The organism is Streptosporangium carneum (assembly GCF_027922005.1).
Lineage (GTDB): Bacteria > Actinomycetota > Actinomycetes > Streptosporangiales > Streptosporangiaceae > Streptosporangium > Streptosporangium carneum.
Window position 1 is genome coordinate 200,064 of the sequence record NZ_BSEV01000010.1, and the last position, 57,671, is coordinate 257,734.

Consider the following 57,671-nt stretch of genomic DNA (forward strand, 5'->3'; position numbering starts at 1 on the left):
CAGGCAGGAACTGGCCGGAGTGCGGATCGTCGCCCCCGCCGACGGAACCGTGATGTCCGTGGCGGGCGCCGTCGGCGACAGCGTGGGCACCGGCGCGTTCCTCACCCTCGGAGACCTCGACGAGCTCCAGGTCGAGGCGCTGTTCACCGAGTCGGACATCGGCAGCCTGAAGCTGGGACAGCGGGCCACGATCACCCTGGCCACCCGGGAGGGGCAGAAGTACACCGGCACGGTCACCCGCATCGCTCCCACCGCGACGAACAGCGGCCAGCTGGTGAGGTACGGAGTGACGATCGCGTTCGACAGGACGCCGGGCGACCTCATGGTCGGCCAGACCGCCACGGTCACCGTGACCGTGGCCGAGACCGCAGAGGCCCTCTACCTCCCGGTGCAGGCCGTGCGGACCAAGGACGGCGTCTCCCGGATCACCGTGCAGAACGGCGGCGAGCGCGTGGTGACGACGGGGGTGCGCGGCGACCGGTACGTCGAGATCACCTCCGGGCTCGCGGAGAACGACCGGGTCGTGCTTCCCAACGGGGCCACGGCCGGAGGATTCCCCGACAGCAGCTGGCCGGGAGGCGTCTCAGAAACCCCGTGACCCGGGGGCCCACCCGGGCCCCCGCCGTACATCCGCGCCGGTCAGGCCCGCGTCACCTCTCGCCGCACCGGCGCCGGATGGGAAAGCCCCGACAGGTCCGGTGAGAGGCCCCGGTGGCCGATACGGGAGAACGGAACCACGGCGCACCCACCTGCGACCACCCGAACAAGACCAGCCCACGCACACCGAAACCCCAACCGACAACGCGAACCCGCGACCCACACCAACAACCACCCGAACAAGACCAGCGCACACACACCGAAACCCCAACCGACAACGCGAACCCGCGACCCACACCAACGACCGTCGGAACGAGAGCACGGCATGCGCACCGGACTCTCGAACGACAGGGCGAAGCTGCGGCACGCGCACCGACCGTCCGATCAGGCCGACGAGAGCACGGCGTGTGGCGTGCGCATATCGGCAAGCACTGTGCAGGAACCGGCAACGACTTTCCCACCGCTGCCTGACACGCTTACGGAGCAGGCGAACCGAGGGCCGACGCTCTCCGGGAAATCGTCGGCGTGACAGCGGCCGAGGATGTGCGTGCCGCTCCGGAAATCCCTTTCCGCGTCTCCGGAGCGGCACGGACGAAGGCCGCGAAGAACGTCTTCTCCAACGAAAGGACAGGACATTGCGCGTGCTCAAGCTCGCCGCGGTCGGCGTCGTCGCCATGGGGGCCGTGTTCTTCAGCGGTGCCATCGCCCATGCCGACCTGACCCTGGACGGAAACGGCGTGCCGCCGGTCGCGGCGCACACCGACAGCTGGAACTTCCCCAAGTGACGGCTCTCCGCAGTCCTCTGTAGGCGTCAACCGTCGCGGCAGGCGGAAAGCGGGTGAGACCCCGACGTCCGCTCTTCGTGCCTGAACGGGGGCAAGCCGGAGCGGACGTCGGCAGGAGTCCGAACGGACGTCGGTAGAAGTCCGAGCGGACCCCGGGAGAGACGTCAGGCCGCGACATCAACCGGGGTGTCGCGGCCTGGCCCTCTGCCCGGAGCAGCCGGATCCGGAGAGTGGACCGTCCGGACCCGGCAGCGGACCGTCCGGATCCTCGGGGGCTGGATCCGGACGGATCCGGAAGATGGATCCGGCTGGACACAGGGGCAGATCAGTCAGACTCGGGGGATGGGGCCGGCTGGACACCGGGCGGAACAGTCAGACCCGGGAGACAGAACCAGCTGAGCATGGGGCGGGACAGCCAGACTCGGGGGATGGGTCCGGCTGGACACGGGGGCGGAAGAGTCGGGCCGGAAGGAGCCGGAAGGACGAGTCTGGCTGGAGTTGGAGGACGGGACCAGCCGGGGTCGGGGTGGATCAGTTGGAGTCGGGGGCGAGGGGGAGCATGACGCGGAACGTCGAGCCCTTGCCCAGGTCCGACTCGACGGCGACGGCGCCGCCGTGGGCCTCGACCATGGCGGCCACGATGGCCAGGCCCAGACCGCTGCCGCCGTCCTCGGGCGTGCGACGGCCCCGGGAGGAGTCGACGCGGTAGAACCGCTCGAAGACACGCTCGCACTGCTCCGCGCTGAGTCCCGGGCCCTCGTCGGCCACCTCGACGACGGCCATGCCGTCCTGGGCCGAGAGCGTCATCCGCACGGGCGTGCCGTCCGGGGTGTGGGTGAGCGCGTTGGTCATCAGGTTGCCCACGACCTGGCGAAGCCGTACCTCGTCGCCGCAGACGATGAGGGCGGCACCGTCGACGGAGAGCGTGACCTCGCGGGCGGGGGCGAGGATGCGGGCGTCGTGGACGGCGTCGGCGGCGATGGCGAGCAGGTCGACCGGGCGCATGGCCATCGGCCGCTGCTGGTCCATCCGGGCGAGCATCAGCAGGTCGTCGACCAGCAGACCCATCCGGACCGCCTCCGACTCCACCCTGCGCATCAGCGGCGCGGGGTCGACGTCGGGCGCCTGGCGGTAGAACTCGGCGAAGCCCCTGATCGAGGTCAGCGGCGTGCGGAGCTCGTGGGAGGCGTCGGCGACGAACCTGCGCATGCGCTCCTCGGAACGGCGGGCCGAGACCTCCGACTCCGACCTGGCCTGGAAGGCGGCCTCGATCTGGGTGAGCATGCTGTTCAGCGACTGGCCGAGTCTGCCGACCTCGGTGGCCGGGTTGGCGTCGGGGACGCGGCGGCTCAGGTCTCCGGCGGCGATGGCCTGGGCGGTGCGCTCGATCGCCTCGAGCGGACGCATGCTCCGCCTTATGATCACCACGCCCACCCCGGCGAGCACCAGCATGAGCCCGCCTCCGCCGAGCAGCTCGACCAGCGCGAGCTGGCCGACGATCTGCCGGACCTCCGCCATGTCCACGGCCAGCACGAGGCTTCCGCCGTTCTCCAGGGGGATGCGGTGGACCCGCCACTCGCCGCTCTCGAACGGGTATCTCCCCTGTCCGGGGGGAACGCTGGGCCCCGGCCTGCCCTCGACGTCGGTGCCGACGAGCAGGAGGGTGGTCGCGCCCTGCGCGTCGCGGACCTCGATCCTGGTGTCCGCGGGAACCGGCCTGCCGACCAGTGAGGCGGGGCCGCGGTGCAGGCGGCGCATCACGCTTTCCGCGGTTATGCGCCCCTGGCTGTCGGCCCGGTCGATCAGGTAACCCCGCATGATCGAGACACTGCCGATGCCGATGAGGGCGAGCGCGATGGTCAGCAGGATCAGGACGACCGCGATCAGTTTCACCCTGAGCGGGGTGCCCCCGCCCATCACTGTCCCGGTGGGAGGCGTAGCACGTAGCCGACTCCGCGCAGGGTGTGGATCAGCCGGGGATCGACGTTGTCGATCTTCCGTCGCAGCACCGAGACGTAGGACTCCACGATCCCCACGTCGCCCCGGAAGTCGTAGTCCCATACGTGATCAAGTATCTGGGCTTTGGACAGCACCCGTCCCGCGTTCGCCATGAAGTAGCGCAGGAGCTTGAACTCCGTCGGCGACAGCGCCACCGCCCTGCCCCCGCGCCACACCTCGTGGCTCTCCTCGTCGAGCTCTATGTCGGCGAAGGTGAGCCGGGGCGGCCTGGTGAACAGCTCCCCCGCCCCGGTACGGCGCAGCACCGCCCTGATCCGGGCCACGACCTCCTCCAGGCTGAACGGCTTGGTCACGTAGTCGTCCCCGCCTGCCGTCAGCCCCCGGATCTTGTCCTCGGTGGCGTCACGCGCGGTCAGGAAGACCACGGGAGTGTCGGTGCCGCCGCCTCGCAGGCGTCGCACGACGTCGAAACCGTCCATGTCCGGCAGCATGACGTCGAGCACGATGAGGTCGGGGCGGTAGCGCTGGACCGCGGCGACGGCGTCCGTTCCGTTGCCCGCCGTGTTCACCCCGAACCCCGCGAACCGCAGGCTCGCGGCCAGCAGTTCGAGGATGTTGGGCTCGTCCTCGACGATCAGCAGGCGGGCTTCGGGTGAGTCGGTCACGGATTTATCTTCACTTGCCCACATGAAAAAGCTGTTAACGGGTCAGCACTGAGGTTAGCCCTACGATATGCCTGGCTATCGCCAGACTGGACGTCGCCGCCGGCGACGGGGCGTTTCTCACCAGCACCACCCGGCCGTGCACGTCGATCGCGAAGTCGTCCAACATGCTCCCGTCGCCCGCCACCGCCTGGGCCCTGACACCACCCGTCGTCCTGACCAGATCCGCCCTGGTGAGCTCGGGTACGTAGCGGCGCGCGGCCGCCAGGAAGGACCCCTTGGCCATCGAACCGAGCACCTCCCGCACCCCGGTCCGCCAGTGCTTGGCGGCCAGCCGTCTGGTCCCCTTCCAGGCCAGGATCCTCCGCAGGTCGGTGAGATCGATGTCACTCCAGGAGTAGCCCTCAAGCGCCAGGGCCATGACCGCGTTCGGGCCGACGAGCACCTCGCCGTCGATCCTGCGGGTCAGGTGCACGCCGAGGAAGGGGTAGCGGGGGTCGGGAACCGGATAGATCAGTCCTCTGACCAGGTCCTTCGACGCGCCGGCCAGCGCGTAGTACTCACCGCGGAAGGGGACGATCCGCACGTCGCCCACGGCTCCCGCCATCCGGGCGACGGTGTCGGTGCCGAGCCCCGCGCAGACGATCAGCCGGTCGAAGGCGAGCCTGCGCCGCCCCGCCAGCACCTCGACGCCGCTCGCGGTCTCCCGCAGCGCGCGGACCGGATGCGACAGCAGCACCGAGCCGCCCGTCTCCGTCACGTCCTGGGCCAGGCGGCGGGCGACGGCGGGGAAGTCGGCGATCGCGGTGTGCGGGGAGTGCACCGCGGCCACCCCGACGGTGTGCGGCTCGACCTCGCGCAGCCCGAGGGCGTCCAGCTCGGCGATTCCGGGAACCCCGTTGGCCCGGGCTCGTTCCGCGATCGCGCGTAGTCCGGGCCGCTCGGCCGCGGTCGAGGCGACGACGAGCTTGCCGACCTCGTCGTAGGGAATGCGGTGCTCGGCGCAGTACTGCCTGAGCAGGGCGACTCCCTCCCTGCAGAGCCTCGCCTTGAGCGAACCCGGCTGGTAGTAGATCCCCGCGTGGACGACTCCGCTGTTGTGCCCGGTCTGGTGGGCTCCGACGTGATCCTCCTTGTCGAGGACGGTCACCGTGGCCTCGCAGCTCCGCGCCACCTCCCTGGCGACGGCGAGACCCACGATCCCCGCACCGACGACCCCGACGTTCACGTCCCTACCTCCCCGATCGCCGACAAGCCGACCACCAGCGCCCCCGCCTTCCCCTGTTCCTCACACAGAGCTCCTCACACAGAGCTCCTCATACGGAGCTCCTCCCGCGAAGCCGACGAGGCCGCGTGGTCCGGGCCGCCGGAACGCACATGCTCGAAAGCTAGCGTCAACTCTCTCCAAAGGAGAAGGGGCTTGTACCGCCTTGTTGGGGATCGTAACCGTGCGACCGTTCCGTCCTGCCCTGATCGCGAAATCCGGGTGTCCGGCAATGCCGTACGGCCTGAGCCTCCCCCGGATCCCCACAACGGCGCGGCCCCGCTTCGAAAAGCCCGTCACCCGCGGAAGCCCTCCCGAACCGCGTCGCCGTGCGCCCGCTCCAAAAAACTCGTAATCGGACGCCCGGCCTCACATATCGATGTAGCATTTCCGCAGTTCAGCGCATGAATCAATCCCCCCGGCCATGCCCTGAAATCGTCATTTACGGCATGTCCGTTCATCGGGGGAATTAAATGGAAAAATCGCATGCCGGGGCTCAGATGCCCCTGCGTGTTCTCCTGCTCGGCGTGGCCGCCTCCCTGGCAGCCGCTCCGGCTCTCGTCCTCGGCGCCCAGTCGGCCGCCTCGGCCGGGACCGTCAGGTCCGACGCCGAGGGATGCGCACTGGTGAACGGCGGCTTCGAGGAGCCGGGCGGCCTGCGAGGACAGGGTCACCTGCGCAGAGACGTGCCCGGCTGGAGCACGTCGTCGAGTGACGGCGTCATCGAGCTCTGGGGTCCCGGCAACCGTGCCGACCCGATGAACTTCACCGTCCCGGCCGACAGCGGAAGGCAGTTCGCCGAGGTCAACGGAACCGCGGTCTCGACCCTCTACCAGGATGTCGAGACCGAGCCCGGCTCGACGCTGACCTGGAGCCTGGCGCACCGGGGACGCACCAGGGGCCCCGGCAGCGAGGACGTCCTGCGGGTCAGGATCGGCGGGGTCGTGCAGACCCCGGAGGGCCAGGACTCCCCCGACATCTCCGACAGCAGTGCCGCCTGGGGACACTACAAGGGCAGCTACCGGGTTCCCTCCGGCCAGAAGGTCACCAGGGTGGAGTTCGTCTCGGTCTCGTCGGGGACGGGCCTGCCGACCTACGGCAACTTCCTCGACTCGGTGGAGATCTCGTGCGAGGCCCCGTGCGTGCGGAACCTCCCGCCCACCTCGCCCTACCTCCTGCTGTCCGGGCTTGTGGGACGCCGCCTCAACGGTTTCCTCGCCTCGACCGACCCGGAGGGCGGCGAGATCACCTACAGCCTGAACAGCCCCGAGGGACCGCAGCCCCAGGTGGCGGTCCGGCCCGACGGCTACGTGACCTTCAGGTCGTCCAGCCCGGGCATCTACGAGGTGCCGGTCAGGGCCTGTGACAAGGACGGCGAGTGCAGCGACGGCAGGGTGGTCGTCGTGGTCTACGGCTTCCGCTCGGGACCGCTGACCGGTCCGATGGTCAAGCTGTCCACCATCAAACGTACGGCCTCCCCGCTCCACAGCGAGTAGGGCCCAGCCTCTCTCCACAGCGAGCAGGGCCCCAGCCTCTCCGGAGTGCGCAGGGTCCCAGCCTCTCCGGAGTGCGCAGGGTCCCAGCCTCTCCGGAGTGCGCGGGGTCCCAGGCGAACCACCCCGACGACCGCCGGGCCGCACTCCCGGCCCGGCGGTCATCCGTCCCGACGGTCAACTCCGCCCGGTCCGGTCGACGCGGCGCGGTCCGGTGAACACGGCGCGATCCGGTCGACGCGGCGCGGTCCGGTGAACGGTCGCGCTCAGCGCATCCTGCCGACGGCCGCCCGCAGGCGGCGCACATCCCGCAGCCGCGCCTCGTAGGTCGCGCCGACCACGACGAGCAACACCCCTCCGAGCGCCATCGGCACCCAGCGAGGCACCGCCATCACGGCCTGCGTGATCCACGGAGCCAGCTCGTGCAAAGCGACGGCGGCCAGGGCGAGTCCGCCCAGCAGCGCCGGGGCCTGGAGCCGGAAGCGCGCCCCGGCCAGCAGCACGGCCAGGCACACCGTACCGAGCAGCAGCGGCCTGACCCAGCCTGCGCCGGTGAGCATCGCGACCACGCTGGGCAGCAGGCTCGAGGCGAGCCCGGTCCCGTAGGCCCTCCACGAGGAGACGGCGCGGCCACGCGCTCGCCACCAGCCGAACGCCAGCAGGACCAGTGAGAACGGCACGGTGTACGCCTCGACCACGGTGATGTCCGAGGCGAGCAGCCTCAGCCACGAGGCGACCAGTAGCAGGCCCGTTCCCGCGTACCCGGCCCACCGCCGGTCAGGCCGCAGCGCCGTGCCGACCATCAGCACCCCGGCCGCCGCGCAGGCCAGCGCGGCCAGCGACAGGCTGTCCGCGGTGAGCGGCAGGGCCACGGCCGCGAGAGCGTATCCGGCCGTCTCCACGCCGATCGCGAACGATGAGCTCCTGCACCTGCCCGCCACGGCCGCCGCGACGCAGGCCACGGCGAGCATGCCGAACGTCGCGTGCCGCGCCGGCCACTCCAGGGCGAGTCCGGCGGCCAGCGCCTCCCCTCCCATCAGCAGCGTCGCCAGCCCGGCGGCGGCGGCCCGCACCGCCCGCCCGGCCCGCTCCCGCCCGAGGAACACGACCGCCGCCGCCACCAGCGCGACCACCGGCAGCACGACCAGGGTCGCGGTCTTGGCGGCGAGCGCCCACGAGAGCGCGAACGAGGCCGTCCACAACCCCGCCGCGGCGCCGAACGCCCCGTTGGCGCGGCTCCGCGCGGCCGCCCACGCCGAGGGGCCCAGCCCCACGGCGAACAGACCCACCTCAAGCCAGTACGGCATGCCGACGGAGACCGGCAGCGTCACCAGCACCGGGGGCCACGCCAGCAGCCCCGCCCTGAGCGCGCCCCCGCGCCCCGCGACCTGCCAGGAGGCCGTCACCGCCGTGGCCGCGAGAAGCGCCACGATCACGACGAGGATCACGGGGCCTGTGGGATGCCCCTGTGGGGTCCATGGGAAGGCGAGCGGGCGGTAGAAGCCGAGGGTCCCGACAAGGTGCTCGATGACCGGCGGCACCGCGAGCCCGGCCAGCACCACGCCCAGCGCCTGCCCGACGCCTCGCCGGGGATCGGCCCCGCCGTCTCCTGCCGCCGCGGATCCGGCGCCGGCCACCCTCGCGGCCCCGTCCCCCACGGTCCCGTTCCCCGCGGCTCCGTCCGTCACGGCCCCGTCCCTCACGGCCCCGTCCCTCGCGGTCCCGTTCCCCGCGGCTCCGTCCGTCACGGCTCCGTCCGTCACGACGGCGGAGCCGTACCGGAGGGAGAGGAGGACGGCCAGCACGGAGCCGACCGCCAACGACAGCGACAGCCCGTCGGCGACCGGCTGCCAGCGCGTCCCCACGGCCACGGCCCAGATCAGACCGGTCGCCGACAGCACCGCCATGACCAGTGCCGTCGCCGCCGCCCACGGCGTCCTGGCGGTGAACGTCGCCGCGCTCCACACGGCCAGCAGCACGGCCAGCGCGACGTAGGTCTCCGTCCGCCCGGTGAGCGCGGTGACCGCCCCGAGCACCGCCACGGGCACGGCCGTCGCCGCGAACGCCGTCGCCCGCGCCGGCACCCCGGTCAGGGTCAGGCAGGCCACGAGCGCGACGGTCATGAACAGCAGGACGACCAGACTCGCCGGGTGCCCCCAGCCATAGGCGTTCGGGGCGACGGCGATCGCGACCGTGCCCGTGATCAGGCCGAGGACGCCCACGTCCTTCCGTCCCCGCCGGGCGGCCACCGCGGAGGCGGCCGCGAGCAGCCCCAGCACGACCGGGGCCGATTCCGCGGGAAACTGCTGCCAGCCGGGGACGGCGCCGTGGGGCCCCGACCACACCCGGTCCAGCCAGGTGAACGGCGCAAGCAGCGTGGTGACCGTCCACGGGAGGAACGGAAAGGCGGTGAGCGCGGCCAGGACCCCGGCGGACACCGCACCGGCCGAGCGCACCCGCGCGTCGTTCAGGCCGGGCAGGTACAGCGCCGCCGCCGCGGCCGCCAGCGCTCCCACGGTGTACGGGACGCCCAACCAGCCCGGGGGGAGGAGCTGCCAGAAGGGAGCCGCCAGACCTGCGGCCAGGGCGAGCATCGACCCGGCCGTGAGGAGCCTGAACCTGCCCTCCCCGACCCGCGGCACGCAGGCGAGCCCGATCACGGCCAGCGCGACGAGCAGGACTCCTCTGACCGAGTTGGCCGCCAGGCTCACGTCACCGGGAAGCCTCCCTGCCCCCAGCGAGGAGGCCAGGAACCCGTAGAGCACGCCCAGCGTCCACACCACGCCGAAACAGACCCCCGCCGTCGTACGTCCGACGGAACGAACATGCCCCGCGCGCCCGCCGGAATTCGTGAGGCCGGACGGCCTCTCTGCGTGGCCGGACGACGCCCCTGGGAGGCCGTCCGGCGTCGCGGGCTCGCCCGCTTCACGGGCCGGCAGAGCTCCACCCGTCGTCCGGACGAACAGCAGGAGGGCCGCGTCGGCCGCGGCCGTCGCCGTGAGGGCGGCGGTGATCCAGACGTCCGTCTCACCGAACGCGAGCAGCGGGAGTGGGAACTGGGCGAGTACGATCGCGACCGGCAACGGCAGCCTCAGCGGCAGCAGTCGCGAGTAGCCCGCCATGAACAGCGCGACCAGCCCGAACAACAGGGCGGCGTAGTGGAGCGGGTCGAGGCCGTCGGCACCCGCCAGGCCAACCCGCCGGGCCGCGTAGCCGTCCAGGAAGAGCAGGGCGACGCCGAACAGCGTGATCGTCTCGGCGGTGGCGCCGAGACCTCTACCTGCCAGGAGCTTCGGCGCGGCGAAGGTGAGCCCGGTGACCCCGGCGAGGATCGCCGCCCTCCCGCCGATGCCGATGTGCCCCCAGCTGACCACCGTGAACACCACGGCCGCGACGACCAGCAGCAGGCCGCCGAGTGACAGCAGCAGGTTCTGCACGGCCTTGGGCGAGAAGTCCCTGCGCGGCGCGGACTCGGCGTTCCCCGGCCCGAAGCCCCCGTGCGTCCCGCCTCCAGGGCCTCCCGCCCCCGGACCGAAGCCTCCACGCCTCCCGGCCCCCGGGCCTCCGCCGGACGCGGCGGCTCCCTCCCTCGCCATCTTCGGAACGGTCGTGCCTCCCCGTCCCCTTTGAGCCTCCCCGACTCCCCGGGTTCCCCCGGCTCCCTGCAGTCCCTGGACCTCCTGAGGGCCAGGTGCGGCAGGAAATCCCCCGGCCAGACCGGCGCGCTCGGCACGGAGCAGGCCGAGCAGGTGGTCACGGCGGCCCAGCAGCTCCGCCTCCCTGGCCCGCAGCCTGGTCAGCTCCTCGTCGAGCCGCCACAGCTCGGCCGCCACCGGCCCCCTGAGCGGGAGCGCGCAGCGCGGGCAACGGTCGGGAGCCCCCGTGACGGGCGCGCCGCACTCCGGGCAGCCAACCCCCGGTCGCGGGCGGCGCGGACCCGCCGGAATCTGGTCATGCATACCATGAAGGATGCCGGGCCACGGTTGCGATCCGCTTGCGGAGAGATACTCAATCTTTGCTGAGTACCCCTTTTTCCCTGCATCCTCCAGGCTTTCCCTTTCCCTACACCCTTCAGGCCTTCCCGACACTCTCCACGAGCGGTGACGGACCGCCCGACTCGGGCCCGGCCACGACGGAGCGCGGGACCAGACGGCCTACCGGGTGCGGCGGGCGATGAAGGTGATGAGGCCGGTGGCTCCCGCCGCGGCCGCCAGCCAGAGGGCCACGGCGGAACCCGGCACCCCGGCGTCGGCGCCGGTGTCCTCCCGCGCGTCGGCGACCAGCGTGGTGGCGCCCCCCTTGCCCTTGCCCGCCCCCTTGCCGGCGTCTCCCGTCGGCGTGGGAGCGGGGGAAGGAGCCGTCTCCCGCAGGACGCTCTCCGGCAGCGGCACCCGGTAGACAGGGCTGTTCTTGCCCTCGGTGCCGGTCAGCAGCGCCTTGCCGTCGAGCGTGTAGGCGATGGACTCGGCCTGCTCGAGCTGCGGCATCGACACCCGGGCGATCTGGTCTCCCGGGGCCCGATACACCGTGGCGGAGAAGTAGGTGCGGATCACGAAGCTCGACCCGTCGGGGGCGTACGCGGCGTCGGTCGCCATGACGGGCGCGGAGCCGACCTTGCGAAGCACGTTGGTCCTGTCGGTGCGCAGCCGCTTCGGAGCCTCGTAGACCGAGCCGGCGAACTCCTTGCTCACGATGTAGAGCCGCCCGGTGCGCGGGTGGACCATGACCCCCTCGGCGTTGTGACCGCCGTCCTCGTAGCGGAACCGGTAGCGGACGGCGGGAACGGCGGCGTCACGCACCGAGGTGGGCTCGGGGACCCGGTACACCGAGATGTCGGGCCACGCCCCGTCGAAGTTGTCGCCGATGTCGGCGAACCAGAGCACTCCTCGCCCCGTCTTGGGGTCCTTGGTCGCGGCCATCCCCTCCCAGTCGCGGGCCGCCGCCCCCTGCAGGGTGTACTTCGCGCGGGTCCGCCCGTCGGCACCGACCGCGAAGAAGATCGGGCCGTCGGAGCTGTCGTTGTGGGTGTAGTAGACGTCCTTGTGCGTCGGCGAGACGGCCAGGCCGCTCGACTCGGTGATCCGGCTGTCCCTGAACGTGAAGAGGGGCGTCTCCTCGTCAGGCTCCCGCTGCGCCCATGCCCCCTGCCCCGGCGACAGCGCCATCCCGGCCAGCGCGGCCACCACGAGCACGCGAATCACGACATACCCCGGTCTACTCGCCATCCAGCCATCATGCCCTGTGTGACGCCGTACCGGCGGGAGCCGACGCCGTGTCCGTGACGGGACCTCCCCTAACGAGAACCGCCCCTTGACGTTCCCGGAAAACGGGCTCGCCTTGAGTGCACTCCAGGTGCTTAGGGTGGAGCGCATGGACTACACGCAGCTTGGCCGTACCGGCCTGAAGGTCAGCCGCCTCTGCCTGGGCACCATGAACTTCGGCCCTCTGACCTCGGAGGAGGACTCCTTCGCGATCATGGACCACGCCCATGAGCTGGGCGTCAACTTCTTCGACACAGCCAACGTGTACGGCTGGAAGCAGGGCGAGGGCATCACCGAGAACATCATCGGACGGTGGTTCGCCAAGGGGGGCGGGCGTCGCGAGAAGACGGTCATCGCCACCAAGCTCTACGGCTCGATGGGCGACTGGCCCAACGAGAACCTGCTGTCCGCGCTGAACATCCGCCGTGCCGCCGAAGCCTCGCTGAAGCGTCTGCAGACCGACTACATCGATGTCTACCAGGCCCACCACATCGACCGGAACACCCCGTTCGAGGAGTTCTGGGAGGCGATGGACGTCCTGAAGCAGCAGGGCAAGATCCTGTATGTCGGGTCGTCCAACTTCGCGGGCTGGCACATCGCCAAGGCCCAGGAGACCGCCGCCCGCCGCAACACCCTCGGCCTGGTCTCCGAGCAGTCGCACTACAACCTGATCGTCCGGGCCCCCGAGCTCGAGGTCATCCCGGCGTGCGAGGACTACGGACTCGGCCTGATCCCGTGGAGCCCGCTGGCGGGCGGCCTGCTCGGCGGCGTCCTCCGCAAGATCGACAAGGGACGCTCCGCGTCGGAGCGGATCGTCCAGGAGCTGGACAAGCACCGCGACAAGATCGAGCGCTACGAGGCGTTCTGCGACGAGCTCGGCGAGGACCCGGCCAACGTCGGCCTTGCCTGGTTGCTCCACCAGAAGGCCGTCACCGCCCCGATCATCGGCCCACGCACGCTGGAGCAGTTCGACGGCACCACGAAGGCCTTGGAGATCAAGCTGGACGACAAGGCCCTCACCACCCTCGACGAGATCTTCCCCGGCCACAAGACAGCCCCGGAAGACTACGCCTGGTAACCCAGGAAGCCATCTCCACACGCGCGGGGAACAGCCCACCGGGGTCACACCACCGGTCACACCCTGGGGGCAATCCCCGCGCGAGGAGCAGCCAAATCACTACACAATTGGCAGCCCCTCATCGAGACCACCCCCGCGTGCGCGGGGAGCAGCACTCCATGAATCCCACCGGTCTCCGCGTCACAGAGTCCCGCCGGCCGAGCCCCCTCCCTCACCATGCTGTGGAGCCTTACGGCGCCGGTACGGCGAGCGGTGGCGCGGACGTGTCCGGCGCTGTGAACGGCGAGCGACCCGGCAACCTTCCGCGATCGCCCCACCGGATGTAGGGGTGAGGAAGCACGGCGTTCACGGCCAAGCCGCACTTCTCGCCGCGTCACGGAATCCCACCGGCCTCCGCGTAACGAAGTCCCATCGACCGAGCCCCCTCCCTCACCGTGCCGTGAAGCCTTACGGCGCCGGTACGGCGAGCGGTGGCGCGGACGTGTCCGGCGCTGTGAACGGCGAGCGACCCGGCAGCTTTCCACAATCGCCCCACCGGGTGGCAGTGGCGCCCGGCCGGATTCGGGGGTCCAGCCGGGCGCCAGGGGCCGCGCCGAGCCGTGGAGAAGGCTCGGCGCGGCCCGGTGCGGTTCCCGCTTCCCCGGTGTGTGTCGGGAACCGCGCGAGGTGCGCGGCCCAGGCCCCTCCTTCCCAGGCCGCACGTTCATGGGGTGCGGAGGTTCTTTCTAAGCCGCACGGTCATGGGGTACGGCGGCGTGGCCGTACCGGGGAGCCAGGTGACGCATCCGCTCCTCCAGCCCCTCTGCGGTGTCGTCCTCGACGACCACCGGCTCGGGAGTGAACCAGGTGGCGATGGCGTAGAAGCGGCGGTTGCCCAGGCTGTAGAGGATCAGCCAGTCGGGCCAGGAACGTTCCATTCGTTCGGCCTCGGCGCGGGCCGGGCCGTCCCACACCCTCCGATGAACGCCGGTGTACGGTCGACCGGGGCGGTGGCGGCCCGCCGTACGGGATGAACGTAAGCGGATCACGAGGTCACCCGCCGGGCGATCTCCTCCTGCCGGTCCACGGCGGCCTGGACCTCGGCGAAGGTGTCGGCGTCCACCGCCGGATCGGCCCCGGCCCACACCGCTTCGAGGGGAAACGGCTTCTGACGCAACGCCCAGAACCGCCCGACATCACTGATGATCAGCCGCCACCCCGGAATCGCCTGCCCCTCCGGAATGGCTCTAACATTCTCCACGGATCGCACTCCTTTGCGATCAAGGGCCTGTCCGGCGTTTGGGTCGTCCGGACAGGCCCGCCCTATATGGCGGAAAAGCCTGAGATGCTCCGTTCAATGGGACGACCGAAGTGGCATATGTGACACCCCCCACCTTCATCTGCACATATGCACTCCACACCCACGACTCTCGACGGCATTCGAGATCCGCATCTCTTTCTCGACAATCTCAAACAAGCGCTGGCCCTGGAAGGAGATTAGGGGCCACAATACCCGCACAGATATTGCGGCCCTCCCGTGGAGGAGAAAGAGAGGAGAATGTGGACATATCCAGCCGCCTCGACCCGACTGTTTCACCTCACGAATATTTTCTTCTAGAGCTTCGCAGACACCGCAAAGCCGCAGGGGTGAGCCAGGACGAGTTGGCGCGAAGGACAGGGTGGAGCGACAGCCAGATAAGCATGATCGAGAATGGGCACAGGAGACCCACCAGATCATTCGTGGAGGCGACAGACAGAGCGCTGGACCTCGACGGAGCCCTGCTTGACCTCTACGACATGCTCCACTCGATGGCCAGCCGGATCCCCGAGTGGTTCCGGCCCTGGATCGAGATCGAGCGAGAGGCTGAGTCACTGCGCAACTGGCAGCCGCTCATCGTCCCCGGACTGCTTCAGACTCGCGACTACGCCCACGCGATGCTCGCCGGAGAGCCACGCATCACCCCGGAGCGACTTGAGGAGTACGTGGCCACCCGTCTTGAAAGACAAACCATCCTTAGCAAGGAAAATCGGCCCATGCTGTGGGTGGTCATGGACGAGGGCATCCTTTATCGTCCAATCGGCGGAGCCGAGGTGATGTCAGCCCAGCTTCGCCACCTCGTCGAGGCGGGCGACCACCCTGACACGGTGATCCAGATCCTTCCCCTCAAAGCGGGCAGCACAGCCGGCCTGAGCGGGGGCTTCTCCATCGCACAGGCCAGCCCCAGCAGAGGGGCGACCTGTTCGGCCTATATGGAGTTTCCCGGCACAGGCCACGTGACGGATCGCCCCACCGAGGTCGCCGCCCTGGCACTGCGGTACGAGGCGATCCGCGCCGAGGCGATGTCTCGGCGGGAGTCATTGGAGCTGATCAAGGAGGCGTTGGCGACATGGAACTGAGCAAGGAGCTGGAGCTCGCGACGTGGGTCAAGTCCAGCCGATCGAGCAGCAACGGCGGCGAGTGCGTCGAGGTCGCCCTACTGTCTGGTGATCGCAGAGGAGTTCGTGACTCCAAGGACCCATCCGGTCCAGCGCTGGTCTTTACCCGCCCGGGATGGGGTGCCTTTGTGAGCGGCGTCAAACGGGGAGAGTTCGACATCTGACTCTTCCATGGCCCAGATCCGAATCACGATATGAGCCGTTGGACGCGATCAAGGAGACGATACGGCGATGGACGACCTGAACAAGGAACTCGCTTCTACGACCTGGCGTAAGTCCACCCTTTCCGGCGGCGACGGCGGCGAATGCGTCGAGGTCGCGCGTCTCAGCGGCGGACACATCGGCGTCCGTGACAGCAAGAACCCCACCGGCCCGGCGCTGCTCTTCGCCCCCTCCGGGTGGGCCGCCTTCGTGAGCGGCGTGAAGTCAGGCGAGTTCGACTCCTGACTCCGCTTTCCCCGTTCGACATTTTGATATGAAGACTCCCCTCTTGATCCAAGCGGGGAGTCTTCTTTTTGATCAGAGACGTGGAAAAGGAGGAGCCCTTCCACCGGTACGGGTGGAAGGGCTCCGGGTCAGCGGATCAGCCCGGGGGGAAGTTGCCGTTCTTGGCGACCGGCAGGGCTATCTGGCTGGCGCCGCTGAGGACGGCCTGCTCGGCCGGGAGGCGGGCGAGGACGGGGTTGATGTGCCGCAGGGTCAGCGAGACCGTGGGCAGGGTGGTCGGGGTGGTGATGTCGAACTTCTCCAGGTCGATCCACCGGACGATGTTGAGCACCTCGGCCGGGATGTTGTCGCCGCCCTTGTACACCGGGACGCACAGCTGGCGGGCGCTGAGGATCTGCGCGCCGTGCGTGGGGATCGTCTGGGTCAGGACGGGGTTGAGCTGCCGCAGGGACACCTGCTGGTTCAGCGGGGTGTTGGGGGTGATGGCGTAGCACTTGAGGTCGATGTGGCGGACGAGCCGCAGCACCTCGTCCGGCGGGACCGCGTTGTTCTTGACGACCGGCACGCACAGCTGCTGCGGGGTGTTCAGGGAGATCTGGGTGCGCGGCAGGCTCTGGAACAGCGGGTTGAGGTGGCTGAGCACGAGGCCCGTGGTCACCGTGGCGCCGGAGATCTTGTAGCAGGCCAGGTCGACGTACCTGATGAAGTCGAGCGCGGGCGACGGCGGCACCTGGGTGTTCTTGGAGACCGGGACGCACAGCTGCTCACGCTGGCCGAGAGTGACGGTCTCGGTCGGCAGGCCGCTGAGCACGGGGTTGATGTGCCGCAGCGTGAGCGTGGTGGCCGGCGGCTGGTACGGGTTGGTCTTGAAGCACTCGAGGTCGAGGAAGGAGGTCAGGGCCTTCGGCGTCGGGAACGCGAGGGCGGCGGCGGGCGGCACGGAGAGGAACGCCACGGCGAGCACCGCGACGACGGCGGATGCGACGCGCCGGAGCGTCGGTTTTCTGCGCCCGTGAATTCCGATTGCGGCTCGATCCATTGTTGCTCCAAAGCTGGGGGGCTTCCTGTCACCGAGTGTGTGCCTCCGTGACCGGACTTACAATGTCGCTGACCGCTTTTTGTCATACGTGAAATCAAGGCTCGCGGGCTGCGGGAATTATCAGCAGACATAAAGGCACGGGCCCGACCGTCCACATCCTCCGGTGTTTGTAACGGCTCGATCTGAAAGATCCCGATCGAGCCAGGAAGATCCAGCTTTCTGTGGCCCTATCACGAAATGCCGCAGACAGATTCTCGCTGCTCGTGCTCCCCTCGGCCGTGATCTGCCCTCTTCCAGGCCGGATCCGCGGAGGAAACCACCGGGCACGCGCCGAACGCCTGTCTCTCGGTTTCTCCACTGCTCGTGTCGTCGATCATTGGACCCATCGCCCCTCCCCGTATGACCCGGCAGGAGGCGCGTTCATGAAAGCAGCCGTCTACTTCGACCAGCCGGTCGAGGCGCACCGCTGTGTCGAGACCGGACACAGGAGCGGGAACACAGTGGTCACCGTCGAGCCCTGAGTCCTTTCCAGCCGGGCGGAACCGGTCAGCGCAGGGGCGGGAGGCCGGATTGGCGTCTCGTGCGCGAGGGGACCGCCGGAGACGTGAAGGACAACTCGACGCCGGGCGGAGAGGACCGGGCGGGGTCTTTCAGGAAACGAGGGCGCCGATCACCACAAGGAGCACGAGCAGTGCGAGCACCGTGGGCAGGAGCCAGCGACGGGGACGATCCACGCCTTGGAGCTTAGCTCCGCCTGTCGGGTGCCGGAGCCGTCAGGGCGTAGTCCGCGATCTTCTCGTAGCGGACGGCGGGGCCGAGGTGGCTCCGCATCAGGTGCACGGCGTCCACCTCCCACGGGGTTCCCGCGAACTCCCCGAGCGCCTCGACCAGCCCGCTCACGTCGGCCTCAGGGCGGGCCCTGGCCAGGGTCAGGTGCGGTTTGAGCTGCCGCCGATCGGCCTGTACGGCTCCCGCCCGCCGAGCCCCCGCCCCCAGGGACTCGGCCAGGCGGACGAGGGGGAGGCCGGGGCCGTACAGGCCGGTCCAGAGGACCCGCGCCCGGCGAGCCGAGGGGAAGGCGCCCGCCCCGGCCAGCGACAGCGTCATCGGCGCGTGTCGTGACGCGGCGCGGGCGAGCCTCGTCTCCAGTTCGGGCAGGACCTCCTGTGACACCTCGCCCAGGAACGACAGCGTCACGTGCCAGTTCGCCCGGTCGATCCAGCGGAGGCCGGACCAGGCCGCCCGGTGCGGGCGCAGCGCGCCGAGCAGCTCGTCAAGCACGTGCCGAGGCGGCAGCACTCCCACGAACAGTCGCATGCGACCTCCTGCCGATCGCCCTGGTCAGCATTATCGCCGCACCGGTGCCGAGCACGGTGAGCAGCCCGCCGACCACGACCCCGGCACGCGGGCCGCCCAGCTCGGAGATCCAGCCGAGCAGCGGAGCGCCGATCGGGGCGCCGCCGGTGAACACCAACACGTAGATGCCCATCACCCGGCCACGCATCTCCGGAGAGGCGGCGAGCTGGACGCTGGTGTTCGCGGCCGTGTTGACCGTGATCAGCGCCATGCCCGCAGGGATGAGCAGGAGCAGGTAGACGGGGTACCAGGGGGCCAGGCCGGTGAGGACCTGGAACAGGCCGAACGACAGCGCGCCGCCGATCAGCAGTTTCCTGCTGGGCCGTACGCGACGGGCCGCCAGGAGCGCGCCGCCGAGCGCGCCGACCGCGAACATGCTGGAGGCGAGTCCGAAGGAGGACGCGCCCGCGCCGAAGACTTCCCTGGCCATCAACGCGATGGACATGGAGAACGACTGCGCGCACAGCGAGACGAAGGCGACAAGCAGTATGGGCATCAGCAGGTCGGGGCGCTCCACGACGTAGCGCAGTCCTTCACGGAGCTGTCCCTTGGCCCTGGGCACCGGATCCGGGGTGGTCAGCTCCGAGGTCCGCATCAGCGCCAGTCCGCCGAGCACGGCGAGGAACGACAGCGCGTTGATCACGAAGATCGGGCCGGTGCCGCCGAGCGCGTAGATCAGCACACCGGCCAGGGCCGGGCCGACCACGCGGGCCAGGTTGAAGCTGGAGGCGTTCAGCGCGATGGCGTTGGACAGGTCCTGACGGCCGACCATCTCGACCACGAACGACTGCCTGGTCGGCACCTCGACGCACAGGACGAGACCGAGCGCGAAGGCCATCACGTAGACGTGCCACTGCTGCGCCTGACCGGTCAGGGTCAGCACGCCCAGGGTGAGCGCCAGCAAGCCCATGATCGACTGGGCGACGATCAGCAACGGCCGCTTCGGGTAGCGGTCGGCGAGCATGCCGCCCCAGAGCCCGAACAGCAGCTGCGGCAGGAACTGCAGGGCGGTCGTCACACCGAGGGCGGCGGCGCTGCCGTGCGTCAGGTCCAGGATCAGCCAGTCCTGCGCGGTGCGCTGCATCCACCCGCCGACGTTGGAGACCACGCCGCCGGCGGCGAAGAGCCTGTAGTTGTAGTTGCGCAGCGCGCGGAACATGCCGCCGTGCGTCTCAGGTACGGCCTGCGCCGTACCGGTCTCGACGGCCTGCAGCTCGTCCGTGGCGGCGGCCCGCGCGGCCCGCCGCCGTCGCGCCCGCGCCTTCGCGCCCAGCTTCCTGCCGGGTACGGCGAGCGCCCTGGCCAACGGTCGCACGGCCCGGACCACGCGCCTGCCCCCACCGGACGCCGGGGAGTCCGTGGACTCCGGGGAGGGGACGTCAGAGGCCGTGGAAACGGGCGTCGACGAGGCGGACGCCTCGACGAGCTCGGAGGACTCGTCGGAGACGACGATGTCGGAGGCCCCGGGGGCGCCGGCAGGTGATCGTGAGGCGAGCGCCTCGGTCTCCTGCGGAACCGCCGAGGCCCGAGGTTCCTCGGGGTCGGCTAGTTCCGGCTGAGCTTCTCCAGAATCGGCGCCGCCTGTCTGAGCACCGCCCTCTCCTCGGGTGTCAGCTCCTTCAACCGTTGCGTCAGCCACGCCTCCTTGCGGCGGCGTTCCTCCTTCAGCAACGCCGACCCCTGCTCGGTCACGCTCACGGTCACCTGACGCCGGTCGGACGGGTGCGGTGTGCGCGACACCAGCCCCCGCTCTTCCAGAGCGGCGATCACACGCGTCATCGAGGGCGGCTGCACCTTCTCGTGCTCGGCCAATTCGCCGGGGGTTATCCCGGAATGTTGTTCCACCGCGACGAGCGTCGCGACCTGGGTGGGGGTCAGCGAGTGTCCCCCTGCCTGCCTGCGCAGGCGTCTGTTCAAGCGTGCCAGTGACACGCGCAGTGCCGAAGCCAGACCGGCGTCGCTGCGCAGGCTCGCGACGGGGTCCTTCCTGGGATGGTTCGTTAGCATAAGTCATTACCTTTGCTAACTATATACCTACGCATATCATTCCCTCCGGGCCAGGGTTTTCCAGACGTGAGCCGTACAGCGTGCCAGACCGCCTCCCGATCCCCAACCCGGACACGGCGTCCCCGCCGCATCCGGCCTCGACCACCGGGACGGACCAGGGCGGACCGGGCCGCCTACGCGGGCGGCGACGAGGGATCCATCCCCATCGAGATGATTTCCAGCCGTGATTCCTCAGAGGACACCTGGCCGGCTCGACGCGGTCACGTCCCGCGGTGACGGTGGCGACCGGCACGTCGTTCCTGCCGCTGTGCCGAGCGAGCGTCGCCTGGTAGGCGGCGAGCCTGGTTGGCGTCCGGGACCGGGCGCGGCCGTCGCACCGATCGCGGAAGTCACGCCTGCGGAAGCCGCGCCCGCGGATCCCGCCCCGGCGTTCTCGGCGTCGCCGCCTGCGGTCAGGCCGGGCGGGGGCCCACGACGACGTCGTCGAGTTGGATGACGGTGACGTCGACCTGGCCGTGGCCGTCCTCCCAGCCCGCGACCACCGAGCAGCCCAGGTCTCCGAGAAGGGATCCGAGGAACACCTCGGATCCCAGATAGGTGAGGCCTTCCGCGTCCGCCGGGTCACAGCAGCCGAGCCGGAGGTGGGCGCGCAGGCCCGGGTGGGGGACGGCGGCGAGCGCCTGCTCCCACTCCTCCTCCGCCTCCCCCTCGAAGGCGATCAGGCTGCCGGGAGTGCGGCCGATGCCGGTCGCGACCCGCATCGCGTCGAGGAGCGTTCCCGTCGAGGCGATCCTGGCGTAGCAGACCTCCCAGTTCCGCGCCAGGGCCGAGTCGGTGAGGTCGAGGCCGTGACGCCAGAGGACCGGCGCCAGGTCGGCGCCCCGGACGACGTCCGGCGCGAAACACGCCGCCTCGAGGTCGGCGGCGAAGGCGTCGGGCAGGCCGTCGCTCGAAACGTGGAAGATCGACCGGCTCGCGTCGAACCGCAGGGGCGGCTCCCCCATGTCGTACAGGTAGAGGTCCCCCACCTCGATCGGCTCACCACCCGCGAGAACCACCGGGTTCAGCCAGGTCGGCTCCCTGTCGAGCCTCGCTTCGCGGAAGAAGTTGCCATGGTAGTAGGCGGCGTACACGGCGTCGGGGTCGTAACTTGCGAGCGGGCGGCCGAGAAGCGCCTCGAAGGCGCCGCTCAGCAGCGTCTCCCATCCGACTTCGGTGCTGGTGACGGATCTGTCGCGGGTCATACGGGGGACTCCTGAGAAACTGCTCCTGGGGGATGACGCCGACCATGATCGGGCGGACGGCTGGGCGTCAGCATAGATGCGCCAGGCGACGGCCCGGAGGCCGAAACGACCGAGAACCTACGGTTCGCAGCCCTGGTGCGGCAAACGCACATGTTCCCACGTCAGAGCCCCCGGTGCGACATGAGAGCACGCCGCATGTTCCGGGTCTCCGGCATTACGCGCGCGGTTTCGACTCCATTCCGGTCCGGCGCCCGCGTCCGTTCGCTCCCGGCTCCGGCCTTCCCTCCCGCGGCGCCGGTTCCACCGGCTCCCCCGCGGTGCCGGCTCCACCGGCTCCGTCCCCCTCCCGGTTCCGTCGTTTCCCTGGCTCCGCCCCTTCCTAGCACAGTGTCGGTTCCACCGACCTACCGCAATGTCAGTTCCACCGACCTACCGCAGTGTCAGTTCCACCGACCGGGTTCCCAGCAGACGCTTGGCCTCCCGGATTCCGGAGGTGAAGGCGCCGTCCGCGTGCCCGAAGCGCGTGCCGGAGGTCGCCTCCCCGGCGAAGAGCACGCGCCCGGCGACCGGGGCGGCCAGCGCCTCCGTGTCCTCCGGCCCGGTTCCGACGGTGAGATGCGTGTAGGCCCCGCGGGTGAACGGGTCGTCGCGCCAGCGGGTGACGGCCGTGTCCAGCGGGGGCGTCTTCCTGCCGGTCACGGCGGCGAGCAGGTCACGGGCACGGCCGAGCACCTCCTCCTCGCTCCACGACGCCAGGGTTCGTCCGGCGGGACCTCCGGCGAGCGCGACCAGCGTGGGAGCGCCCGCGGGTCCGGTGGCGTCGACCCAGGCGCGGAACGGGGTGTCCCGGTGCCGGACCAGGAAACCGGTGACGTCGTCTCCCCAGTACCGGGTCTCGTAGCGCAGCACCACCTTCTCGAAGTCCCCGAAACCGAGCGTCGTGACGGCCCTCGCCTTCGGAGCGGGCAGGGCGGGCAGGAACTCGATCGCTCCCGACCTGAGCACGCCGAGGGGAACGGTGACCAGCACGTGCGAGCCGCGCTCGGCACGGCCGTCGGCCGTCTCCACCGTGACACCGTTCCGGTCCGTGCGGACGGCGCGGACGACCGCGCCGGTGCGGATCGCCGCGTCGGGCACTAGTGCCCTGACCAGGGTCCGGTATCCCCCCACCGGCACGTGGTCGCCACCGGCGTAGATCTCCGGGACCGTCAGCAGCGCGGCCGGCAGCGCGGCGGCCGGGGCCGCCCACTCCGTCTCGAGGACGGTTCGCAGCAGAAACCTCACCCACCCGTCGCGCGCCGCCTCGGCGTCGGTCGCGCAGTAGGCGTCGACCAGGTCGGCGACGGTCGCGCCGCTCCCGGCGCGGGCGATGAGACCCGCGACCGCCTCCTCGAACCCGGTGGCCCTTGCGAGGAGCCGTCGCCGGACGTCGGCGTCGACGCGCTCGCCCCGCGTCCCCACCAGCGCGGCCCCGGCGATGAGACCGCCGAGGTCGTACGGCCGCCGCCTGACGCCCGCCCGTTCCGCCAGCTCCGACAGGGGGTTGCCCTCCGGGGCGTGGATCCAGGCCGCCCCCAGGTCCACCTCGGCCCCGCCGACCTCGGTCGTGTGGATCCGGCCGCCCAGGCGGTTCCTGGCCTCCAGGACCAGCACCTCGACTCCCGCCGACGCCAGGGCGTTGGCCGCGGCGAGGCCCGCGAGGCCCGCACCGACCACGACGACGCGTGTGACGTCGGCCGCGACCCCCTCCGGCACGACGGCGAGGCCGTCGTCGATCCTCCACCTGCCGGGAGCGTGACGCCCGGTCGCGGCGCCGACCAGGTATCCGACGGTGGCGCCCGCGGCCGTCGCCGACAGCCCCGCCACCCCGGCCAGCAGCCCTCTTCTCGTCAGGCGCATCCAATCTCCTCGTGTTTACCCTGATAAAAGCCACTGTACGGTGAACAACGGGGAATTTATTGTACGGTGGACAACATGGTCAAGAAGGTGACATGAAGACTGGCTCCGCGACGCCGAGGCGGGCGGCCCTGTCGCGGGAGCTGATCCTGCGGCGGGCGCTGGAGATGATCGACGAGGCGGGCGTCGACGCGCTGAGCGTCAGGCGGCTCGCCACCGATCTCGGCGTCTTCCCGACCGCGCTGTACTACTACCTGCCGACCAGGGACGCGGTGCTGCGCGGGGTCGTGGAGACGGTCCTCGACGAGATGGACCTCGCGGGGGCCTCGGCCGGAGACTGGCGGGAGCGGGTGAAGGCGCTGTGCCGCGCCCTGCGGCAGGTCGGGCACGCCCATCCCCGCCTGTTCCCCTATCTCGTCTCCTATCCGGAGACCACCGCGCAGGAGTACAGGATCTACGAGGGGCTGTACCGCGCCCTGGAGGAGACCGGCATGCCTCCGGCGCGGATCGTGCACGCGGGCAACCTGATCTTCTCCTACGCCACCGGCTTCACCCTCGCCGAGGTCAACGCGACCATCGGGCCGCCGACCCCGGCGGAAGCGGATCAGATGTCGGCGCTGCCCGCGGCCGACTTCCCCGCCACCCACCGGCTGGCCGGAGAGATCCGCGGCCTCGACCTCGACACGAGTTTCGAAGCCGGCATGGACGCGATCCTCATCGGACTGGCCGCCGTCGTGACGACGCCCGTCGAGCCCCGGCGGGAAGCCGGGGGTGACACGGGCCCGGAACGTCAGGCGGCCGGGAAGGACGTCGAACGACTTTCCGACCCCGGCCGGGAACCGTAGGTTCGCCTCCTGGACCGCAGGATGAGGACCATGTCCGGACATGTCTGCGGTTTTCCGGAGGGTGTGGTTTTCCGCACCCTGGAACGGCCACGCACCTCATTCCGGTCATATCCTGGCCGTTCCTAGCCTCTAGGGCATGACGGATTGGCTGATCGGACTGATGGAAAGCCTGGGCGCGCCGGGCGCGGGGCTGGCGATCGCGCTGGAGAACCTCTTCCCGCCCCTCCCGAGCGAGGTGATCCTGCCGCTGGCCGGCTTCACCGCGTCCAGGGGTGAGATGGATCTGCTGGGCGTGCTGCTGTGGACCACGGCGGGCTCGGTGGCAGGCGCGCTGGCGCTGTACTGGGTGGGCGCGCTGCTCGGCCGCGAGCGCACACTTGCCCTGGCCGCCCGCATCCCGCTGCTGAAGGTCTCCGACATCGACAAGACCGAGGCGTGGTTCCTCAGACACGGCCGCAAGACGGTGTTCTTCGGCCGGATGATCCCGATCTTCCGCAGCCTGATCTCGATCCCGGCAGGGGTGGAGCGCATGCCGCTCGGCGTCTTCACCCTGCTGACCACGCTCGGCAGCCTCGTCTGGAACACGATCTTCGTGCTGGCCGGCTATCTCCTGGGCGAGAACTGGTCCTTGGTCGAGGCCTACGTCGGCGCGGGCACCAACGCGGTGATCGCCGTGGTGCTGCTGGCCGTGCTCGTCTTCGTGGGCGTCAGGCTGAGCGAGCGTCGTAAGGGACGGCATGCGGTTCGCGGTTAGGGGGCTGCGGCTGCTGGGAGCGGTGATCCTCGGGGCGCTCACCGCCCCGCTCGACCTGGCCTTCGTCCTGGTGGCGCTGCCGTTCGCGAGTCGGCCGGGAGTGCGGGCGGCGGCCAGGCGGCTGGCCGTGCTCGAAACGCGGCGGCTGGGTCTCGATCTCGCCCTCCCGGCGCGCGACGCCGGGAACGCGTTGTCCTATCTGGCGGCCAGGACGCCGGTGGGCGTGCTCGGCGGCCTGGTGGCCGCCCTGCTCGGGTACGGCACGGCAATGGCCGTCGCCCTGGCGTGGTCGTGGGGAAGGGGAGTGCCGATGGACGGCATGCTGCCCAGCCCGCCGCTGGTGGCCTATCTCGGCCTGTCCGGCCTGGTCCTGCTCTTTCTCGCCCTGTCAGGCCTGGTGGGGGTGGACGCGCTGGAGCGGCGGCTGGCCGTACGGATGCTCGCCCCCGACCCCACCGAGGCGCTCCGGCACCGGATCACCGAGCTGACCGAGAGCCGCGCGGGCGTGCTGGCGGCGGTCGACTCCGAGCGGCGCAGGATCGAACGCGACCTGCACGACGGGCTGCAGCAGCGGCTGGTCGCGCTGTCGATGCTGGCCGGGCGCGCCCGCCGGGGGCGCTCTGAGCTGCTGGAGCAGGTGCACGAGCAGGCCCAGCAGGCGCTGGCCGAGCTGCGCGAGGTGGCCTGGCGGGCCTACCCGTCGGGACTGGACTCCCTCGGGCTGGCCGACGCGCTCGCGGGCGTGGCCGAGCGCGCCGGCATCCCGGTCAAGGTCACCTGTGAGCTGTCGGCACGGCCGCCCGCGGCCGTGGAGACGGCGGCCTACTTCGTGGTCAGTGAGGCGGTGACCAACGCGGACAAGCACTCCCGGGCCGATCTGGTCACCGTCGAGGTCCGCGAACACGACAGACGCGACAGAATGGTCATCGTGCGTGTACAGGACGACGGCGTGGGCGGGGCCGACACGGCGAGCGGCGGGCTCTCCGGGCTGGCGCGCCGGGTGGCCGCGCTGGACGGCCGCTTCACCGTGACCAGCCCGCACGGCGGGCCGACCACGATCGTGGCGGAGCTCCCGTGCGAGTGATCCTGGCCGAGGACTCCACCCTGCTGCGCGAGGGACTGGTGCGGCTGCTGGCCGAGGAGGGGCACGAGGTGCTCGCCGCGGTGGGCGACGGCGACGCGCTGGTCGCCGCGGTGGCCGAGCAGCGGCCCGACGCGGTGGTGGCCGACGTGCGGATGCCGCCCACGCACACCGACGAGGGGCTGCGCGCGGCGCTGGAGATCAGGCGGCGCTGGCCGGACGTGAAGGTCCTGGTGCTGTCGCAGTACGTGGAGAAGAAGTACGCCACCGAGCTGATGAGCGCCGACGTCGAAGGAGTCGGCTACCTGCTCAAGGACCGGGTGGCCCAGGTGGGCGACTTCCTGGACGCGCTGGAGCGGGTGGGGGCCGGGGGCGCGGCCTTCGACCCGGAGGTGGTGCGGCAACTGCTCGCGCGCACCAGCCACGCCGACCCCCTCGCCCGGCTGACCGCGCGCGAGCGGCAGGTGTTGGAGCTGATGGCGCAGGGCCTGACCAACGCCTCGATCGCGCAGTCGCTGCACGTGTCGCAGAGCGCGGTGGAAAAGCACGTCAACGCGCTGTTCGACAAGCTGGCGCTGTCGCACACCACCGGTTACAGCCGCCGGGTGCTGGCGGTGTTGCGCTACCTCGGCTCGTGAGCCGGAGCCCTGGCGTCCCGCGTTTCGGACATCCTCGCCGCCTCGGCTCGTGAGCCGGAGCCCTGGCGCTGCCGACTCGCCGGCCGTCCTTCTGGTGTAGGACGCCGTGGGGGTTCGGGTCTGCGACCGTCGTCGTACCGACCCCACGGCGGGCGCACCTCTCCGGTCGCCTTTTCAGCCGAAGCGCCCGAGGTACGGACATCGAAAAGATCCTGGCCATGTCAACAACCGTTCTTCGCGGCTCGCTCGCCGCCGCGGTCGCCCTGCTCGCGCTCGCCGCCCCGGCCACGGCCCTCGCCTCCGCCACGCCCGACGCCTCCTCCACTGCGACGTCCGCCTCCGCCACGCCCGCCCCGACCCCCACCGCCACCACGCCGCCCGTCCAGGCCCTCACCCTGCCCGAACCGACGGGCCCGCACCCGGTGGGCACGACCGCCCTGCACCTGGTCGACGACTCCCGCCCCGACCCGTGGGTCGCCGGGCAGAGCTCACGCCAGCTCATGGTCTCGCTGTGGTACCCCGCACGGACCTCCCACGGACGCAGGGCTCAGTACATGACGGCGCAGGAGTCCGCGCTGCTGTTGAAGGAGCACGACGTCGAGGGCGTGCCGCCGGAGATCCTGAGCGGGACGTGGACCAACGGGCTCGTCGACGCCCCTCCGCTCCGGCGCGGGCGCGGCCTCCCGCTCGTCGTGCTGTCCCCGGGGTTCACCCAGCCTCGCAGCTCGCTGACCGCCCTGGCCGAGGACCTGGCCAGCAGGGGCTACGTCGTCGCGGGGATCGACCACACCCACGAGACGGCCACGACCTTCCCCGACGGGCACACCGAGACCTGCACCGTCTGCGGCTCCGAGGGATCTCCCGGGTTCGGCGAGAAGTCGACCAGGACCCGGGCGGCCGACGTCTCCTTCGTGCTCGACCGGCTGACGGGGCCGAACCCCGCCTGGAAGCACGCCCGGCTGATCGACCCGTCCAGGATCGCGATGGCGGGGCACTCCATCGGCGGCAACAGCGCCACCTGGACCATGCTCAACGACCCCCGGGTCCGCGCCGGGGTCAACATGGACGGCACCTTCTGGATCCCGATCCCCGACAGGGGCCTCTCCCGGCCCTTCCTCCTCCTCGGATCGCAGGAGAGCACCCCGCAGGGAAGGGACACCACCTGGCCGCGTGACTGGAGGCACATGACCGGCTGGAAGCGCTGGCTCACGATCGACGGCACGCACCACGGGTCCTTCACCGACCACCCGCTGCTCCTGGCACAGATCGGCATGAACGACGGCAGCCCGACCTCCGGGAGCCGCGCGATGGAGATCACCCGCAGGTACGTCGGCGCCTTCCTCGACCTGCACCTCCGCAAGCGGTCACAACCGCTGCTCGACCGGCCGTCCCCCCGCCACCCGGAGGTCAGGTTCTGGAGGTGACCCCACGGTGAACCGACCGTCGCCCGACGGGGCGTCGACCACGTCGCGCTGAGCGCCGAGAGAGCCGAAAGGCCGCCATGGTGATCGACCCGCACCATGGCGGCCCCGCTCCACGCTCAGCCCAGAGCGAGGAGCGCCTTGATCGGGCCGAGGGCGAAGTAGACGACGAACAGGGCCGTGACGACCCACATCAGGGAGTGGACCTCCCGGGCCTTGCCCCTGACCAGCTTGATCAGCACGAAGCTGACGAAGCCCGCGCCGATGCCGGTGGCGATGGAGTAGGTGAACGGCATGAGCACGATGGTGAGGAACGCCGGGATGGCGATCTCGTGGTCGGTGAAGTCGATCTCACGGATCGCGGTCAGCATCAGGAAGCCGACGACGACGAGCGCGGGGGCCGCGGCCTCGTAGGGGACGACGGCGACCAGCGGCGAGACGAAGATGGCCAGCAGGAAGAGCACTCCGGTGACGACGCTGGCCAGACCGGTGCGCGCGCCCTCTCCGACGCCCGCCGCCGACTCGACGTAGGTGGTGTTGGAGGAGACGGAGGCCGCGCCGCCGACCGCCGCGCCGATCGAGTCGACGAGCAGGATCTCCCGGGTCCGGGGAAGCGTACCGTCCTCCCTGATCAGCCCGGCCTGGCCGCCGACGCCCACGATCGTGCCCATCGTGTCGAAGAAGTCGGTGATCAGCAGGGTGAAGACGAGCAGCAGGGCCAGGACCACGGAGACGGAGCCGAAGGCGCCGATCGGGTCGAACTCCCTGAACAGCACCAACGGGTTGGTGAACCCGAAGATCTCCTTGGGCAGCTCCGGCACGACGAGCCGCCAGCCCGCGGGGTTCGGGTCGGCGGGCGTCCCCGCGCCGCCCACCTTGGTCACCGCCTGGACGACGATCGCCAGGACCGTGGTGGCGACGATGCCGATCAGGATGGCCCCCTTCACTCCGCGGGCGACCAGCAGGATGATCAGCAGCAGGCCGACCACGAAGACCAGGAGCGGCCAGCTCACCAGGTTGCCGTTGATGCCGAGTTCCAGCGGCACGGCCGGCGCCTTGCGGACGAACCCCGAGTCCACGAAGCCGATCAGCGCGATGAACAGGCCGATGCCCACGCTGATCGCGGTCTTGAGCTGGGGCGGGATGGCGTTGAAGACCGCCGTGCGGAAGCCGGTCAGCACCAGGAGGGCGATGATCACGCCTTCCAGGAAGACCAGGCCCATGGCCGACTCCCACGACATCTGGCTGGCGATGCCGTAGGTGACGAAGGCGTTGAGCCCGAGTCCGGCCGCCATCGCGAACGGGACCCTGCCGATGACGCCCATCAGGATGCTCAGCAGACCCGCGACGAACGCGGTGCCCGCCGCGACGAGCGGCACGTTCGGCGTCGCGCCGTCGCCGATGAACTGACCGTCCGCGTCCTTGACGGTGGCGATGATCAAGGGGTTGAGGACGACGATGTAGGCCATCGTGAAGAAGGTGGCGAGGCCGCCGCGAACCTCCCGGCCGACCGAGGATCCCCGCTCCGAGATGTGAAAGAAACGGTCAAGAGCACTTATTTGGGGTGCTTTCCTGTCACTCACGCACGCAGGGTGGCAGCGAGCATCCCGCACCGGAAGATCCCGGCCACGATGGTGATGCTTTCGAGATCGATCCCCGCCCCCGCCCGGCCACCCGCGCCGCACGGGACTGTGTCGGCACCGTGCCCTCACGTCGGAGTCCGGTGAGCGCACACCTCGGAGTCCGGTGACCGCAGCCGGCACCGTGTGGCGAATGCCGTGTCACAAGAGCCGCCTTCACAGGGCCGGGAGGGCGCGAGGTGTCGTGTCTCCGCGCCGGGAGCGGCACGCGTTCTGCCGGGAGCGGCCGGGAACGGCATGCGTTTTGCCAGGAGTGAGGGCACGTCGCCTACGCTGGACCACGTGAACCAGTCTCGCCTCCCGGAGCTCCAACCGCTGAGGACCAACGACTCGGCCACGATCCTCGTGGGCACCGGCCTGTGGGCGGCCGCCTTGGTCGTGCTTTTGATCGTGGGGCCGGATCCGGAGCATCAGTGGTGGATCTGGACCTGTGTGTCCGGCATATGCGGTGGCCTGTTCGGCCTCTGGTTCGTGCGCCGTCGCGACCGCCGAGGAAACGCTCAGCCGGCCTCGCAGGAGCCGATCGAGCCCGCGACGGCGGTCCCGCCCGTCTCCTCCACGCCTCCGGCCTCCCCCACCCCGCCCGTCCCGCCGTCCCCGCCGTCCGTCTCCTCCGCCTCCTGACGGTCCGACTTCCGGTCGCCCGGGGCCTCGCGGGTCGTGGGAGGCCCCGGGAAACGGGGAGGCGCTTTCGGTCGGCCGGTTGAGGCGGTCCAGCTTTCGGTCAGCCGGGCGGGGCGGTCAGCCGGTTGAGGCGGTCCAGCTGTCCAGGTCGGCTTCGGCGAGGAGCAGCGGCACCGCGGCCGGGTCGCGGAGCAGCGCGGCGACCGCGAGCCGGTCGCCCCACTGGCCGGACGCCCAGGCGAGACCGCGGGCCAGGCCCTCGACACCGGCGGCGTGCACCACGCCCTCGAAGAACCGCCACGAGGCGGGCACCCCGTCCACGAGCAGCGTCTCGTGCTCCACGTAGGTCGTGGGCGCCGTCGGAAGCAACGACCGCACCGCCGCGGGGACGTCGCGGACCGTGCCCGTCGAGGTCACCTCTCCGGGGGCCTCCTCGCCCGCCAGCGGCAGGTCGAGCAGCTCGGACAGCGCCTCGGCCAGGTCGAACGGGGCCAGGACCAGCGGCCGGTTGGCGACCAGGGGAAGCAGGTCGGGCGCTTCGACGACCACCGGCTCCCCGGTGGGGCCCTCCGCGCCGCCGGACGGGCCTCCGTCCTCCCGCTCACCGGACGACGAGCCCTCGCCGGAAAGCGAGCCGCCGACCGCCCCACCGGACAGCAGGCGGCCGTCCTCGACGTCGGCGACGACGATCTCGCCGTCGAGGACGGCGCGCACCGCCCGGGGAGGCGCGACGCGAACGGGGGCGACCGCCGCGAGAGCGACCCACAGCGCGCGGAGCTGGGCCCGGTCGACCTCGACGGAGGGGTCGCCCAGCAGCTCGAGCAGCTCGTCGGGGCCGCCGTGCGAGGCCAGCAGGTCGGGCAGGGTGGTGCGGACGCCGATCATCGCCAGCGCGGCGTCGTCGACGACCGCGGGGGCGTCGCCGTACAGGCCGAACAGCAGCGGGTCCGCGGCCTGGAGCCGCAGCTGCGTGGGGCGCCGCCCGCCGAGAACCGGGTGGGTGGACAGCCACCACGCGGTGTACGACGGCACCTCGACGACCTGGCCCGCGACGAGGACCCGCAGCGGGTGCAGGACGGAGCGGAGCGGCGGGCGCGACAGCAGGGCGAGGGCCGACGGCCAGTCCGCGACGTACTCCAGGTCGCGCACGGCGGAGAACTCCCTGGCGACCGGCGGCACGTCCATGTCGGGCAGCAGGTCGAGCACGGCCTCGAGCCACTCGTCCTCGCGGTCCAGGTCGTGGTCGCAGTCGTCGGGGTCGATCATCACGTCGGTGTCGTTGACCACGGCGAAGCCGTCGAGCACCCCGGCCGCGGCCAGCACCCGCGAGCCGTACCGGTCGACCAGGTCGGGCGCGGCCGTGCCGAAGTGCGTCTCCTCGTCCAGCAGCCCGGCCAGCGCCCCGTCGGCCAGGAGCAGCTCACCGGCGGGATACAGCTCGCCGTCCGCGCCGCGCAGCGCCAGGTCCGACAGCCAGGGGGCGTCGCCCGCGACCAGCCCCGCCGCGTCGACCAGGGCGAGCACCGCCTGGGCCACGGGCTCGGAGTCGGGGCTCTCCAGGGACTCGGAGACGGCGGAGCGGGTCAGCGGGTCTTCCAGGACCGTCCTGGGCGTCGCCTCGGCCGCGCCGAGCCTCAGCAGCAGCGGGTGGGCGGCCTCGGGATGGACGACGCGCAGCCCCAGGGGGGCCAGCACCGCCGGGTCGAGCGAGGAGCCGTCGCTCAGCAGCAGCGTGCCACGCGGCCCCCTGACGAGGCGGCCGTCGGCGAGCGGCACCGGCAGCGCGCCGAGCGCCTCGGGGTCGTCGGCGGGCAGCACCTCGTACAGCGACCGCCACCAGGCCGGTTCCCTGTCCTCGACGGCGTCGCCGGAGAGCATGTCCACGATGTCGGCCAGCTCGACCCGCTTCACGCCGAGCGCGTTGATCGCCGGATGCCTGGACGGCCACCCCGCGGGCAGCAGCCCGGGAACCATCGCGGCGACCTTCTCCAGCAACTCGCCGGGGGCCGCGACCACCGAGGCCTGACGCCCGGTGACGACCAGTTCCTCACCCTCCGCGGGGGGTTTCTCCGCGTCGGCGGGCGGGGAGAGCGCGGGCAGCAGCGGGGCGTCGGGGAGCCTGCGCAGGATGGCCCTGCGGATCTGGGCGTCGAGCTCCGCCTTGCCCATCAGGCCGGGGACGAGGTCGAGCAGCCTGGGCGTGCGGGACAGTCCGGCGAGCAGTTCGACGTAGGCGTCGGCGGCCCGCTCGACGAGGAAGTCGGTCAGCGGGCCCTTGGCCACGTGCCGCCGGTCCGTGGCCATCGGGAACGAGGCGATCAGCAGCGCCGGCAGGTCGAGCGGCTCGTCGCTCGGCGTCGGGGCGTGCACCACGGGCGGCACCTGCGGGGGAAGCGGCCGGGGCTCCCCGCCGGGGGCGTCCGCCCCCGAAGCGCCGCTCTCGACGACGGGCACGGCCCAGCGGACCAGCCAGTACGGCCGGGCCCGCTCCTCGGTCGGCCGGTCGGCGAACAACTCGGCCGTCTCCTCGGGGGTGAACCGCCCCGAGGCCGAGACCACCCGCCAGCCGTCGGGCAGGACCGTCCGCATCTGGCCGTCCAGGTCGATCTCGATCGACTCGAGGGCGGGCAGGCCGAGCAGCAGCGCGGGGCTGGTCTCCTGGAGCATCCGCCGCACCGCCTCCTCCGAGGCCTTGTCGCGCAGCGGCAGCCGGACGAGCGTGTCGAACCCTCCGGGCACCTCGACGGGGCCCGCGGGGAACGGCAGGCGCAGCAGCGGCACGTGGCCGCCGCGCTCGGCGAACTCCTTGGCCAGCATGGGCTCCGCGGCCACCATGACGGCGGTCTGGTCACGGGACCACCGCACGACGCCTGATCCGAGGGAGCCGATCACCGGCTCGTCGCAGACGGAGACCACGGCCGCGAAGCCGACGCCGAAACGCCCGGCCGCGCCGGACTCGTCGCGCTTCCCCGAGACGCGCAGCGTGGACAGACCCTCGATTCCCGCCGCGTCGATGGGGGCGCCGGTGTTCGCGGCTGACAGCACCCCTTCCCGCAGCGACAGGCGGAGCCGTCCTGGAACTCCCGCCCTGAGCGCGGCGTCCGCGGCGTTCTGGGCGAGCTCGACGATCAGCCGGTCGCGGTAGCCTCCGAGTGCGAAGTCCTCCTCCGCGTTGGCGTCCTCGCGGAACCGCGCGGGTGAGGCGGTCCAGGCGGCGAGCACGGCGGAACGCAGTCGGTCGGTGCCGAAGATGTCAGTCACAGCGATGAGTCCAAAGGTCGGGGGCCCCACAGGTCACGTCGCATCGCGGCCCGCCGGGCCTCAGAGGCGACCCGGCGGCCTGTGAGGACGGCGTCGGATCAGGAATGCCCCAGTGGCTCGGCGGCCGGGTCGTCCACGGAACCTGCCAGGTCCGTCTCCGTGGGCTCCTCCGCGAGGTCGTAGGCGAGGTCGTCGAGGATCGGCGAGGTCGGCTCGACCTGGTGCGGCAGCACCGCGGCCTCCGAGTGCGCGCCGCATCCGTGGTCGGCGGCGACCACGCGGCCGTCGTCCGGGGCGTACTCGTTCGTGCAGACCCCGAAGCCGATGCCCAGCGCACCGGCGAGCGGCCAGTAGAAGCCGCAGGTCGAGCACTGGGCGGGGGCCGCGTGGGCGAGCGGGGTGTGCGGTCCGGACTCGCCGGAGTGCCAGCGGCGCACAGCGCGGTCCCTGCCGATCGGGGAGAGCACCCTGGCCCGGCCGAGACCGTACTCGAAGATCATTTGATGGTCGGAGTCGTCGTCTTCGGTCTGGGTGAAGCCAGGCGCGAGCCGCGCGTCGTCCGCCGGAGTGGGCAGCAGGTCGCCCACGCCGAGGTCGCCGGGGCGCAGCCGCTCGCTCCAGGGCACCCACTCGGGCGGCAGCAGCGCGCCGGTGCCGGGCAGGAGCACGACCTCGCTGACCGTCACGTTGCGCGCCCTGGAGGCCCTGGCGACGGTGACGGCCCAGCGCCAGCCCCGATAGGCGCGGTCGAGGCAGGTGAAGTAATGGGTGACGACCCGCTCGCCCTCGGCCTCGACTCCGAGGTGGTCGCCCACCTCGTCCGGCCTGACGTTCTCCTCGATCGCGGAACGGGCCAGGTCCACGGCGGCGGCGCAGGCCTGGTCGACGACGACGGCGCGGGTCCGGGGGCGGGTCACGACCGTCCCCCTGTCGGCCTCGCAACCCGACGGCTGCTGTCCTTGCTGCCTAGCTCGCTACGCTGACTCACAGTTCATTCTCACCTATGCCTGGAGCGAACGGCACCGCTACCCGCCCATCACCGAAAGTCCCCCGGGACGTCGCGGCGGTCAGGCCCGGTGAGGACGGCGCTTCCGGGATCCGACCGCGCCGCCCCGGACCGTAACCCGCCTTGGCCTGGACCGGCAACATCCGGAGGTGACCGAAACCGGCGGCCCGCGGGACCCGTGTCCCCGCTCCCGGCCGGAAGACCGCCGCCGCCCCGCCACGTCCTCCCTCCGCGGAACCGGGGGCCGACCGTCCGCGGGGCCGGGGCCGACGTCGCCCAGGTCGGCGAGAGATCGGACGAGGAGTTACATACCGCACCGGGCATCCCATCCACCATTCGGGTAAGACTGGATGCGTGGCAGGTGGGTGGGAACAGGCACGGAGGACGGCGGGCGACGCCCGGCGTCTGATCGGCCGTTCGGTCGTGAAGGCGGGACACGCGACCGTGCGCGCCGGGCGGGCGACGGCGCGGGCGGGCAGAGGCGCGGGGCGGATGACCGCGCGCGTCGGCCGCGGCGCGGTGAGCGGGACCCGGCGGGTCGGCACGGCCTCCCGGCGGCTGACCCACGCCCAGGGCGCGGGCCGTACGGGGCTGGGCCAGCTGATCGAGCTGACCGCCCTGGAGAGCGCGAGCGACGCGCTGGTCACCGCGGCCCTGGCCGGGACGCTCTTCAGGCTTCCCGTCAACGAGGCCAGGGGGCAGGTCGCGCTCTACCTGCTGATCACGATGATCCCCTTCGTGGTGGTCGCCCCGTTCGTCGGCCCCGTCCTCGACCGGTTCCGCTCGGGCAGGCGCTTCGTGATGGCGGGCACCCTGTTCGGCCGCGGCCTGCTCTGCTTCGCGATGGCCGCCGCGATCGGGCCTGGCGACGTGTTCACCATCTTCCCCGCGGCGCTGGCCGTGCTGGTGCTCTCGAAGGCCTACAGCGTCTCCCGGGCCGCGATCATGCCGAACGTGCTGCCCGCCGACATCGCGCTGGTCACCGCGAACGCGAGGGTCGCCCTGTTCGCGCTGGTCACGGCGGGTGTGGCGCTGCCGGTCAGCGCGGGCCTCAGCGCCTGGCTCGGCCCGGAGTGGACGCTGCGCGGAGCCACCGCGATCTTCATCCTCCTGGGCGTCCTGGCCGTACGGCTCCCCCGCCACGTGGACTCCCCCGACCTTGAGGCGCTCCAGGAGGAGGACGGCGAGCGCCCCCACCGCTGGCGGACGCTGCTGAACGTGGGGCCCGTGGTCGCCGAGGCCATGACCGCCAACGTGGCCATTCGCCTGTACTCCGGTTTCCTGCTGTTCTACCTGCTCTTCCTGGTGCAGGACCGGCACCTGCCCGGCCTCGCCCCCGCGGTCACGATCGGGGTGCTGGCCGTCGCGGCCGGGGCGGGCGGCCTGGCGGGAACGGCCGTCGCCTCGTGGGCGCGCAGCCACTCCCCGCAGGTCATCGTGCTGGCCGCGCTCGCGCTCGTGGCCACGACGACGGTGGTGGCCGCCTTCGTGTTCACCCTGTGGACCGCGGTGGCCGTCGCGCTGTTCGCCTCGTTCGCCCAGGGCCTGGGCAAGCTCGCGCTGGACGCGATCGTGCAGCGCGAGATCGGCGAGGAGGTCCGCTCGTCGACCTTCGGAGTGGTGGAGGCCTTCCTGCAGGTCGCCTGGGTGGTCGGCGGCCTCGTCGGGTTGTTGTTCTCGCTGTTCGCCAACGGGCGGGCCGGGCTGGCCGTGATGGCCGCGGTGCTCGGCGGCTCGCTCGGCTGGCTGCTGGTACGGCGGCGCAGGCGGACCGACGCGAGGGACGCCAGGGTCGAGGCGGCGCGGGCGGAGGCCTCCGCCGCCAGGCCCCGTCCCGACGACGCCCCGGAGCCCGCTCTCGGGAACGGCTCCCGCCCCGCCGTCCAGAGCGATGGCTCTGCCGTCCGAGGCGATGGCTCTGCCGTCCCAGACGACCGCCCCGCCGTCCGAGACGACGCCGCCCCCGCTCGCCGGAACGGCTCCCGCCACGGCGAGCGACGGGAGACCCCGTCCGGCACCAGGATCGAGGAGCGGCCGGGCACGACGCCGGACCCCTCAGAACCCTCGGCTCCCCCGCGTCCCGCCCCCTGGGAGAGACGCAGACCGGAGCCGGGGAACACCACGACCGCCGTCGTGCGGAGGGACGACCTCCCCGTCGACAGGAAGACCAAGCCGCTGACCAACCCCCACGGCTGAGCCCCCCACTGCCCCCACGGCCCCACGCCCCCCGCGGCCTGACCGCGCCGCCGCCGTACGGTCCGCAGGGAGCCGGGAAACCGGGGAGCGCCGGGGGAGGCGAAGCGAGGGGGCGAAAAGCCTCCGAGGGGCCGTGGAGGCCCCGGGAGGGGTCAGTCGTCCAGGTCGTCGGCCACGGCGCGGAGCACCGCGGCGATCTTCTTGGCGTGCGCGGCCTCGGGATGCTTGCCCTTCTGGTAGGACGTGGAGACCGCGTCCAACAGCTTGATCAGATCTTCCACGATGACCACCATCTCGTCGGGCTTCTTGCGCTTGCCCTTGGGCTTGGCGGTCTTGGCGAGCGTCGGGGGCTGGTCGATCACGCGCACCGAGAGCGCCTGCTGTCCACGGCGCCCTTCGGCCACGCCGAACTCGACCTTCTGACCCGGCTTGAGGGAATCCACGCCACCGGGCAACGCGGAAGAATGCACGAAGACCTCACCGCCGTCGTCGCGGGTGAGGAAGCCGAAACCCTTGTCGGCGTCGTACCACTTGACCTTGCCACTCGGCACAGGGGTGACCTCGTTCAGACTGTCGTGAAAAGGAATGGATGTAGGTTATGCCCAGCGAGCGCTTAGGGCGACCGTGTATTCAGGCCTGAATTACGCGAATACGGCGGGAGTCCTCCAGCCGTCGAACCATTCGTCGAACTCGGTCAGATCTCCGAGCACCACATCGGCTCCGTGGGCACGTAGTTCCGCCGCCGGATAATGGCCGGTCGCCACCGCCACGCTGACGACTCCCCCGGCCTTCGCCGCCTCGATGTCGGCGACGTGGTCGCCGACGTAGGCCGCGGCGCCGAACCCGGCGAGGGCCGGCCCCTTGGCGGCCCCGAACACCGAACCCACGACCTCGTCCACGTCCAGGCCGAGGGCGGCGACGGTCCTGGCCGCGTCCGGGCCGTTCTTCCCCGTCACGACGATGACCCTGCCGCCCGCCCGCCGCACGGCCTCGACGGCCTGGACCGCGCCGGGCATCGGGGTGGTCGCCGGGACGGCGATCGAGGGGTACAGCGAGCGGTAGACGGCGACGGCTCCGGGGATCTCCTCCGCGGGCAGCCAGTTGGCCAGCTCCCACTCCAGGGGCGGCCCGAGCCTGGCGACCACGGCGGCGCTGTCGATGAACACGCCGACGCGCAGCGCCAGCTCGTCGTAGACGGCGGCGATGCCGGCGCGTGTGTCGGCCAGCGTCATGTCCAGGTCGAACCCCACCGAGTTCATCCGGTTTCCACCGCTCCCCTCCACCTGGCGGAGGGCTCGCGCTCCGCGGACTCTCGCAGGATGCCAAATCCTCGGGGACAGGGGTAGTCCGGGCCGCTGTACGGGACGACATCCGTTGTGAAACCCTTCGGGAAGGACCCACTCCCCCGGCCGGAAGACGGCCGCGCCCGAGCGGCCGGAGGGCCTCCTCTCCCCCGTCCGCCGCAAACGCCGTCACGCGCCGACGGGTCCGGGCACGCGCGGCCCGGCGAGCCGCGACCTCACGGGTTCGGCGCTGGATAGGGTCACGGTGGAGGTAACGGCAGAGAGATGACCAGATCGACGCGCGAGCGGATCATCGACGAAGCCCTGCGCCTGTTCGCCGAGCGGGGCTACTCGGCGACCTCCGTGGCCGAGATCGAGGCCGCCTCCGGCCTGTCTCCCGGCGCGGGAGGGCTCTACCGGCACTTCAGGTCCAAATACGAGGTGCTGGCGGCGGCCATGAACGAGCACGCCGCCCGGACCAGGACGCAGATCGCCGAGACGCTGGCCGAGATGAGCGCCGTCGACGCCTCCTTCACCGTCGAGGAGCGTCTGGCGCGCCTGTGCGGGGCCGGGCTGGCCAAGGTCAGCGAGGAGAGCGAGCTGACGCGCGTCTTCTTCCGCGACCTGAGCCAGTTCCCCGAGCTGGTCGCGATCGTGCGCGAGGGGCTGTTGCAACCCATGTTCGACGCGATCACCACGTGGTTCCACGCCCAGCCCGAGTACGCGGGAGCCGACCTCGACTGGCCCGCGATCGGCGCCGTGCTGGGCGGCGCGGTGGTCCACTACCGGCTTTTCGAGGAGACCGTCGGCGAGCCTCCCGGGCGGGCGGAGCGTGACCGTTTTGTCGCCTCCTGGGTGCGTCTGGCGCTGGGCCTGCTCCCCAGCCCCGCCGTCCAGACACTCAGCTGAGCAGGGCAGACCGTGGTTCCGGCCGCGTTTCCCCACCTGGTTCCGAGCACGGCTCCCGGCACGGTCCCGAACGTGGTTCAGATCGTGGTTCACGGCTGTTCACACGAACGCGAACTTTCCCAAACCTAGCTTTGTCGGTCAGGCCTCCTACCATTGACGGAATGAGCACGGAGTTCACCGAGTGGCTGCGCAGCCGGAGCGACGACCAGTTGCGGGCCCTGGTCACCGTGCGACCCGAGCTCATCACTCCGGTCCCCGCGCACGTGGAGGGGCTGGCGGGGCGGGCGAGCAGCCCGTCGGCCGTGGGCCGCGTGCTCGACCGGCTCGACCGGTTCGCGCTCTCGGTCGTCGAGACGCTGGTGGTGCTGCCCGCGCCGGTCGACCACCGCTCGTTGCGCGCCCAGATGGCCCTCGCCCTGCCCGAGGGGGTCGCGGCCGCCGTGCTGCGGACCGCCCTCAAGGAGACCGTCGAGCGGCTGCGGACCCTCGCCCTGGTCTACGGACCGCAGAACGCCCTGGTGCCCGCGCCCGGGGTGCGCGAGATCCTGGAGACGCCCGCCGGGCTCGGCCCTCCCGCGGTCGAGGTGTTCAGGCACCATCACGCGGAGCGGCTGGCCGAGCTCATCCAGGACGTCGGCGGCGAGACCGGCGACACCAAGGAGGCCCTCGCCGAGCTGCTCGGCGTCCAGGAGATCGTCGAACGCCTCGTCCAGGACGTCTCGCCGCAGGCCAGGTCCGCGCTCAACGAGCTGACCTGGGGGCCGGCCAGCGGACGGGTGCCCAACGCGCGCAGGGAGGTGCGGGCCGCCACGGCGCAGTCGCCGATCGAGCAGTTGCTCTCCCGCGCGCTGCTCGGCGCGACCGGCGAGGAGACCGTCGTCCTGCCCCGCGAGGTCGGCCTGTTCCTGCGCGGCGGCCGGATCCACCAGGACCTGTCGCCGGTGCCGCCCCCGCTCGACGGCACGGGGCGCGACCAGGCGATGGCCGACCGCACCGCCGCCGGGCAGGCGTTCGCGTTCGTCCGCGCGGTCGAGGAGCTGTGCGAGCGCTGGAGCGTGGACCCGCCGGGGGTGCTGCGCAGCGGCGGCCTCGCCGTACGCGACCTGAAGCGGGCCGCGGGCCTGCTCGACCTGCCCGAGTGGGTGGCGGGGCTCATCATCGAGGTGGCCTACGCCGCCGGGCTCGTCGCCGCCAGCGGCTCCGTCGACGGCGACTGGCTGCCGACCCCCGCCTACGACGGCTGGCGGGTGAAGAGCACCGAGGACCGCTGGGTGGTGCTCGCCTCGACCTGGCTGTCCATGGACCGGGTGCCGGGGGTGATCGGCGAGCGCGACGAGCGCGACAGGCTGCTCAACGCCCTCCACCCCGACCTGCGGCGCTCGGCCGCCGCCGAGGTCCGCTCCACGACCCTGAGCATGCTCTCGGCCGCGGGGCCCGGTGTGGCGCCCTCCCTGGAGTCGGTGCGCGAGCGCCTGTCCTGGGAGCAGCCTCGCCGCCGCGGCGGCCAGCGCGACCAGCTCGTGGAGTTCACCCTGCGCGAGGCCGAGCAGATCGGGGTGACGGGGCTGGGCGCGATCGCCGTCCACGGCCGCGCGATGCTTCCCTGCGGCGGCGGCCGTCCCGGGGCGGCGGCGTCGGCGCTCGCCCCGCTGCTGCCCGAGCCGCTTGACCACGTGCTCCTGCAGGCCGACCTGACCGCCGTCGCCCCGGGGCCCCTCACCGGCGATCTGAGGCGCTGGCTGGCCCTGTCCGCCGACGTCGAGTCGACCGGCGGCGCGACGGTCTACCGGTTCTGCGAGCAGTCGATACGGCGGGCGCTGGACGCGGGGCAGGGGGCGGACGAGATGCTGTCCATGCTGGAGCGGCACTCGACCACGCCCGTCCCGCAGCCGCTGAGCTACCTCGTCACGGACGTGGCCCGCCGTCACGGCCGCATGCGCGTCGGCACGGCGAGCGCCTACATCCGGTGTGACGACTCCTCGCTGCTGGACGAGGTGATGGCCGACAGGCGCGCGCTCCCGCTTCGGCTGCGCAGGCTCGCCCCCACCGTGATCGCCTCGAAGACCTCCAGGGCGACGCTCGTCGACTCACTGCGCGGGATGGGCTACGCCCCCGCCGCCGAGTCCCTGGACGGCGACGTGATCATCACGCAGCTCGACGTCCGCAGGACCGAGGGCCAGCCCTCCCCCCGTCCGCCGGTGACGCTCAACGGCCCGGAGGCCGACGTCGTGGCGGCGGCCGTGCGGGCGGTGCGCGCCGGCGACGCGGCCCATCTGGCCCGGCGGCTCCCCGTCGACGCCCCGGAGGGCCAGGTGCCCCGCTCTCCCGCCACCGCCACGATCAACGCCCTGCGGGAGGCCATCCGGCAGGGGGCCCAGGTCTGGATCGGCTACCTCGACTCCCAGGGCAACGCGACCAGCCGCATCCTTGAACCCGCACGGATGGAGGGCGGCTACCTCACGGCCTACGATGAGACACGCGCGGCGGTGCACCGCTTCGCCCTGCACCGCATCACCGGAATCTCGGACATCAACTGATCGTCCGGCGCGTGGCCGCGCACCGCCGAGGCCGGTTGTCCCACGACGCCGGATCTGATCGCCATATCGTGATATTCGTTGATGTTCGTTCGGAGTTCGACAGAATCGAGACGATCCACAGTGAGCAGCGGTCAGTCCGAAGGTCCCAGCACGAATCCGGACGACTGGAAGAGCCCCTACAGCACCGGTCCGGGCCAGACCCCCGGCTACGGCCAGCAGAACCACCCCCAGCCGGGATACGGGAGCCAGGACTACGGTCAGGGCCACACCCAGCCCGGATACGGGTCCCAGGACCCCGGGCAGGGATACACCCAGCCCGGTTACGGGAGCCAGGACTACGGCCAGGGGTACGGCCAGCCCGGATACGACCCGGCCTACGGCCAGGGCCAGGGCTACGGGCAGGGTTATGGGCAGGGGTACGGCCAGCCAGGGTACGGCTCGCAGGGCTACGGCGACCCCTACGGCCAGCACCCCCCGCAGTACGGCTACGGGCCCGCGCCCCACAGGGGCAACGACGGCGTCAGGACTCACGCGATCGTCGCGCTGGTCGTCAGCATCGTGCTCGCTCTGAGCTGCTATGTCAGCCTCGGCGGCATCGCCGGGGCCATCCTGTCCGGCATCGCGCTCAGCAGAGTCGAAACCGACCCCCGGGGGGCCAGGAACCTGCTCAAGTGGACCTGGATCAGCATCGGCATCAACGTCGCCCTGCTCGTGCTGGGCGTCGGCACCCTGATCGTCGTGGGGATGAACGGCGGCTTCGACTCCTGAGCCGTCCCGAGCCCGGCGGCCCCGAGCGGCGGCGGGCCCGGGCATCGGCAGCCCCTGAGCGGTGGCGGACCTGCGCCTGAGCGGCCCGGTGCCCGCCGAGCGGCCCGGAACCCCGGCGGAGCACGACCCGAGCAGGCCGGAACCCGCGCGAGGCACGGCCTGAGCGGACCCGGACCCCGGCGGAGCACGACCCGAGCAGGCCGGAGTCGCTCCCGGAGAACACTCCGGGACTGTCTGGAGGCTCATCTCCGTTGGACATACGGAGCGGGGATCGAACAGGCGAGTTTCCCGTGTGAGTGCGACCATGGGCTCGCCGGCCATGCCCCGCCAGCCGTACACAAGCCAGCCGTACCCAAGGGAGAAGTCTGTGACTGACGGACCGTTGATCGTCCAATCGGACAAGACCCTGCTGCTCGAGGTCGACCACGAGAAGGCCGACGAGTGCCGCAAGGCGATCGCGCCGTTCGCCGAGCTCGAGCGCGCTCCCGAGCATGTGCACACCTACCGCGTGACCCCGCTCGCGCTGTGGAACGCGCGGGCCGCCGGGCACGACGCCGAGCAGGTGGTCGACGCGCTGATCGGTTACAGCCGTTACCCGGTGCCGCACGCCCTGCTGGTGGACGTGGCCGAGATCATGGCGCGCTACGGCAGGCTCAGGCTGGAGAAGCACCCCGTCCACGGACTCGTCCTGACCAGCACCGACCGGGCCGTGCTGGAGGAGGTGCTGCGCTCGAAGAAGATCCAGCCGCTGCTGGGCGAGCGCCTCGAGGCCGACGCCGTGGCGGTGCATCCGAGCGAGCGCGGCAACATCAAGCAGCACCTGCTCAAGCTGGGCTGGCCCGCCGAGGACCTCGCGGGATACGTCGACGGCGAGCACCACCCGATCACGCTGAACGAGGAGGGCTGGCAGCTGCGCACCTACCAGCGGGAGGCCGCGGAGGCGTTCTGGCACGGCGGCTCGGGCGTGGTCGTCCTCCCCTGCGGGGCGGGCAAGACGATCGTGGGCGCGGCGGCGATGGCCCACGCGAAGGCGACGACGCTGATCCTGGTGACCAACACCGTCTCCGCGCACCAGTGGAAGCAGGAACTGATCAAGCGGACCTCGCTGACCGAGGACGAGATCGGCGAGTACACCGGCACCAAGAAGGAGATCCGGCCCGTCACCATCGCGACCTACCAGGTGATGACGACCCGTAAGCAGGGGGTCTACCGGCATCTGGAGCTGTTCGACGCCCGCGACTGGGGTCTGGTCGTCTACGACGAGGTCCACCTGCTGCCCGCGCCGATCTTCCGGATGACCGCCGACCTGCAGGCCCGGCGGCGGGTCGGGCTGACGGCGACGCTCGTGCGCGAGGACGGCAGGGAGGGCGACGTGTTCTCCCTGATCGGCCCCAAGCGCTACGACGCGCCGTGGAAGGAGATGGAGAACCAGGGCTGGATCGCGCCCGCCGACTGCGTCGAGGTGCGGGTGACGCTGACCGACGAGGAGCGGCTCGCGTACGCCATGGCCGACTCCGAGGAGCGCTACCGGTTCTGCGCGACCACCCCGTCGAAGACCCGGGTGACCGAGGCCCTGGTCAGGCGTCATCTGGACGAGCAGGTGCTGGTCATCGGGCAGTACATCGACCAGCTCGACGAGCTCGGCGAGCACCTGAACGCCCCCGTCATCAAGGGCGAGACCAAGGTCAAGGAGCGGGAGCGGCTGTTCCAGGCGTTCCGCGACAAGGAGATCCAGGTGCTGGTCGTCTCCAAGGTGGCGAACTTCTCCATCGACCTGCCGGAGGCGGCGGTGGCCATCCAGGTGTCCGGGACCTTCGGGTCGCGGCAGGAGGAGGCCCAGCGCCTCGGCCGTGTGCTGCGCCCCAAGTCGGACGGCGGCGGGGCGCGGTTCTACTCGGTGGTCAGCCGGGACACCGTGGATCAGGACTTCGCCGCGCACCGGCAGCGGTTCCTGGCCGAGCAAGGGTACGCCTACCAGATCATCGACGCGGACGACGTGCTCGCCGGCGATTGACGTCACGTGGCGAACACGTCGTCGTCCGTGTCAGGTCCAGGAGATCCCGCAGGCTTTCGACAAACCAACCACCCCCTCGCTAGGCCTCGACGGCCACTGGCGACATACCCCATGATCTGCGGGAGTCACTGGATTTGCCCGCCTTTTTAGCGATTTTGGCGCACAAACACGGACGGTGTTAGCGCGCTCACCGAGTGGTCGGATCACCGGCCTGACAGGCGCTCCCGTCAGGCCGAGCACGTCGCCGTCAAAGGAACGCCGACTCTCGGGTGCGGCGTCCCGGGTTAATTCTTTTGAGCGCCCCGAAGGTCGTCGGTAAGCTGGTCGATTCGCTGCCTGATGACCACCACCTCCGTTTACCGAATGGGAGGCGCTTTCGCGTGTCCGCACATCAACTGTCCCCAGACATAGCCGACGATTCCCCAGACCGCCCCCGGTGGGACGACGTCGCGGAGGACCCCGCCGATCCCACCGACCCCGCCGCGATCCTCGCCGCCGAGCGCGAGCACCTGGCTGTCTCCAGGGCGGCGCTGCGCGCCATGCGCGAACACGCCCAGTCCCTGTCCTCCGACGCCGCCGGCGACTGGGTCTCCCAGCAGATCCTGCAGGCGCTGCTGGACCAGCGGGTCGCGGCACTGGCCGACCACTCGGGCACCCCGCTGTTCTTCGGCCGCCTGGACCGCGCGGCCGGTGACGACCTCCCGGAGACCGTCTACGTCGGACGCAGACACGTCCACGACGACCGCAGCCGCCCCCTGGTGATCGACTGGCGGGCGCCGGTCTCCCGGGCGTTCTACCAGGCCAGCCCGTCCGACCCGATGGGCGTCACGCGCCGCCGCAGGTTCGGCTATCACGGCGGCGACCTGACCGCCTACGAGGACGAACCGCTCGCCACGGGGGAGGCCTCCCCCCACGAGGGCCGGGGAACGGCCCTCGACGGCGGACCGTCGCACAGCAGGATCCTCACCGAGGAGATCGAACGCCCCCGCTCGGGACCGATGCGCGACATCGTCGCGACCATCCAGCCCGACCAGGACGAGATCGTCCGCTCCGAGCTCGGCAGGACCGTGTGCGTCCAGGGGGCGCCGGGAACCGGGAAGACCGCCGTCGGCCTGCACAGGGCCGCCTACCTGCTCTTCACCCATCGGGAGAAGCTCGCCAGGTCCGGAGTGATGATCGTCGGCCCGAACCGGGCCTTCCTGTCGTACATCTCCTCGGTGCTCCCCGCGCTCGGCGAGGTCAAGGTCGACCAGACCACGGTCGGCGGAATCCTGGGCGACCACTCCGCGTCCGAGGATCCGGCGGTCAGCGCGCTCAAGGGGGACTCGAGGATCGTGCCGGTGCTCAGGCGGGCACTGTGGATGCACGTCGTCAAGCCCACGGAGGGCGTGCTGTTCACCAAGGGGGTCAACCGCTACCGGGTGGCCGACCACGAGGTCCGCGAGATCGTCGCCGCACTGCGCGGCACCACCCGCTACGGCCCCGGCCGCGCGACCCTCGCCCAGCGGCTGGCCCACATGGTGCTCGTGCGGATGGAACAGCGCGGCGAGTCCCCCGACGACCGGGTGCAGGACGCCGTCGCCAGATCCAAGCCGGTCAAGCAGCTGGTCGACCAGGTGTGGCCCAAGCTGACCCCGCAGCAGGTGCTCCACCGGCTCCTGAGCGACCCCGGCTTCCTGGCCGCCGCGGCCAAGGACGACCTCACCGCCTCGGAACAGGCACTGCTGCTGTGGTCCAAACCGGCCAAGTCCTTCCGTTCCGCGAAGTGGTCGGCGGCGGACGGCGCGCTGATGGACGAGCTCGGCGACCTGATCGAGCGGACCGCCCCGCTGGGGCACCTGGTCGTGGACGAGGCCCAGGACCTGTCGGCGATGCAGCTTCGGGCCCTGGGGCGGCGCTGCCGTACGGGGTCGGCCACCGTCCTCGGCGACCTCGCCCAGGGCACGACCCCCTGGTCGGCCCGCTCCTGGGAGGAGGTGCTCACGCACCTGGGCTTCGAGGACGGCGCGGTCACCGAGCTCACCCTCGGCTTCCGCGTGCCCAGGGAGGTCCTCGACTACGCCGCCAGGCTGCTGCCCTCCGTCGCCCCCGGTCTGGCCCCGCCCCGGTCCCTGCGGCCGGGTGTGGGCTCCCTGTCGGTACGGCCCGCGCCCGACCCCGCCGCCGCCCTGACAGAGGCGGTGCGGGAGGCGCTGTCCCGCGAGGGCTCGATCGGCGTGATCGTCCCGGACGCCTCGGTCGCCGACGTCTCCGCCTCCCTGTCGTCCCTGGACCACCGCGTGCTGGGCCCGGACTCCGTCGAGGAGCACCGCCTGCTGGTCGTCCCGGCGACGCTGGCCAAGGGTCTGGAGTACGACCACGTCATCGTGGTCGAGCCCGCCGACATCGTGAACGCGGAACCACGCGGCCTCGCCCGCCTCTACGTGGTCCTGACCAGGGCGGTCACCTCCCTGACCGTCCTGCACACCGGCGACCTCCCCCTCCAGCTCCGCTGACCCCGGCGGAACACCGCCGCACCGCCCCGGACAGGAGGCGCCGACCGCGCCCCCCGGACAACGGCGCCGCCCCCCGTCTCCCCGCACCGGGCCCACCCCCCAGGCCCGGTGCGGCCCCCTCTCCTGCCCTCACGGCCTGACACTGCTGCCCCACCCCCATCACCTCCGAGGCCCAGCACGGCCCCTTCCCCTGGAGTTCCTCCACCGCGCCGGTACGGCGAGCGGCGGCACAGGCCTGATCGGCGCCGATGAGCGGCGAACGGCCCGGCGGAAGACGTCGGAGGGGGGCGCTATCTTGTCCGCTCATGGCAGCATCCATCGAAATCAGCGTCCGAACCGGACGACTCGAAGACGTCGCCGCCCTGCTGGCCTTCTGGCTGGAAGCCGCCGAGGGGACCGACAGGCACGACGATCCGGCCAAGGTCCTGGCACTCGTCGAGCGCGATCCTGAGGCGCTCCTCATCGCCGAGATCGACGGGAGGACAGTGGGCACGGTGATCGCCGGATGGGACGGCTGGCGTGCCCATCTCTACCGGTTGGCCGTGGCTCCGACCCACCGCCGGCAGGGAGTCGGGACCGCTCTGCTCAGGGCGGCAGAGGAGCGTTTCATGAGATTCGGCGCTTTCCGGGCCGATGCCATGGTTCTTCATGACAATGTCCTGGCCCATCACGCCTGGAAAGCCGCCGGTTATGCCCCACAGCCCGAATGGGCGCGCTGGGTGAGATTCCTGCCGTCCCCGACCGCGGAGGCCCTTACCGAGGAGATCACAGCCGGAGGGGGCCCCGACGAAGCGCCCGCGGCCGACGGGCCCACTGCCTGAGATCCCTTACCCCGAGAGTCACGGCTCCTTCGCAGAAGAGGGACTCACTCGGGCCCTCCGGTTTTCCATCCCGGAAACGACCGGCGCTCGCCTTTGGAAAGCCCCTCGTCCTCGAAACACCCATTCGCCCCTGGAACAGCCACTCGCCTCCGGAACACCACCGGGGAAAGGTCTCGATGTCCGGGAAAACAAAAGAGGCGACCCCGACACCTCGGGGTCGCCTCTTTTGGGAAAGCGTCTGGACTCAGAAGTCCATGTCGCCGCCGCCGGGCATCGCCGGGGCGGCCGAGGCCTTCTCCGGCTTCTCGGCGATGACTGCCTCGGTGGTGAGGAACAGCGCCGCGATGGACGCGGCGTTCTGCAGCGCCGAGCGGGTCACCTTGGCCGGGTCGATGATGCCCGACTCGAACAGGTTGACGTACTCGCCGGTGGCGGCGTTCAGGCCCTCACCCGGGGTGAGGTTGCGCACCTTCTCCACCACGACGCCGCCCTCAAGACCGGCGTTGACCGCGATCTGCTTGAGCGGCTCCTCCAGCGCCTTGCGCACGATCGCCGCGCCGGTCGCCTCGTCGCCGGCCAGCTCGAGCTTGTCGAAGGCCTTGGCGCCGGCCTGCAGCAGCGCCACGCCGCCGCCGGGGACGATGCCCTCCTCGACGGCCGCCTTGGCGTTGCGCACGGCGTCCTCGATGCGGTGCTTGCGCTCCTTGAGCTCGACCTCGGTCGCCGCGCCGGCCTTGATGACGGCCACGCCGCCGGCCAGCTTGGCGAGACGCTCCTGGAGCTTCTCGCGGTCGTAGTCGGAGTCGGTGTTGTCGATCTCGGCGCGGATCTGGTTGACCCGACCGGCGATCTGCTCGGCGTCACCGGCGCCGTCCACGATGGTGGTCTCGTCCTTGGTGACGATGACCTGGCGGGCCCGGCCGAGCTGGTCCAGCGAGGTGGACTCCAGCTTCAGGCCGAGGTCCTCGCTGATGACCTGGGCACCGGTCAGGATGCCGATGTCACCGAGCATGGCCTTGCGGCGGTCGCCGAAGCCCGGCGCCTTGACCGCGACCGAGCGGAACAGGCCGCGGATCTTGTTGACGACCAGGGTGGCCAGGGCCTCGCCCTCGATGTCCTCGGCGATGATCAGCAGCGGCTTGCCGGCCTGCACGACCTTGTCGAGGACCGGGAGCAGGTCCTTGTTCGCGGAGATCTTGGAGTTGACGACGAGGATGTACGGGTCGTCGAGGACGGCCTCCATACGCTCCGGGTCGGTCACGAAGTAGGGCGAGATGTAACCCTTGTCGAAGCGCATGCCCTCGGTGAGCTCGAGCTCCAGGCCGAAGGTGTTGCTCTCCTCGACGGTGATGACGCCTTCCTTGCCGACCTTGTCCATCGCCTCGGCGATCATCTCGCCGATCTGCGGGTCACCCGCGGAGATGGAGGCGGTGGAGGCGATCTGCGCCTTCGTCTCCACGTCCTTGGCCAGCTTGGACAGCTCCTCGGAGACGCGCTCGACGGCGGCCTCGATGCCCTTCTTCAGGGACATCGGGTTGGCGCCGGCGGCCACGTTGCGGAGGCCCTCGCGGACCAGAGCCTGGGCGAGCACGGTGGCGGTGGTGGTGCCGTCACCCGCGACGTCGTCGGTCTTCTTGGCGACTTCCTTGACGAGCTCGGCCCCGATCTTCTCCCACGGGTCCTCGAGCTCGATCTCCTTGGCGATGGAGACACCGTCGTTGGTGATGGTGGGGGCGCCCCACTTCTTCTCCAGAACGACGTTACGGCCCTTGGGGCCGAGGGTCACCTTGACGGCGTCCGCGAGCTGGTTCATGCCCCGCTCGAGACCGCGCCGGGCGTCCTCGTCAAACGCGATCATCTTGGCTGCCATACGGCTAGACCTCCCAAACACAGGGTGGCTTGCACCAGATCGAGCCGACGCCCGCGACGGCATACGGGCCCGCGACTCCGTTCGGCGGGCCCCATCGTCTCGATCCAGGGTTGGCACTCACCATTGAGGAGTGCTAACCAACTGTTTAGCACTCTCCCCTGCCGAGTGCAAGCCAACCTCCGTCGAGCCCAGGCCAAGAGCCGCTTGACCTGCCCCCCAGCTTAGGCGAAGGCCCGACCCGCCGACTGGAGCGACGAGCCGGGCCGACTTGCCTAGGCGATCCGCGCGGACTGCGCTGCCGCGGGATCCGCCGACGATTTCCGACGAGCTGACGGAGGACCTGGTCAGACCGTTCGGACGGATTCCGCCTGGGGCCCCTTCTGTCCCTGCGTGATCTCGAACTCGACCCTCTGGCCCTGTTCGAGCGCACGATAGCCATCCATCATGATCGCGGAGTAATGGACGAAAACATCCTTACCACCGTCTACCGCGATGAAGCCGTAGCCCTTGTCCGCGTTGAACCATTTGACGGTGCCTTGCGCCACTTCCGACTCCTCTTACTGGACTTGAGGACGCCGCCCATTCCTCTCGCGAGGTCCTCAATCTCCGAGGCGGAGACATCGCCTACGTCGATCGTCCTCGACCATACCTGTGGGAGCCCGTAGGGCAACAGAGTCAACCAGCAAACTACCGCTTTACGGACTCATTCTGTACGGAGACAGAGTTTTACTATCACGATTAGTTAGTTAAACATTACACCATATTCGACATCACAAATATGAGCTTGCATCACAAAAAACGACACCCGCACACGGCCAGGCCGGTGCGGGTGTCGTAGATGTGGTCGTGTGTGCCCTTTCTGGGCAACGCGCGCCCTGTCTCTTCGCCGGGCTCAGCCTCCGGCGACCGCCGGGATGATGGAGACTTGAGCGCCGGACGGCGTCGCCGTGTCGAGGTTCTCCGCGAAACGGACATCCTCATCGCCGACATAGACGTTCACAAAACGGCGAATCTTGCCCGTTTCATCAAGAATACGGGCGCCGATCCCCGGGAAGTCCGCATCGAGCTTCTGGAGAACGTCGCGCAGGGTCGCCCCCTCCGCGTTCACCTCGGCCGAACCGCCGGTGTACGTACGGAGAATCGTCGGAATCCGCACAGAAACGCTCATAATTCAGTACCTTTCACGAGTCCTAGGCGACGGCCGCACGAAATGCGTCGAGGGTCGGCCTGATGACGGCGGTGGGACGCGCGTGGTCGGCCACCGCGTCGAGGGTCTTCAGACCGTCGCCCGTGTTGAGGACCACCGTCTCGGCGTCGGGGTCGATCTGCCCCGAGGCGACCAGCTTACGCAGCACGCCGACGGTGACCCCGCCCGCGGTCTCGGCGAAGATGCCCTCCGTCCTGGCCAGCAGCCGGATCGCCTCGACGATCTCGGGGTCCGTGACGTCCTCGACCGCGCCGCCGGTGCGCCTGGCGATGTCGAGCACGTAGGGGCCGTCCGCGGGGTTGCCGATGGCCAGCGACTTGGCGATGGTGTCGGGCTTGACGGGCCGGATCACGTCGTGGCCGGCCTTGTAGGCGGCGGAGACCGGGGAGCACCCCTCGGCCTGGGCCGCGAAGATCTTGTAGGGCCTGTCCTCGACGAGACCGAGCGCGATCAGCTCCTTGAACGCCTTGTCGATCTTCGTGAGCTGGGAGCCGGAGGCGACCGGGATGACGATCTGGTCGGGGATCCGCCAGCCGAGCTGCTCGGCGATCTCGTAGGCCAGGGTCTTGGAGCCCTCGGCGTAGTACGGCCTGAGGTTGACGTTGACGAAGCCCCACTTGTCGCCCAGCTCGTCGCCGATGAGCTCGGAGCAGAAGCGGTTGACGTCGTCGTAGGTGCCCTCGATGCCGACGAGCTTGCCGCCGTACACGGAGGCCATGACGATCTTGGCCTGCTCCAGGTCCGCGGGGATGAACACGCAGGCGTCGAGCCCGGCCCTCGCGGCGGCCGCGGTCACGGCGCCCGCCAGGTTCCCGGTCGAGGAGCAGGACAGGGTGTGGAAGCCGAAGTTCCTGGCCGCCTCGACGGCGATGGCGACCACGCGGTCCTTGAAGGAGTGCGTGGGGTTGCCCGAGTCGTCCTTCACGTGCAGCGAGCGCAGGCCCAGCTCGCGCGCCAGGTTGTCGGCCTTGACGAGCTTGGTCCAGCCCGGCGCCATGTTGGGCTTGGCGGCCACGTCCGCCGGGACCGGCAGCAGGGAACGGTAGCGCCAGATGTTGGTCGGCCCCTCGGCGATCTGCTCCCGGGTCACGCGCCCGAAGTCGTAGGCGATCTCCAGGGGCCCGAAACACTCGAGACAGGCGAAGCTGGGGCCGAGCTCGTAGCGGGCGCCGCATTCGCGACAGGACAGCGCGGCAGCCGGGCCGAAGTCGAGCGAGGTGGTGGTTTCAGTGTTCGCGAGCGCCATGAAGCGAGGCCTTTCCCTCATCTTCGTCTGCGACCACCCTGGTCACAGACCGGAATTGGCACCTGTCCCGGCCGACCTCGCCAGATCGCGAGTCTTTAACCGGGAGGGTTGCCGGGGCTTCGCAGGGCCGGTCCCTCCACCCCTCTGGATGAGCAATATGTAGTTGTGAACCTGACGCGCAGGTCTCAAGCACTCTACCTCGCCCGGTCGGGATCCTGACCAGGCGTCTCATTGGGCGAGACAGGGCGTGTCACTGATCGGACAGGCCCGCGGGCGGCGGGCCGCCGCCCGCGGGTCCTTGAGGACGGGTCAGAAGCCGTAGGCGTCGCCCAACGCCCCCTGGACGTACTTGCGAGCCTGGTGGATGCGGGACTTCGCGGTGCCCAGCGGGATGCCGAGCTGCTCGGCCACCTCGTTGTAGTCGAGCTGGCAGATGTCGCGCAGCACCAGCGCCTGGGCCAGCTCCGGCTTGTCCGTCTCCAGCGCCTCCATCGCGTCGAGCAGGTCGAGCCGGGAACCGGCGATCACACTCACCCTGGCGACGTCCGGCTTGTTGTGCAGCGGCAGCTCGTCCGAGCTCTGCTCGGCGGCGCGCCGCTTCAGCGAGCGGTAGGTGGTGCGCGCGCAGTTCGCGGTCACGATGTGCAGCCACGTGCTGAAACGCGCCCGCCCCTCGAAGCGGCCGATGTTGCGGGCCACCGCCAGCAGGGTGTCCTGGGACGCCTCCTCGGCGTCCTGCCGGTAGGGAAGGATCCGCCCGCAGTGCCGTAGCACGTCGGGCTCGATCCGCTTCAGCAGCTCGCCCAGCGCCCGGTGGTCGCCTCCGGCGGCTGCGCGGGCCAGGTCCTCGGTCGTCTCGTCCAGCGCCATCACGAGCCCCCATCAGCGGTCACAGTCGCTCGACATCCTACGGTCGCCGGTTATGTTTGGTTAACCTTCGGGACAAGCACGTCCCTAGGCGAGGGGATCAAAATGAGTGCGATTTTGGTGGCCTCGAACCGCGGCCCCGTCTCCTTCACCCTGTCTGAGGACGGCGCCCTGACCATGCGCAGGGGCGGCGGCGGCCTGGTCTCCGGCCTGTCGGGGGTGGCCACCGACCTCGACGTCCTGTGGGTCTGCGCCGCCCTGTCCGACGGCGACCGCAGCGCCGTACGACTGGCCCCCGGCGGCCGCCTCGACCAGGCGGGCTACGAGACCGGGGCGCTGCGGATGCTCGACATCCCCGCGGCGACCTTCCACCGCGCCTACAACGCGATCGCCAACTCCACCCTCTGGTTCGTCCACCACCTCCTCTACGACACCCCGAACCGGCCCCACTTCGACGCCAGGTTCCGCAGGGAGTGGGAGTCCTACCAGGCCTACAACGAGGCGTTCGCGATGGCGCTGGCCGAGGAGGCCGCGCACGGCGCGAAGACGATGGTGCAGGACTACCACCTGGGCCTGGTCCCCGCCATGCTCAGGGTCGAGCGGCCCGACCTGCGGATCGCGCACTTCTCCCACACCCCGTGGGCCCCTCCCGAGTACTTCAGCCTGCTGCCCGACGAGGTCGCGACCGAGCTCCTCGAAGGCATCCTCGGCGCCGACCACGCGGGGTTCCTGACCGCCCGGTGGGCCGGGGCCTTCATGGACTGCTGCGAGAGCGTGCTCGGCGCCGAGGTCGACCGTGCGGCCCTCGGCGTGACCCACGGCGGCAGGACCACCCGGATCGGGGTGCACGGCCTCGGCGTGGACGGCGAGGCGCTCTGGGCGCGGGCCTCCGAGCCCGACGTCGAGTCCCACATGGCCGCCCTGCGGGAGCAGGTCGGCGACCGCAAGCTGATCGTGCGGATCGACAGGACCGAGCTGTCCAAGAACATCGTCAGGGGTCTGACCGCCTACCGGGAGTTCCTGGCGGCGCATCCCGAGTGGCACGGCAGGGTCGTGCACCTCGCCTTCGCCTACCCCTCGCGCCACGACCTGCCCGAGTACCGGGAGTACACCGCGGCGGTCCAGCGCTGCGCCCTGGAGATCGAGGACGAGTACGCCACCGAGGACTGGGACCCGCTGATCCTCAACGTCCAGGACGACTATCCCCGGTCGTTGGCCGCCTACCGCCTCGCCGACGTGATGCTGGTCAACCCGATCCGCGACGGCATGAACCTGGTGGCGAAGGAGGGGCCCGTCCTGTCCCCGCAGAGCGCGCTGATCCTGTCCCGCGAGGCGGGAGCCGCGGCCGAGCTGGGCGAGGACGCCCTGCTGGTGAACCCCTACGACGTCTCGGCCACGGCCCACGCCATCCACGCGGGCCTCGTCATGCCCGAGGCCGAGCGCGCCCGCAGGGGAGGCAGGCTGGCCTGCGCCGCGACCGCGCTCCCCCCGCACCGCTGGTTCTCCGACCAGCTCGCCGCCCTCACCTGAGATCCGCCCTCCTCAGCCGCCGTCTGTCTCCCCGGGACCACCCCGCCCGACCAGCTCACCGCCCCGCCCGGGACCTGCCCTGTCGGCTCCCGCCCCGCCTGGGATCCGCCCCGCGGACTCTCGCCCCACCTGGGCCCGCCTTTTCCGGCCGGCTCGCCGTCCCGGACGGGTTCGACTTCCGTGTCCCGCCCTGCTCCCCCAAGTCTTTTTTGCTGTTACGTGAGATAATTTCAGCGGACTTTTCGTCATAACTGCATGTCCGGGAGAACAGTGACCGCGCCCGCCCGGCTCACCCGTGACCGCCCGACCTGGCTTCTCTACCTGCAACTCGGCGCCTTCGCCACCTACCTGTACAGCCTCAGCGCCGCCCTGCCGATGCTCAGCGCCGAGCAGGGGGTCTCACAGACGGTCGCGGGCCTGCACGGCACCATGATGGCCGTTGGCGGCGTCCTGACCGGTCTGGCGCTCCCCTGGCTGACCAGGAGGATCGGCCGCCGTGCCGCGACCTGGACGGGCCTGGCGGGGATGAACGCCGGGGTGCTGCTGGTGACTCTCAGCGACGCGCTGCCGGTCACGCTCCTGGGGTACGGCATCGCCAGCGGGATGGGCTCCATCAGCCTCTACACGGGCATGTCCGTGCTCAGCGACCACCACGGCCCCGCGGGTCCCGCGGCGATCAGCGAGGCCAACGCGGTCGCGGGGACCGTCGGCCTGGGAGCGCCGTTCGTCGTCAGCCTCGCCGCGCAGAGCGCGCTCGGCTGGCGGGCGGCACTGCTGGTCACCCCGGTGCTGACCACGGTGCTCGCGCTCACCCTCGGCCGCGCGTGGATCCCGGAGCGGGAGGACGCCGGGGCCCGTGCGGGGCGCGGGAGACCCGAGGAGTCCGCAGGGCACAAGGAATTCGAGGAACACGGGGAACACGGACGGCTCGCGGAGCGGGCGGACGCCGGAGCCCTCAGCGGGCGCGAAGGGCACGAGGAGACCGGCGGACACGGGGGCCCCGAAGCGTCCCGGGGCCCCGGAGGGCCCGTGGGACACGGCCAGCGCGGCGGACGCGAGCGGGACAGCGGGGGATCCGGGCTCGGCTGGCGGTTCTACCTGGCCGGAGCGGTGCTGTTCTGCTGCGTCGCCCTGGAGTTCTCCTTCAACCTCTGGGCCGCGAAACTGGTCACCGACCGGACGGGGCTGTCCCCCGCGGTCGCGGCGACCGCGCTGACCGCCTTCACCTCCGGGCTGGCGGTCGGGCGGTTCGGCGGGGCCAGGCTCGCCCTGCGGATCCCGACCGCTCCCCTGCTGACGGGGGCGCTCGCGCTCACCGCCGCCGGATGGCTGGTGTTCTGGACGAGCACGAACCCCGTCCTGTCGTACGCCGGGCTCGTCCTGTCGGGGGTCGGGGTCTCCCTGCACTTCCCGCTGGCGCTCTCGCGCGTGCTGACGTCCGCGAGCGCGCGTCCCGAGCGGGCCACGGCCGCGAGCTCGCTGTTCGCCAGCTCCGCGGTCGGCGTGGGACCGTTCCTGCTGGGCGCGCTCGCCGACGCGTTCGGCACCCAGCCGGCCTTTCTCCTGGTCCCCGTCCTGATCTCGCTGGCCGTGTGCGGGATCGCGGTCAGCTCCAGGTCGCCGAGGTGAGCACGTCGACCAGCCGCGAGTTGTCCCACACGTCCACGACGAGGATCTTCGACGTGGGCAGGAACCACTCGCGCTGGTGGAAGGTCGCGGTCTGCTGACCGTTGCTGTGCTTGACGCACCGGCCGAACCACCCCCTGAACTCGGCCTTGTGTCCCCGCCCCACCTGGCGCAGGCCCGTGGCGTACGCCTTGCCGAGGACCTGGCCGTGCCTGCCGTCGAACGGGCAGGCCTGGACGTCACTGGCGGGGTAGAAGGGCTGGTCCGGCGTGTAACGGGAGAAGCCCTCGTGCCCGTACTTGAGCAGCTTGGGGCCGAAGATCCAGAAGGCCTCGCACTTCGGCGTGAAGTAACCCCCCGAGGGCTTGGCGCACGCCCCCGTCACCACCTTGACCCGGTCGGTGTCGCGGTAGACCACCCAGCTCGAGGGGATCCTGAGGTTCATGCCGCGGAAGGAGAGGGTCTGCGTGGCCGACGCGGAGGAGGAGGCGGAAGAGGAGGCGGAGGCGGAGGCGGTCATCGGAGCGACGATCATGGCGGCGCCGGCCAGCGCGGCGAGTGCGAGGGAGCTCTTTCTCATGGCGGGGAAGCTATCGGCCCCCACTTGTCGATGACTTAACTCCCAATGGCATCGGCGATCGAGCCGAGCAGGTCCATCACCCCGTCGGGACCGTCGACGACGATGTCCGCCTCGACGGTGATCTCCGCGGAGCCGCTGAACACCGTCACGCCGGGCAGCCCCGACGCCCTGACGGCCGCGAAGGCCGCCAGGTCTCCCAGGTCGTCGCCCGCGAACAGCACCGAACGCGCGGCGCGCTCGGCGAGGAAGGCGCTCAGCGCCATCCCCTTGTCCACCCCCGGAGGCCGCAGCTCCAGCACGAACTTGCCCGGCTCGACCGCGAGCCCCGCCTCGGCCGCCAGTTTGGCGACCGGGTCGCGCAGCGCGTCGAGCGCGGCCTGCGGCTGCGCGGCCTGCCTGGTGTGCACGGCCACCGACCGTTCCTTGTCCTCGAACCTGGCGCCCTCGATGCCCGAGATCAGCGGGGGCAGCTCGGCCCTGACCCTGGCCAGGCCCGGGTGGACGGGCGGCGCGGTGAGCGTGCCCGCCTCCCAGCGTTCGAGGCCGTAGTGGCCGAGCACGACCAGTCCCGGCACCCCGGCCAGCGAGCCGTACTCGACGGCCTTCGCGGCGGGGCGGCCCGTCACGATCACCACGGCGCCGATCCGCTCACCCAGTCTGGCCAGCAGCGCGGGACCGCGTGGATGGATCCTGGCCGCGTCCGGGTCGGGCACGATCGGGGAGAGCGTGCCGTCGAAGTCGAGGCCGATCACCGCTCCCGCGGGGTCGGCCAGAATGGCTCGCAGTCCTTCGGGGGTCTCCATGACGATGCTCTCCCGATCCGTCGTCGGCCCGGCGCTCTGCCCGGCTCGTGGACACGTTCCGGCGTCAGGGCCGCCGGGCGCATGACCGGCCGTACCCCGGAGATCAGGGGCGCAAGCCCATCCTCCTGGCCGCGCGGTCGCGCCTG

The 57,671-nt window shown here is 71.0% G+C and carries 48 protein-coding genes and 1 riboswitch (2 of these 49 cut by a window edge); of the genes, 22 read left to right on the top strand and 26 right to left on the bottom strand.

All coding sequences use genetic code 11. From position 1 onward, the window contains the following. Positions 1-598, top strand: the 3' end of a protein-coding gene (locus PKF00_RS22725; RefSeq protein WP_271219624.1) for an efflux RND transporter periplasmic adaptor subunit. The gene continues 1,349 nt to the left of window position 1, outside the view; 598 of the gene's 1,947 nt are visible here — the last part of the coding sequence; the start codon falls outside the window, past its left edge; it ends in the stop codon at positions 596-598. 634 nt (positions 599-1,232) lie between these two features. Further along, entirely contained in the window at positions 1,233-1,382 is a 150-nt protein-coding gene (locus tag PKF00_RS22730) for a hypothetical protein (protein ID WP_271219625.1), read from the top strand. 531 nt (positions 1,383-1,913) lie between these two features. Here the strand turns inward: PKF00_RS22730 and PKF00_RS22735 are convergent. From PKF00_RS22735 to lhgD, 3 genes are read right to left on the bottom strand one after another with little or no spacing between them, the layout of a single operon-like run. Next, the gene (locus tag PKF00_RS22735; protein ID WP_271219626.1) at positions 1,914-3,275 is read right to left on the bottom strand and encodes a sensor histidine kinase; all 1,362 of its coding nucleotides are present in this window, start codon (positions 3,273-3,275) and stop codon (positions 1,914-1,916) included. 23 nt (positions 3,276-3,298) lie between these two features. Next, the gene (locus PKF00_RS22740) at positions 3,299-4,006 is read right to left on the bottom strand and encodes a response regulator transcription factor (protein WP_425582198.1); all 708 of its coding nucleotides are present in this window, start codon (positions 4,004-4,006) and stop codon (positions 3,299-3,301) included. A 34-nt stretch (positions 4,007-4,040) separates the two neighbouring features. Continuing rightward, a complete protein-coding gene (gene lhgD, locus PKF00_RS22745; RefSeq protein ID WP_271219628.1) occupies positions 4,041-5,231 on the bottom strand; it encodes an L-2-hydroxyglutarate dehydrogenase in 1,191 nt (396 codons plus the stop codon). A 536-nt stretch (positions 5,232-5,767) separates the two neighbouring features. On the opposite strand from lhgD, the gene PKF00_RS22750 reads away from it, so the two are divergent. Continuing rightward, complete coding sequence (locus PKF00_RS22750; RefSeq protein WP_271219629.1) at positions 5,768-6,763, top strand: hypothetical protein; 996 nt, start codon at positions 5,768-5,770, stop codon at positions 6,761-6,763. A gap of 263 nt (positions 6,764-7,026) precedes the next feature. Here PKF00_RS22750 and PKF00_RS22755 read toward each other — a convergent pair whose 3' ends face one another. Together PKF00_RS22755 and PKF00_RS22760 are read right to left on the bottom strand one after the other, a co-directional pair. Then, a complete protein-coding gene (locus tag PKF00_RS22755) occupies positions 7,027-10,719 on the bottom strand; it encodes an SCO7613 C-terminal domain-containing membrane protein (protein ID WP_271219630.1) in 3,693 nt (1,230 codons plus the stop codon). Positions 10,720-10,914: 195 nt separating this feature from the next. Next, complete coding sequence (locus tag PKF00_RS22760; protein ID WP_271219631.1) at positions 10,915-11,985, bottom strand: hypothetical protein; 1,071 nt, start codon at positions 11,983-11,985, stop codon at positions 10,915-10,917. A 145-nt stretch (positions 11,986-12,130) separates the two neighbouring features. On the opposite strand from PKF00_RS22760, the gene PKF00_RS22765 reads away from it, so the two are divergent. After that, positions 12,131-13,099 (top strand): aldo/keto reductase, encoded by a 969-nt coding sequence (locus tag PKF00_RS22765; RefSeq protein ID WP_271219632.1) that lies wholly within the window; start codon positions 12,131-12,133, stop codon positions 13,097-13,099. 725 nt (positions 13,100-13,824) lie between these two features. Here the strand turns inward: PKF00_RS22765 and PKF00_RS22770 are convergent. Both PKF00_RS22770 and PKF00_RS22775 read right to left on the bottom strand, forming a co-directional pair. Next, positions 13,825-14,016, bottom strand: a complete 192-nt coding sequence (locus PKF00_RS22770; protein WP_271219633.1) for a hypothetical protein — start codon at positions 14,014-14,016, stop codon at positions 13,825-13,827. 107 nt (positions 14,017-14,123) lie between these two features. Continuing rightward, the gene (locus PKF00_RS22775) at positions 14,124-14,339 is read right to left on the bottom strand and encodes a hypothetical protein (protein ID WP_271219634.1); all 216 of its coding nucleotides are present in this window, start codon (positions 14,337-14,339) and stop codon (positions 14,124-14,126) included. A gap of 299 nt (positions 14,340-14,638) precedes the next feature. On the opposite strand from PKF00_RS22775, the gene PKF00_RS22780 reads away from it, so the two are divergent. The 3 genes from PKF00_RS22780 (at position 14,639) to PKF00_RS22790 (ending at position 15,961) form a co-directional block, all read left to right on the top strand. Further along, positions 14,639-15,475, top strand: a complete 837-nt coding sequence (locus PKF00_RS22780; RefSeq protein ID WP_271219635.1) for a helix-turn-helix domain-containing protein — start codon at positions 14,639-14,641, stop codon at positions 15,473-15,475. Then, positions 15,466-15,678 carry a DUF397 domain-containing protein gene (locus PKF00_RS22785; protein ID WP_271219636.1) on the top strand — a complete coding sequence of 71 codons (213 nt, stop codon included), beginning with the start codon at positions 15,466-15,468 and terminating at the stop codon, positions 15,676-15,678. Before PKF00_RS22780 ends, PKF00_RS22785 begins: the two co-directional genes overlap by 10 nt. 67 nt (positions 15,679-15,745) lie before the next feature. Then, on the top strand, positions 15,746-15,961 hold the full coding sequence (locus PKF00_RS22790) for a DUF397 domain-containing protein (RefSeq protein ID WP_271219637.1): 216 nt from the start codon (positions 15,746-15,748) through the stop codon (positions 15,959-15,961). A gap of 136 nt (positions 15,962-16,097) precedes the next feature. Here the strand turns inward: PKF00_RS22790 and PKF00_RS22795 are convergent, their stop codons facing one another. The 6 genes from PKF00_RS22795 to PKF00_RS22820 all read right to left on the bottom strand — a co-directional run bounded on the left by PKF00_RS22795 (position 16,098) and on the right by PKF00_RS22820 (position 23,506). After that, positions 16,098-17,000: a hypothetical protein gene (locus PKF00_RS22795; RefSeq protein ID WP_271219638.1), complete on the bottom strand. Its 903-nt coding sequence runs from the start codon at positions 16,998-17,000 to the stop codon at positions 16,098-16,100. A gap of 744 nt (positions 17,001-17,744) precedes the next feature. Further along, entirely contained in the window at positions 17,745-18,317 is a 573-nt protein-coding gene (gene thpR / locus PKF00_RS22800; RefSeq protein ID WP_271219639.1) for an RNA 2',3'-cyclic phosphodiesterase, read from the bottom strand. Next, a complete protein-coding gene (locus tag PKF00_RS22805) occupies positions 18,274-19,515 on the bottom strand; it encodes an MFS transporter (protein ID WP_425582200.1) in 1,242 nt (413 codons plus the stop codon). The genes thpR and PKF00_RS22805 overlap by 44 nt, the downstream gene beginning before the upstream one ends. Before the next feature lie 386 nt (positions 19,516-19,901). Then, positions 19,902-20,363 carry a MarR family winged helix-turn-helix transcriptional regulator gene (locus PKF00_RS22810; RefSeq protein WP_271219641.1) on the bottom strand — a complete coding sequence of 154 codons (462 nt, stop codon included), beginning with the start codon at positions 20,361-20,363 and terminating at the stop codon, positions 19,902-19,904. Between the two features lie 452 nt (positions 20,364-20,815). Continuing rightward, positions 20,816-21,607: a hypothetical protein gene (locus tag PKF00_RS22815; protein WP_271219642.1), complete on the bottom strand. Its 792-nt coding sequence runs from the start codon at positions 21,605-21,607 to the stop codon at positions 20,816-20,818. A 429-nt stretch (positions 21,608-22,036) separates the two neighbouring features. Beyond that, positions 22,037-23,506 carry a flavin monoamine oxidase family protein gene (locus PKF00_RS22820; RefSeq protein WP_271219643.1) on the bottom strand — a complete coding sequence of 490 codons (1,470 nt, stop codon included), beginning with the start codon at positions 23,504-23,506 and terminating at the stop codon, positions 22,037-22,039. 92 nt (positions 23,507-23,598) lie between these two features. Between PKF00_RS22820 and PKF00_RS22825 the strand changes: the two genes are divergently transcribed. The 5 genes from PKF00_RS22825 to PKF00_RS22845 all read left to right on the top strand — a co-directional run bounded on the left by PKF00_RS22825 (position 23,599) and on the right by PKF00_RS22845 (position 28,245). Next, positions 23,599-24,348 carry a TetR/AcrR family transcriptional regulator gene (locus PKF00_RS22825; RefSeq protein WP_271219644.1) on the top strand — a complete coding sequence of 250 codons (750 nt, stop codon included), beginning with the start codon at positions 23,599-23,601 and terminating at the stop codon, positions 24,346-24,348. A gap of 136 nt (positions 24,349-24,484) precedes the next feature. Next, complete coding sequence (locus PKF00_RS22830) at positions 24,485-25,102, top strand: DedA family protein (protein ID WP_271219645.1); 618 nt, start codon at positions 24,485-24,487, stop codon at positions 25,100-25,102. After that, positions 25,086-26,186: a sensor histidine kinase gene (locus PKF00_RS22835; RefSeq protein ID WP_271219646.1), complete on the top strand. Its 1,101-nt coding sequence runs from the start codon at positions 25,086-25,088 to the stop codon at positions 26,184-26,186. The genes PKF00_RS22830 and PKF00_RS22835 overlap by 17 nt, the downstream gene beginning before the upstream one ends. Continuing rightward, positions 26,177-26,821, top strand: a complete 645-nt coding sequence (locus PKF00_RS22840) for a response regulator (RefSeq protein ID WP_271219647.1) — start codon at positions 26,177-26,179, stop codon at positions 26,819-26,821. Before PKF00_RS22835 ends, PKF00_RS22840 begins: the two co-directional genes overlap by 10 nt. Before the next feature lie 218 nt (positions 26,822-27,039). Beyond that, on the top strand, positions 27,040-28,245 hold the full coding sequence (locus PKF00_RS22845) for an alpha/beta hydrolase family protein (protein ID WP_271219648.1): 1,206 nt from the start codon (positions 27,040-27,042) through the stop codon (positions 28,243-28,245). Positions 28,246-28,361: 116 nt separating this feature from the next. On the opposite strand, the gene PKF00_RS22850 is transcribed toward PKF00_RS22845, so the two are convergent. Next, a complete protein-coding gene (locus PKF00_RS22850) occupies positions 28,362-29,825 on the bottom strand; it encodes an NCS2 family permease (protein ID WP_271219649.1) in 1,464 nt (487 codons plus the stop codon). Positions 29,826-30,164: 339 nt separating this feature from the next. Between PKF00_RS22850 and PKF00_RS22855 the strand changes: the two genes are divergently transcribed. After that, positions 30,165-30,506 (top strand): DUF2530 domain-containing protein, encoded by a 342-nt coding sequence (locus PKF00_RS22855; protein WP_271219650.1) that lies wholly within the window; start codon positions 30,165-30,167, stop codon positions 30,504-30,506. 117 nt (positions 30,507-30,623) lie between these two features. On the opposite strand, the gene PKF00_RS22860 is transcribed toward PKF00_RS22855, so the two are convergent. Together PKF00_RS22860 and PKF00_RS22865 are read right to left on the bottom strand one after the other, a co-directional pair. After that, positions 30,624-33,767, bottom strand: a complete 3,144-nt coding sequence (locus tag PKF00_RS22860; RefSeq protein ID WP_271219651.1) for a sacsin N-terminal ATP-binding-like domain-containing protein — start codon at positions 33,765-33,767, stop codon at positions 30,624-30,626. 98 nt (positions 33,768-33,865) lie between these two features. Next, complete coding sequence (locus PKF00_RS22865) at positions 33,866-34,684, bottom strand: DUF3027 domain-containing protein (protein ID WP_271219652.1); 819 nt, start codon at positions 34,682-34,684, stop codon at positions 33,866-33,868. 443 nt (positions 34,685-35,127) lie between these two features. Here PKF00_RS22865 and PKF00_RS22870 point away from each other — a divergent pair, with 443 nt between their 5' ends. Further along, positions 35,128-36,969: an MFS transporter gene (locus tag PKF00_RS22870; RefSeq protein ID WP_271219653.1), complete on the top strand. Its 1,842-nt coding sequence runs from the start codon at positions 35,128-35,130 to the stop codon at positions 36,967-36,969. A 152-nt stretch (positions 36,970-37,121) separates the two neighbouring features. Here the strand turns inward: PKF00_RS22870 and PKF00_RS22875 are convergent, their stop codons facing one another. Both PKF00_RS22875 and PKF00_RS22880 read right to left on the bottom strand, forming a co-directional pair. Continuing rightward, entirely contained in the window at positions 37,122-37,520 is a 399-nt protein-coding gene (locus tag PKF00_RS22875; RefSeq protein WP_271219654.1) for a cold-shock protein, read from the bottom strand. Between the two features lie 90 nt (positions 37,521-37,610). Continuing rightward, on the bottom strand, positions 37,611-38,228 hold the full coding sequence (locus PKF00_RS22880; RefSeq protein WP_271219655.1) for an HAD family hydrolase: 618 nt from the start codon (positions 38,226-38,228) through the stop codon (positions 37,611-37,613). 309 nt (positions 38,229-38,537) lie between these two features. On the opposite strand from PKF00_RS22880, the gene PKF00_RS22885 reads away from it, so the two are divergent. From PKF00_RS22885 to PKF00_RS22910, 6 genes are all read left to right on the top strand, one after another. Further along, positions 38,538-39,161: a TetR/AcrR family transcriptional regulator gene (locus tag PKF00_RS22885; RefSeq protein ID WP_271219656.1), complete on the top strand. Its 624-nt coding sequence runs from the start codon at positions 38,538-38,540 to the stop codon at positions 39,159-39,161. 161 nt (positions 39,162-39,322) lie between these two features. Continuing rightward, positions 39,323-41,698: a helicase-associated domain-containing protein gene (locus PKF00_RS22890; protein ID WP_271219657.1), complete on the top strand. Its 2,376-nt coding sequence runs from the start codon at positions 39,323-39,325 to the stop codon at positions 41,696-41,698. A 120-nt stretch (positions 41,699-41,818) separates the two neighbouring features. Further along, the gene (locus PKF00_RS22895; RefSeq protein WP_271219658.1) at positions 41,819-42,466 is read left to right on the top strand and encodes an MgtC/SapB family protein; all 648 of its coding nucleotides are present in this window, start codon (positions 41,819-41,821) and stop codon (positions 42,464-42,466) included. A gap of 367 nt (positions 42,467-42,833) precedes the next feature. Next, the gene (locus PKF00_RS22900; protein WP_271219659.1) at positions 42,834-44,480 is read left to right on the top strand and encodes a DNA repair helicase XPB; all 1,647 of its coding nucleotides are present in this window, start codon (positions 42,834-42,836) and stop codon (positions 44,478-44,480) included. 380 nt (positions 44,481-44,860) lie between these two features. After that, positions 44,861-46,975, top strand: a complete 2,115-nt coding sequence (locus PKF00_RS22905) for a HelD family protein (protein WP_425582199.1) — start codon at positions 44,861-44,863, stop codon at positions 46,973-46,975. A 305-nt stretch (positions 46,976-47,280) separates the two neighbouring features. Continuing rightward, entirely contained in the window at positions 47,281-47,796 is a 516-nt protein-coding gene (locus PKF00_RS22910; RefSeq protein ID WP_271219660.1) for a GNAT family N-acetyltransferase, read from the top strand. Between the two features lie 244 nt (positions 47,797-48,040). Here PKF00_RS22910 and groL read toward each other — a convergent pair whose 3' ends face one another. The 5 genes from groL to PKF00_RS22935 form a co-directional block, all read right to left on the bottom strand. Further along, a complete protein-coding gene (gene groL / locus PKF00_RS22915; protein ID WP_271219661.1) occupies positions 48,041-49,666 on the bottom strand; it encodes a chaperonin GroEL in 1,626 nt (541 codons plus the stop codon). Between the two features lie 344 nt (positions 49,667-50,010). Further along, on the bottom strand, positions 50,011-50,211 hold the full coding sequence (locus tag PKF00_RS22920) for a cold-shock protein (RefSeq protein ID WP_113704857.1): 201 nt from the start codon (positions 50,209-50,211) through the stop codon (positions 50,011-50,013). A gap of 347 nt (positions 50,212-50,558) precedes the next feature. Next, on the bottom strand, positions 50,559-50,834 hold the full coding sequence (locus PKF00_RS22925) for a MoaD/ThiS family protein (RefSeq protein WP_271219662.1): 276 nt from the start codon (positions 50,832-50,834) through the stop codon (positions 50,559-50,561). Positions 50,835-50,856: 22 nt separating this feature from the next. Continuing rightward, a complete protein-coding gene (gene thrC / locus PKF00_RS22930) occupies positions 50,857-52,119 on the bottom strand; it encodes a threonine synthase (RefSeq protein ID WP_271219663.1) in 1,263 nt (420 codons plus the stop codon). Between the two features lie 14 nt (positions 52,120-52,133). Next, positions 52,134-52,274, bottom strand: a riboswitch (SAM riboswitch). Between the two features lie 154 nt (positions 52,275-52,428). Beyond that, the gene (locus PKF00_RS22935; protein WP_271219664.1) at positions 52,429-52,989 is read right to left on the bottom strand and encodes an RNA polymerase sigma factor; all 561 of its coding nucleotides are present in this window, start codon (positions 52,987-52,989) and stop codon (positions 52,429-52,431) included. Positions 52,990-53,085: 96 nt separating this feature from the next. Between PKF00_RS22935 and PKF00_RS22940 the strand changes: the two genes are divergently transcribed. Then, on the top strand, positions 53,086-54,516 hold the full coding sequence (locus PKF00_RS22940; protein ID WP_271219693.1) for an alpha,alpha-trehalose-phosphate synthase (UDP-forming): 1,431 nt from the start codon (positions 53,086-53,088) through the stop codon (positions 54,514-54,516). 255 nt (positions 54,517-54,771) lie between these two features. Beyond that, positions 54,772-56,145 carry an MFS transporter gene (locus PKF00_RS22945; RefSeq protein WP_271219665.1) on the top strand — a complete coding sequence of 458 codons (1,374 nt, stop codon included), beginning with the start codon at positions 54,772-54,774 and terminating at the stop codon, positions 56,143-56,145. On the opposite strand, the gene PKF00_RS22950 is transcribed toward PKF00_RS22945, so the two are convergent. The 3 genes from PKF00_RS22950 to PKF00_RS22960 form a co-directional block, all read right to left on the bottom strand. Beyond that, positions 56,123-56,722, bottom strand: a complete 600-nt coding sequence (locus PKF00_RS22950) for a hypothetical protein (RefSeq protein ID WP_271219666.1) — start codon at positions 56,720-56,722, stop codon at positions 56,123-56,125. The two genes, PKF00_RS22945 and PKF00_RS22950, sit on opposite strands and share 23 nt — an antisense overlap. A gap of 35 nt (positions 56,723-56,757) precedes the next feature. After that, positions 56,758-57,525, bottom strand: a complete 768-nt coding sequence (gene otsB, locus PKF00_RS22955) for a trehalose-phosphatase (RefSeq protein WP_271219667.1) — start codon at positions 57,523-57,525, stop codon at positions 56,758-56,760. 103 nt (positions 57,526-57,628) lie between these two features. Next, positions 57,629-57,671, bottom strand: the 3' portion of a protein-coding gene (locus tag PKF00_RS22960; RefSeq protein ID WP_271219668.1) for a DUF3263 domain-containing protein. The gene runs 296 nt beyond the window's last position; the window shows 43 of its 339 coding nt (coding positions 297-339); the start codon falls outside the window, past its right edge; its stop codon occupies positions 57,629-57,631.

What these genes read in the sequence shown, in the direction of transcription:
- PKF00_RS22820 (WP_271219643.1), bottom strand. Translation starts at nt 23,506, where the DNA reads ATGCGCCTGACGAGAAGAGGGCTGCTGGCCGGGGTGGCGGGGCTGTCG.
- PKF00_RS22835 (WP_271219646.1), top strand. Translation starts at nt 25,086, where the DNA reads ATGCGGTTCGCGGTTAGGGGGCTGCGGCTGCTGGGAGCGGTGATCCTC.
- PKF00_RS22925 (WP_271219662.1), bottom strand. Translation starts at nt 50,834, where the DNA reads ATGAGCGTTTCTGTGCGGATTCCGACGATTCTCCGTACGTACACCGGC.
- PKF00_RS22880 (WP_271219655.1), bottom strand. Translation starts at nt 38,228, where the DNA reads ATGAACTCGGTGGGGTTCGACCTGGACATGACGCTGGCCGACACACGC.
- thpR (WP_271219639.1), bottom strand. Translation starts at nt 18,317, where the DNA reads ATGCGACTGTTCGTGGGAGTGCTGCCGCCTCGGCACGTGCTTGACGAG.
- PKF00_RS22755 (WP_271219630.1), bottom strand. Translation starts at nt 10,719, where the DNA reads ATGCATGACCAGATTCCGGCGGGTCCGCGCCGCCCGCGACCGGGGGTT.
- PKF00_RS22760 (WP_271219631.1), bottom strand. Translation starts at nt 11,985, where the DNA reads ATGGCGAGTAGACCGGGGTATGTCGTGATTCGCGTGCTCGTGGTGGCC.
- PKF00_RS22770 (WP_271219633.1), bottom strand. Translation starts at nt 14,016, where the DNA reads ATGGAACGTTCCTGGCCCGACTGGCTGATCCTCTACAGCCTGGGCAAC.
- PKF00_RS22815 (WP_271219642.1), bottom strand. Translation starts at nt 21,607, where the DNA reads ATGACCCGCGACAGATCCGTCACCAGCACCGAAGTCGGATGGGAGACG.
- groL (WP_271219661.1), bottom strand. Translation starts at nt 49,666, where the DNA reads ATGGCAGCCAAGATGATCGCGTTTGACGAGGACGCCCGGCGCGGTCTC.
- PKF00_RS22785 (WP_271219636.1), top strand. Translation starts at nt 15,466, where the DNA reads ATGGAACTGAGCAAGGAGCTGGAGCTCGCGACGTGGGTCAAGTCCAGC.
- thrC (WP_271219663.1), bottom strand. Translation starts at nt 52,119, where the DNA reads ATGGCGCTCGCGAACACTGAAACCACCACCTCGCTCGACTTCGGCCCG.
- PKF00_RS22890 (WP_271219657.1), top strand. Translation starts at nt 39,323, where the DNA reads ATGAGCACGGAGTTCACCGAGTGGCTGCGCAGCCGGAGCGACGACCAG.
- PKF00_RS22945 (WP_271219665.1), top strand. Translation starts at nt 54,772, where the DNA reads ATGTCCGGGAGAACAGTGACCGCGCCCGCCCGGCTCACCCGTGACCGC.
- PKF00_RS22910 (WP_271219660.1), top strand. Translation starts at nt 47,281, where the DNA reads ATGGCAGCATCCATCGAAATCAGCGTCCGAACCGGACGACTCGAAGAC.
- PKF00_RS22790 (WP_271219637.1), top strand. Translation starts at nt 15,746, where the DNA reads ATGGACGACCTGAACAAGGAACTCGCTTCTACGACCTGGCGTAAGTCC.
- PKF00_RS22935 (WP_271219664.1), bottom strand. Translation starts at nt 52,989, where the DNA reads ATGGCGCTGGACGAGACGACCGAGGACCTGGCCCGCGCAGCCGCCGGA.
- PKF00_RS22750 (WP_271219629.1), top strand. Translation starts at nt 5,768, where the DNA reads ATGCCCCTGCGTGTTCTCCTGCTCGGCGTGGCCGCCTCCCTGGCAGCC.
- PKF00_RS22805 (WP_425582200.1), bottom strand. Translation starts at nt 19,515, where the DNA reads ATGTTCCGCGCGCTGCGCAACTACAACTACAGGCTCTTCGCCGCCGGC.
- PKF00_RS22845 (WP_271219648.1), top strand. Translation starts at nt 27,040, where the DNA reads ATGTCAACAACCGTTCTTCGCGGCTCGCTCGCCGCCGCGGTCGCCCTG.
- PKF00_RS22825 (WP_271219644.1), top strand. Translation starts at nt 23,599, where the DNA reads ATGAAGACTGGCTCCGCGACGCCGAGGCGGGCGGCCCTGTCGCGGGAG.
- PKF00_RS22950 (WP_271219666.1), bottom strand. Translation starts at nt 56,722, where the DNA reads ATGAGAAAGAGCTCCCTCGCACTCGCCGCGCTGGCCGGCGCCGCCATG.
- PKF00_RS22765 (WP_271219632.1), top strand. Translation starts at nt 12,131, where the DNA reads ATGGACTACACGCAGCTTGGCCGTACCGGCCTGAAGGTCAGCCGCCTC.
- PKF00_RS22795 (WP_271219638.1), bottom strand. Translation starts at nt 17,000, where the DNA reads ATGGATCGAGCCGCAATCGGAATTCACGGGCGCAGAAAACCGACGCTC.
- PKF00_RS22885 (WP_271219656.1), top strand. Translation starts at nt 38,538, where the DNA reads ATGACCAGATCGACGCGCGAGCGGATCATCGACGAAGCCCTGCGCCTG.
- otsB (WP_271219667.1), bottom strand. Translation starts at nt 57,525, where the DNA reads ATGGAGACCCCCGAAGGACTGCGAGCCATTCTGGCCGACCCCGCGGGA.
- PKF00_RS22830 (WP_271219645.1), top strand. Translation starts at nt 24,485, where the DNA reads ATGACGGATTGGCTGATCGGACTGATGGAAAGCCTGGGCGCGCCGGGC.
- PKF00_RS22810 (WP_271219641.1), bottom strand. Translation starts at nt 20,363, where the DNA reads ATGCTAACGAACCATCCCAGGAAGGACCCCGTCGCGAGCCTGCGCAGC.